The sequence below is a fragment of the Paenibacillus plantarum genome (assembly GCF_013141695.1).
Classification (GTDB): domain Bacteria; phylum Bacillota; class Bacilli; order Paenibacillales; family NBRC-103111; genus Paenibacillus_E; species Paenibacillus_E plantarum.
The window spans coordinates 115,344-173,014 of sequence record NZ_WHNY01000057.1; the positions used below are offsets into that span (position 1 = coordinate 115,344).

General features: G+C 43.9%; 57 protein-coding genes, 2 pseudogenes and 1 riboswitch (2 of these 60 cut by a window edge). Of the genes and pseudogenes, 17 read left to right on the top strand and 42 right to left on the bottom strand.

The window, feature by feature from the left end; translation table 11 throughout:
- The 14 genes from GC096_RS17350 to GC096_RS17415 all read right to left on the bottom strand — a co-directional run.
- Nucleotides 1-107 carry the 5' portion of an ABC transporter ATP-binding protein gene (locus tag GC096_RS17350; protein WP_171631899.1) on the bottom strand. Its footprint begins 718 nt before the window's first position, so only the first 107 of its 825 coding nucleotides appear in the window; the start codon lies at nucleotides 105-107; its stop codon lies off the left edge, out of view.
- 1 nt (nucleotide 108) lies between these two features.
- Nucleotides 109-927, bottom strand: coding sequence for an ABC transporter permease (locus tag GC096_RS17355; protein ID WP_171631901.1), 819 nt, complete (start codon nucleotides 925-927; stop codon nucleotides 109-111).
- A 35-nt stretch (nucleotides 928-962) separates the two neighbouring features.
- The gene (locus GC096_RS17360) at nucleotides 963-1,982 is read right to left on the bottom strand and encodes an ABC transporter substrate-binding protein (protein ID WP_171631902.1); all 1,020 of its coding nucleotides are present in this window, start codon (nucleotides 1,980-1,982) and stop codon (nucleotides 963-965) included.
- Nucleotides 1,983-2,048: 66 nt separating this feature from the next.
- A riboswitch (guanidine-I (ykkC/yxkD leader) is annotated at nucleotides 2,049-2,157 on the bottom strand.
- A 342-nt stretch (nucleotides 2,158-2,499) separates the two neighbouring features.
- Nucleotides 2,500-2,970, bottom strand: coding sequence for a NanQ anomerase/TabA/YiaL family protein (locus GC096_RS17365; RefSeq protein ID WP_171631904.1), 471 nt, complete (start codon nucleotides 2,968-2,970; stop codon nucleotides 2,500-2,502).
- Between the two features lie 32 nt (nucleotides 2,971-3,002).
- Nucleotides 3,003-3,857, bottom strand: coding sequence for a MurR/RpiR family transcriptional regulator (locus GC096_RS17370; protein ID WP_171631906.1), 855 nt, complete (start codon nucleotides 3,855-3,857; stop codon nucleotides 3,003-3,005).
- Nucleotides 3,858-3,921: 64 nt separating this feature from the next.
- Entirely contained in the window at nucleotides 3,922-4,800 is an 879-nt protein-coding gene (locus GC096_RS17375) for an ROK family protein (protein WP_171631908.1), read from the bottom strand.
- Between the two features lie 3 nt (nucleotides 4,801-4,803).
- Nucleotides 4,804-5,493, bottom strand: coding sequence for an N-acetylmannosamine-6-phosphate 2-epimerase (locus GC096_RS17380; RefSeq protein WP_171631909.1), 690 nt, complete (start codon nucleotides 5,491-5,493; stop codon nucleotides 4,804-4,806).
- A gap of 26 nt (nucleotides 5,494-5,519) precedes the next feature.
- A complete protein-coding gene (locus GC096_RS17385) occupies nucleotides 5,520-6,362 on the bottom strand; it encodes a carbohydrate ABC transporter permease (RefSeq protein WP_171631911.1) in 843 nt (280 codons plus the stop codon).
- Nucleotides 6,363-6,376: 14 nt separating this feature from the next.
- Entirely contained in the window at nucleotides 6,377-7,252 is an 876-nt protein-coding gene (locus GC096_RS17390) for a carbohydrate ABC transporter permease (protein WP_171631912.1), read from the bottom strand.
- A 76-nt stretch (nucleotides 7,253-7,328) separates the two neighbouring features.
- Nucleotides 7,329-8,741: an ABC transporter substrate-binding protein gene (locus tag GC096_RS17395; protein ID WP_246302801.1), complete on the bottom strand. Its 1,413-nt coding sequence runs from the start codon at nucleotides 8,739-8,741 to the stop codon at nucleotides 7,329-7,331.
- A 200-nt stretch (nucleotides 8,742-8,941) separates the two neighbouring features.
- Complete coding sequence (locus GC096_RS17400; protein WP_171631914.1) at nucleotides 8,942-9,853, bottom strand: dihydrodipicolinate synthase family protein; 912 nt, start codon at nucleotides 9,851-9,853, stop codon at nucleotides 8,942-8,944.
- Nucleotides 9,854-10,110: 257 nt separating this feature from the next.
- Nucleotides 10,111-10,875, bottom strand: a complete 765-nt coding sequence (sdhB, locus tag GC096_RS17405) for a succinate dehydrogenase iron-sulfur subunit (RefSeq protein WP_056613628.1) — start codon at nucleotides 10,873-10,875, stop codon at nucleotides 10,111-10,113.
- Between the two features lie 2 nt (nucleotides 10,876-10,877).
- Nucleotides 10,878-12,641, bottom strand: a complete 1,764-nt coding sequence (sdhA, locus tag GC096_RS17410; RefSeq protein WP_056613627.1) for a succinate dehydrogenase flavoprotein subunit — start codon at nucleotides 12,639-12,641, stop codon at nucleotides 10,878-10,880.
- Nucleotides 12,642-12,657: 16 nt separating this feature from the next.
- Nucleotides 12,658-13,314, bottom strand: a complete 657-nt coding sequence (locus GC096_RS17415; protein WP_312886292.1) for a succinate dehydrogenase cytochrome b558 subunit — start codon at nucleotides 13,312-13,314, stop codon at nucleotides 12,658-12,660.
- 276 nt (nucleotides 13,315-13,590) lie between these two features.
- Here GC096_RS17415 and GC096_RS17420 point away from each other — a divergent pair, with 276 nt between their 5' ends.
- A complete protein-coding gene (locus GC096_RS17420) occupies nucleotides 13,591-14,487 on the top strand; it encodes a LysR family transcriptional regulator (RefSeq protein WP_171631917.1) in 897 nt (298 codons plus the stop codon).
- A 14-nt stretch (nucleotides 14,488-14,501) separates the two neighbouring features.
- Here GC096_RS17420 and GC096_RS17425 read toward each other — a convergent pair whose 3' ends face one another.
- The 3 genes from GC096_RS17425 to GC096_RS17435 are packed head-to-tail and all read right to left on the bottom strand — an operon-like array spanning nucleotide 14,502 to nucleotide 17,342.
- On the bottom strand, nucleotides 14,502-15,257 hold the full coding sequence (locus GC096_RS17425) for a response regulator transcription factor (RefSeq protein WP_171631918.1): 756 nt from the start codon (nucleotides 15,255-15,257) through the stop codon (nucleotides 14,502-14,504).
- Between the two features lie 57 nt (nucleotides 15,258-15,314).
- The gene (locus tag GC096_RS17430) at nucleotides 15,315-15,977 is read right to left on the bottom strand and encodes a potassium channel family protein (protein ID WP_171631920.1); all 663 of its coding nucleotides are present in this window, start codon (nucleotides 15,975-15,977) and stop codon (nucleotides 15,315-15,317) included.
- 12 nt (nucleotides 15,978-15,989) lie between these two features.
- On the bottom strand, nucleotides 15,990-17,342 hold the full coding sequence (locus GC096_RS17435) for a TrkH family potassium uptake protein (RefSeq protein WP_171631921.1): 1,353 nt from the start codon (nucleotides 17,340-17,342) through the stop codon (nucleotides 15,990-15,992).
- A gap of 211 nt (nucleotides 17,343-17,553) precedes the next feature.
- Between GC096_RS17435 and GC096_RS17440 the strand changes: the two genes are divergently transcribed.
- Entirely contained in the window at nucleotides 17,554-19,194 is a 1,641-nt protein-coding gene (locus GC096_RS17440; protein WP_171631923.1) for a CPBP family intramembrane glutamic endopeptidase, read from the top strand.
- On the opposite strand, the gene uvrC is transcribed toward GC096_RS17440, so the two are convergent.
- The 3 genes from uvrC to GC096_RS17455 form a co-directional block, all read right to left on the bottom strand.
- Nucleotides 19,154-21,052 (bottom strand): excinuclease ABC subunit UvrC, encoded by a 1,899-nt coding sequence (gene uvrC / locus GC096_RS17445; protein WP_171631925.1) that lies wholly within the window; start codon nucleotides 21,050-21,052, stop codon nucleotides 19,154-19,156. The two genes, GC096_RS17440 and uvrC, sit on opposite strands and share 41 nt — an antisense overlap.
- A gap of 116 nt (nucleotides 21,053-21,168) precedes the next feature.
- Nucleotides 21,169-21,483 carry a thioredoxin gene (gene trxA / locus GC096_RS17450; RefSeq protein WP_056613612.1) on the bottom strand — a complete coding sequence of 105 codons (315 nt, stop codon included), beginning with the start codon at nucleotides 21,481-21,483 and terminating at the stop codon, nucleotides 21,169-21,171.
- Between the two features lie 250 nt (nucleotides 21,484-21,733).
- Nucleotides 21,734-22,117 (bottom strand): MerR family transcriptional regulator, encoded by a 384-nt coding sequence (locus tag GC096_RS17455; protein WP_056613610.1) that lies wholly within the window; start codon nucleotides 22,115-22,117, stop codon nucleotides 21,734-21,736.
- Between the two features lie 210 nt (nucleotides 22,118-22,327).
- Between GC096_RS17455 and GC096_RS17460 the strand changes: the two genes are divergently transcribed.
- Nucleotides 22,328-22,468, top strand: a complete 141-nt coding sequence (locus GC096_RS17460; protein ID WP_171631927.1) for a YqzM family protein — start codon at nucleotides 22,328-22,330, stop codon at nucleotides 22,466-22,468.
- Between the two features lie 372 nt (nucleotides 22,469-22,840).
- On the opposite strand, the gene dnaI is transcribed toward GC096_RS17460, so the two are convergent.
- From dnaI to GC096_RS17480, 4 genes are all read right to left on the bottom strand, one after another.
- Complete coding sequence (dnaI, locus tag GC096_RS17465; RefSeq protein WP_171631974.1) at nucleotides 22,841-23,794, bottom strand: primosomal protein DnaI; 954 nt, start codon at nucleotides 23,792-23,794, stop codon at nucleotides 22,841-22,843.
- Nucleotides 23,795-23,848: 54 nt separating this feature from the next.
- Entirely contained in the window at nucleotides 23,849-25,342 is a 1,494-nt protein-coding gene (locus GC096_RS17470) for a replication initiation and membrane attachment family protein (RefSeq protein ID WP_171631928.1), read from the bottom strand.
- Between the two features lie 207 nt (nucleotides 25,343-25,549).
- The gene (locus tag GC096_RS17475; RefSeq protein ID WP_171631930.1) at nucleotides 25,550-26,446 is read right to left on the bottom strand and encodes an alpha/beta fold hydrolase; all 897 of its coding nucleotides are present in this window, start codon (nucleotides 26,444-26,446) and stop codon (nucleotides 25,550-25,552) included.
- Nucleotides 26,447-26,515: 69 nt separating this feature from the next.
- Nucleotides 26,516-26,800: a YuiB family protein gene (locus tag GC096_RS17480; RefSeq protein ID WP_056613601.1), complete on the bottom strand. Its 285-nt coding sequence runs from the start codon at nucleotides 26,798-26,800 to the stop codon at nucleotides 26,516-26,518.
- Nucleotides 26,801-27,010: 210 nt separating this feature from the next.
- Between GC096_RS17480 and hemQ the strand changes: the two genes are divergently transcribed.
- Nucleotides 27,011-27,757 (top strand): hydrogen peroxide-dependent heme synthase, encoded by a 747-nt coding sequence (hemQ, locus tag GC096_RS17485; protein ID WP_171631931.1) that lies wholly within the window; start codon nucleotides 27,011-27,013, stop codon nucleotides 27,755-27,757.
- 98 nt (nucleotides 27,758-27,855) lie between these two features.
- On the opposite strand, the gene GC096_RS17490 is transcribed toward hemQ, so the two are convergent.
- Nucleotides 27,856-28,134 carry a hypothetical protein gene (locus tag GC096_RS17490; RefSeq protein WP_171631933.1) on the bottom strand — a complete coding sequence of 93 codons (279 nt, stop codon included), beginning with the start codon at nucleotides 28,132-28,134 and terminating at the stop codon, nucleotides 27,856-27,858.
- 27 nt (nucleotides 28,135-28,161) lie between these two features.
- Nucleotides 28,162-29,352: an NAD(P)/FAD-dependent oxidoreductase gene (locus tag GC096_RS17495; RefSeq protein WP_171631934.1), complete on the bottom strand. Its 1,191-nt coding sequence runs from the start codon at nucleotides 29,350-29,352 to the stop codon at nucleotides 28,162-28,164.
- A gap of 392 nt (nucleotides 29,353-29,744) precedes the next feature.
- On the opposite strand from GC096_RS17495, the gene GC096_RS17500 reads away from it, so the two are divergent.
- A complete protein-coding gene (locus tag GC096_RS17500) occupies nucleotides 29,745-30,746 on the top strand; it encodes an NAD(P)/FAD-dependent oxidoreductase (protein WP_171631936.1) in 1,002 nt (333 codons plus the stop codon).
- 61 nt (nucleotides 30,747-30,807) lie between these two features.
- On the opposite strand, the gene GC096_RS17505 is transcribed toward GC096_RS17500, so the two are convergent.
- Nucleotides 30,808-31,011, bottom strand: a complete 204-nt coding sequence (locus GC096_RS17505) for a hypothetical protein (protein ID WP_171631938.1) — start codon at nucleotides 31,009-31,011, stop codon at nucleotides 30,808-30,810.
- 38 nt (nucleotides 31,012-31,049) lie between these two features.
- Nucleotides 31,050-31,214 (bottom strand): sporulation histidine kinase inhibitor Sda, encoded by a 165-nt coding sequence (gene sda, locus GC096_RS38735; protein WP_376769507.1) that lies wholly within the window; start codon nucleotides 31,212-31,214, stop codon nucleotides 31,050-31,052.
- Between the two features lie 342 nt (nucleotides 31,215-31,556).
- Between sda and GC096_RS17515 the strand changes: the two genes are divergently transcribed.
- Nucleotides 31,557-31,718 carry a mechanosensitive ion channel protein MscL gene (locus GC096_RS17515; protein ID WP_068664416.1) on the top strand — a complete coding sequence of 54 codons (162 nt, stop codon included), beginning with the start codon at nucleotides 31,557-31,559 and terminating at the stop codon, nucleotides 31,716-31,718.
- A gap of 42 nt (nucleotides 31,719-31,760) precedes the next feature.
- Here GC096_RS17515 and GC096_RS17520 read toward each other — a convergent pair whose 3' ends face one another.
- Entirely contained in the window at nucleotides 31,761-32,441 is a 681-nt protein-coding gene (locus GC096_RS17520; protein WP_171631941.1) for a glycoside hydrolase family 73 protein, read from the bottom strand.
- 158 nt (nucleotides 32,442-32,599) lie between these two features.
- On the opposite strand from GC096_RS17520, the gene GC096_RS17525 reads away from it, so the two are divergent.
- Both GC096_RS17525 and GC096_RS17530 read left to right on the top strand, forming a co-directional pair.
- Nucleotides 32,600-33,649: a MerR family transcriptional regulator gene (locus tag GC096_RS17525; RefSeq protein ID WP_171631943.1), complete on the top strand. Its 1,050-nt coding sequence runs from the start codon at nucleotides 32,600-32,602 to the stop codon at nucleotides 33,647-33,649.
- Nucleotides 33,650-33,730: 81 nt separating this feature from the next.
- Nucleotides 33,731-34,417, top strand: a complete 687-nt coding sequence (locus tag GC096_RS17530) for a class I SAM-dependent methyltransferase (RefSeq protein ID WP_171631944.1) — start codon at nucleotides 33,731-33,733, stop codon at nucleotides 34,415-34,417.
- Between the two features lie 281 nt (nucleotides 34,418-34,698).
- Here the strand turns inward: GC096_RS17530 and GC096_RS17535 are convergent, their stop codons facing one another.
- The gene (locus GC096_RS17535) at nucleotides 34,699-35,070 is read right to left on the bottom strand and encodes a HesB/IscA family protein (protein ID WP_056613525.1); all 372 of its coding nucleotides are present in this window, start codon (nucleotides 35,068-35,070) and stop codon (nucleotides 34,699-34,701) included.
- 113 nt (nucleotides 35,071-35,183) lie between these two features.
- Nucleotides 35,184-35,366 (bottom strand): aspartyl-phosphate phosphatase Spo0E family protein, encoded by a 183-nt coding sequence (locus GC096_RS38740; RefSeq protein ID WP_246302802.1) that lies wholly within the window; start codon nucleotides 35,364-35,366, stop codon nucleotides 35,184-35,186.
- Nucleotides 35,367-35,705: 339 nt separating this feature from the next.
- Between GC096_RS38740 and mqnE the strand changes: the two genes are divergently transcribed.
- Together mqnE and GC096_RS17550 are read left to right on the top strand one after the other, a co-directional pair.
- Entirely contained in the window at nucleotides 35,706-36,806 is a 1,101-nt protein-coding gene (mqnE, locus tag GC096_RS17545) for an aminofutalosine synthase MqnE (RefSeq protein ID WP_171631946.1), read from the top strand.
- A 53-nt stretch (nucleotides 36,807-36,859) separates the two neighbouring features.
- Nucleotides 36,860-37,924, top strand: coding sequence for an NAD(P)/FAD-dependent oxidoreductase (locus GC096_RS17550; RefSeq protein ID WP_171631976.1), 1,065 nt, complete (start codon nucleotides 36,860-36,862; stop codon nucleotides 37,922-37,924).
- 15 nt (nucleotides 37,925-37,939) lie between these two features.
- Here the strand turns inward: GC096_RS17550 and GC096_RS17555 are convergent, their stop codons facing one another.
- The gene (locus GC096_RS17555; RefSeq protein WP_171631947.1) at nucleotides 37,940-38,194 is read right to left on the bottom strand and encodes a YuzB family protein; all 255 of its coding nucleotides are present in this window, start codon (nucleotides 38,192-38,194) and stop codon (nucleotides 37,940-37,942) included.
- A gap of 96 nt (nucleotides 38,195-38,290) precedes the next feature.
- Here GC096_RS17555 and GC096_RS17560 point away from each other — a divergent pair, with 96 nt between their 5' ends.
- Nucleotides 38,291-38,536: a NifU family protein gene (locus tag GC096_RS17560; RefSeq protein ID WP_028558591.1), complete on the top strand. Its 246-nt coding sequence runs from the start codon at nucleotides 38,291-38,293 to the stop codon at nucleotides 38,534-38,536.
- A gap of 183 nt (nucleotides 38,537-38,719) precedes the next feature.
- Here GC096_RS17560 and GC096_RS17565 read toward each other — a convergent pair whose 3' ends face one another.
- The 9 genes and pseudogenes from GC096_RS17565 to GC096_RS17605 all read right to left on the bottom strand — a co-directional run.
- On the bottom strand, nucleotides 38,720-39,514 hold the full coding sequence (locus tag GC096_RS17565; protein ID WP_171631949.1) for an SDR family oxidoreductase: 795 nt from the start codon (nucleotides 39,512-39,514) through the stop codon (nucleotides 38,720-38,722).
- 6 nt (nucleotides 39,515-39,520) lie between these two features.
- The gene (locus GC096_RS17570; protein ID WP_171631951.1) at nucleotides 39,521-40,228 is read right to left on the bottom strand and encodes a Cthe_2314 family HEPN domain-containing protein; all 708 of its coding nucleotides are present in this window, start codon (nucleotides 40,226-40,228) and stop codon (nucleotides 39,521-39,523) included.
- Between the two features lie 50 nt (nucleotides 40,229-40,278).
- Nucleotides 40,279-41,247 carry a DMT family transporter gene (locus GC096_RS17575; RefSeq protein ID WP_312886291.1) on the bottom strand — a complete coding sequence of 323 codons (969 nt, stop codon included), beginning with the start codon at nucleotides 41,245-41,247 and terminating at the stop codon, nucleotides 40,279-40,281.
- Nucleotides 41,244-43,007: a UbiD family decarboxylase gene (locus GC096_RS17580; RefSeq protein WP_171631954.1), complete on the bottom strand. Its 1,764-nt coding sequence runs from the start codon at nucleotides 43,005-43,007 to the stop codon at nucleotides 41,244-41,246. The genes GC096_RS17575 and GC096_RS17580 overlap by 4 nt, the downstream gene beginning before the upstream one ends.
- A 106-nt stretch (nucleotides 43,008-43,113) precedes the next feature.
- Nucleotides 43,114-44,013, bottom strand: coding sequence for a COX15/CtaA family protein (locus GC096_RS17585; protein WP_171631955.1), 900 nt, complete (start codon nucleotides 44,011-44,013; stop codon nucleotides 43,114-43,116).
- A gap of 473 nt (nucleotides 44,014-44,486) precedes the next feature.
- Nucleotides 44,487-44,831 carry a thioredoxin family protein gene (locus tag GC096_RS17590; protein WP_056613511.1) on the bottom strand — a complete coding sequence of 115 codons (345 nt, stop codon included), beginning with the start codon at nucleotides 44,829-44,831 and terminating at the stop codon, nucleotides 44,487-44,489.
- Between the two features lie 233 nt (nucleotides 44,832-45,064).
- Complete coding sequence (locus GC096_RS17595; protein WP_171631957.1) at nucleotides 45,065-48,931, bottom strand: FG-GAP-like repeat-containing protein; 3,867 nt, start codon at nucleotides 48,929-48,931, stop codon at nucleotides 45,065-45,067.
- 332 nt (nucleotides 48,932-49,263) lie between these two features.
- On the bottom strand, nucleotides 49,264-50,670 hold the full coding sequence (locus tag GC096_RS17600; RefSeq protein ID WP_171631959.1) for an ABC transporter substrate-binding protein: 1,407 nt from the start codon (nucleotides 50,668-50,670) through the stop codon (nucleotides 49,264-49,266).
- Nucleotides 50,671-50,791: 121 nt separating this feature from the next.
- Nucleotides 50,792-51,041 (bottom strand): annotated as a pseudogene (locus GC096_RS17605) (P-type ATPase actuator domain-containing protein); the annotation flags it as partial.
- A 121-nt stretch (nucleotides 51,042-51,162) separates the two neighbouring features.
- Here GC096_RS17605 and GC096_RS17610 point away from each other — a divergent pair.
- The 5 genes and pseudogenes from GC096_RS17610 to GC096_RS17630 all read left to right on the top strand — a co-directional run.
- Entirely contained in the window at nucleotides 51,163-52,665 is a 1,503-nt protein-coding gene (locus tag GC096_RS17610) for a spore germination protein (protein WP_171631960.1), read from the top strand.
- A 13-nt stretch (nucleotides 52,666-52,678) separates the two neighbouring features.
- Nucleotides 52,679-53,881 (top strand): Ger(x)C family spore germination protein, encoded by a 1,203-nt coding sequence (locus tag GC096_RS17615; protein WP_171631962.1) that lies wholly within the window; start codon nucleotides 52,679-52,681, stop codon nucleotides 53,879-53,881.
- A 73-nt stretch (nucleotides 53,882-53,954) separates the two neighbouring features.
- Nucleotides 53,955-54,125 carry a hypothetical protein gene (locus tag GC096_RS17620; protein WP_171631963.1) on the top strand — a complete coding sequence of 57 codons (171 nt, stop codon included), beginning with the start codon at nucleotides 53,955-53,957 and terminating at the stop codon, nucleotides 54,123-54,125.
- A gap of 15 nt (nucleotides 54,126-54,140) precedes the next feature.
- Nucleotides 54,141-55,250, top strand: coding sequence for a GerAB/ArcD/ProY family transporter (locus GC096_RS17625; RefSeq protein WP_171631965.1), 1,110 nt, complete (start codon nucleotides 54,141-54,143; stop codon nucleotides 55,248-55,250).
- Nucleotides 55,251-55,429: 179 nt separating this feature from the next.
- Nucleotides 55,430-55,651, top strand: a pseudogene (locus GC096_RS17630) (transposase); the annotation flags it as partial.
- 236 nt (nucleotides 55,652-55,887) lie between these two features.
- Here the strand turns inward: GC096_RS17630 and GC096_RS17635 are convergent.
- Complete coding sequence (locus GC096_RS17635) at nucleotides 55,888-56,592, bottom strand: SDR family NAD(P)-dependent oxidoreductase (RefSeq protein ID WP_171631966.1); 705 nt, start codon at nucleotides 56,590-56,592, stop codon at nucleotides 55,888-55,890.
- A gap of 215 nt (nucleotides 56,593-56,807) precedes the next feature.
- On the opposite strand from GC096_RS17635, the gene GC096_RS17640 reads away from it, so the two are divergent.
- On the top strand, nucleotides 56,808-57,671 hold the 5' portion of the coding sequence (locus GC096_RS17640; RefSeq protein WP_171631967.1) for a LysR family transcriptional regulator. 33 nt of this gene lie beyond the right edge of the window; 864 of the gene's 897 nt are visible here — the first part of the coding sequence; its start codon is at nucleotides 56,808-56,810; the stop codon falls past the right edge of the window.

Sequence of the window (57,671 nt, forward strand, 5' to 3'; positions counted from 1 at the left end):
GTACTGTACACCTTCGTAACATCGACCGCCTCAATTTTTCGTACACTAGCACCCGCAATAGTCCCCTCAGAAGGCACGTTGTTGTAATCTAAGTTCAATGCTTCCATCTTAACGCCCTCCTTCCAACCATGGGAAAAATCGCTTATGACAATAAGCAAATGTGCGATCCGTCAGTAAGCCCAGCAAACCAATCGCAATTATGCCAACAAAGATTTGATCCGTGTTCAAGAACCGCTGCGCCTTCATGATCGAAAATCCAAGACCACTGCTAGCCGCAACCAACTCAGCTACAACCAGATACGTCCATGCCCATCCAATGATTAAGCGCAATGTATTCATCAGATCTGGAAGCAGTGCAGGAATCAGCACCTTTTCGATAACTTGCCAGCGTTTCGCTCCTAGTGTATACGAGGTTTGCAGTAGATCATTGGAGACCGAGCGTGTATTGTCTGCAACCATCAGCATTAATTGGAAGAAACACCCTAGGAAGATGACGAGAACCTTCGCCCACTCGCCAATCCCTGCCCACACCATAATCAAGGGAATGAACGCCGTCGCAGGCATATACCGAATAAATTCAGTAGGAGGTACTAGAATAGCTTCTGCAAACTTATACGTACCCGCCAGGATCCCTAGCGGTATCCCAATGATACAAGCGAGCAAGAATCCACCGCCTACTCGGAAAATACTGATCCAAACATTTTGCCAGAACACGGGGTTCTGTAGTTGAATTCCAAACTGCCGGAGCACCTGATCCGGTGTTGGAAGGAATGTACGATTAACCAAGTCGCCGTAGCTCATCACGCTCCAGAACAATAACAGAACCGCAATGATGAGCACAACACCTGACAAATATGATTTACGGCTAATTTCACCTCGTATGGCAAACAATGTGGACTTGCGTCTTTTTTTCACCAGCGTTTCCATCTGCAGCCCTCCTGCTCAGCCTCTATAGCTTTTATTTATTTCTTGCGTTCCTTCATGACTTCCTCTACAAAGTGGCCATCCAAGAAGGTTTCCGCTTTCGGTATTGCGCTTAACATATCTAAGCTTTTTAAGAATTCGGCCGTTTTGCCAGAAGTAAATGCTAGCGACTCGTAGGAATCTCCTTTGGTGAAAGCCTTGACGTTATCCTCCAGTTGGAAAATCTTCACGCTATCCACACCAGCTTTGTACTCATCGATCGGCGTCTCTGCCGCTTTAGCCATAATTTTCAAAGACTCTTCTGGGTTCGCTTTCCAGTAATCCAATGCGTCGAACCAAGCGTTAATGATTTTTTTCACATCGTCTGGACGATTTTTCGTAATTTCTTCTTTGAATACGAGTAAGTCAGGAATCAATCCTGGAGTGTCCTTGGATGAGAAGAGCAGCTTCCCTTTCCCCTCTTGAATGGCTTTGCTTAGGAATGGCTCCCAGAGTACCGCAGCATCCAGATTACCCGCTATGAACGCTGGCCCTGCATCGTTGACTGTCATATTCGTATAGGAGACATCCTTCTCTGCTAACCCAGCTTTCTCAAGCGCTGTCAGCATCAGTAGATGATCGACAGTTCCAAGCTCCGTCGCGACTTTCTTACCTTTCAAATCTTTCAAAGAATTGATACTTGGCTTCACGACAACACCGTCGCCGCCATTCGAATTATCATTCACCAGCACTGCTTTCAACTTAATGCCTTTGCTTGCTGGAGCTAAAGTATCGCTCAACGTTTGACTATTTGCATCCACTTTACCTGAAGCGAGTGCGGATAAGGAGTCACTGTACACAGGGAACCAGACCAGATCCACGTTCACGCCATTTTTCTCAAAAAAACCCTTCTCCTTCACGAGGTACCACACGAACCAGCCCGGCCATGGACTAAGCGCCAACTTGATTGGCTCCTTGCTGCCTCCTGTTGTCGTACTCGCCTCTTTAATTCCACACCCGCTGATAACTGTAAAAGTTAATAATACCGCCAACATCAGAAATATAGTTTTTTGTCTCATTCCCCGAACTCCCTCTCTGTATAAAATGGTAAAAGGAAAAGCCCGGAATGATATCATATCCTGATATCCTCCCGGGCTTTTATCCCTCCGTGTGCACGATGAAGCTCATCGTGTGTCTTCTCTTGGACCTGACCGATAGCCTTCATTCTATCGCGGAACCCTAGAAAACAAGTTTGCTATGCGGTTGTTACTTCGTTGTCTTACTTTTGTTTATATCATACTTAGATTGGTCGTTCATGTCAACATATATAACATAATTTATTTTAAACTGTTAAAAGTCGCTAATAACGTAATGTTACATGACATAATTATGATCCTGACGGGGATATCGCGATGTAATCAATTCTTTTCCGTATTCAGATGTTAGATAAACAGCCTGTTCAGCCCACCGAGGTGCATGCCCCCAATACCACGCAGACCTGCGTATTGCAAAAAGCCCCTTCGCTTAAACTGCGAATGGGGCCTTTGTCTATAGAGTCATCTATGCTTTATAAGTGAATAACAATCAAGTATCGAACTAAGGCTGTAACAGCCCCACATGAACTTTAATTACCGCTTTTTTGATCTTCGATGATTGCCCCATGCCAGGTCTATGAATATCGTTTGGGAAAAAGACGGCGAACATGCCAGGCTTGAGATGAAGCAAAATCTCGTCTGCCGATGGATCATATAACGCATAATCATGTTCACTTTCATAGGCTTTTACAACACGGAGATCTTCCCGATCCGCAAACCAACCGATCGTCTCTTCCCCATCGATTAAGTAGTGGATATCAATATACGACTCGTGCTTCTCAGCTAGCTGCTCGTCCATCGGCTTAGCATCGAATTCCATAAACGATACGTACATCTGATCACCTTTGATCTCTACTCGACCTTCAGGCGCGTCACCTTTAAGCAGTAGATTAAGTTCCTCTAAGGCTGTTACGATAACTGTATGCTCAAATTTACTTTGTTTTTCCCAGAATGACATTGTACCTAAAATCATGGACTATTCCCCCATTGCACATGTGTAATCCTTTAAAGCAATTTCACGACCACGGACTCCGCTGTATGTTCCTTGTTCCTAATCGATTCCTCGTAGGATCTTTTGAAATATTCCACATATAAGACATCCAACAAATAGAGCTGCGAAATTTTCGCCGACAAGGAACCTCCCTGCAGAGGGCCTTCATTGGCTCCACATAACAGCGTAAGATCAGAATACGAAGTTAATGGCGACTTGACAAAGCGGGTAATCGAAATGACGGTAGCCCCGCATTCTTTCGCCTTTTTGGCCACCTCAATCGTATCCTTGGTTGAGCCCGAATACGAGATGATCACGGCCACATCCCGTTTGGTCATCAACGCCGCCGACATCATCTGAAGATGTGAATCGATTGTGCATTCCGTTTTGTTGGTGATGCGCATGAATTTAATTTTCGCTTCCATGGCTGTCATTAAGGATGAGCCTACACCGAAAAATATGACTTTTTCTGCTTGAAGTAAGTAATTAATGGCTTCATCGATTTTGGAGCTATCAATTAAGTTAAACGTTTCGTTTAAAGCACTTATGTTGGTTGACAGAACCTTGGATGCAACTTGTCCGATGGAATCATTCATCAATACCTTCTCAGTCAGCTGCGGAATTTCATTTTCCACGGTGATGCTATGTGCCAGGGCAATTTTGAAATCTTGGTAGCCCTTGTAGCTCAAGGACTTGCAAAACCTGAATATACTTGATTCGCCAACCCCGCAAACATCTGCAAGATCTGTAATTGACATGTAGACAACGCTGTCTATGTTCTCCAGGACATAGTCCGCCACTTTTTTTTCGGTCGTTGTTAGGTTGTTATATTTAGAATGAATAGTTGTAAAAATATTGATTGTGCGCACACGATCACCCTCTTAGCCTCAAGATTCAGACATGATGCGCAACAATGATGCGAATGCGCCTCTTTCAGCGTAAGAATAATGAGGCCGCACCCAATAAACCAGCCTTATTTCCCAGAGAAGCCTTAAGAATTTTCACGTCTGCAAAACTTTCCATGATCAAATCTTGCGTTTGTGCCTCGACTGCACGAACGAGTTCCTCTTGCTCCATCACACCGCCCCCTACAATAATAGCCGAGGGATTAAAAATATGAATAATTGAAGCTAAGCCAACGGCTACTTCTGCCGCCCAAGCATGCAAGACCTGCTGTAATGGTTCGTTTCCTAATCTTATTTTACCAAAAAAAACCTTCCCGTCCACACATTCTGGATCTACGTGCCTCGCCATCCGAACTAATGCGGTCGTGGAGGCATAGCTTTCATAATAAGGTTTTCTCTCTCCTCCGCGTGTGTCGGGTAATGGGTGCGTAATGATATGACCGAATTCCGCAGCTACACCCTTAGCTCCTCGGTAGATCTGACGATCGATAACGATCGCTCCGCCGATACCTGTTCCGAACGTAAGACATAAGAAATCTTGAAACGATTGCGCTGCGCCGAAATAGGCCTCGCCCAATGCTGCCGCGTTGACATCATTTTCAACTCTAACAGGCTTCTTGAATCGATTTTCAATGATCTCTCTGATTTTCATTCCCGTGTAATCCGGAATATTCTCATTTGCATAAACAATATACCCTTCTTCGGAATTGACTTGTCCAGCTGTGCTTATGGCAATAGCATCGTAATCCGCATACACCGCAAGCTGGAGAAGCAATTTCTCTATGACATGAGGGCCTCCCTTGAGGCTTTCAGTGGGATATTCTTTATATTGATCGACATTCCCTCGTTCATCGCAAATCCCCATCTTGGTATTGGTACCGCCAATATCTGCCGCTAAAATTTTCATAAGCTATTGGATCGCCTTAACGAATCGTTTGGTAATCTCCATCGGTCGCGTGATGATGGATCCTACAACAGCCGAGTAGATACCTAGATCAAATAATCGTTTCAATTCTTCAGGTGTCGAGATGCCACCCTCAGCAATGATGGGGACGGATAATGTCGTCACGAGTTTCTGGGCCAATTCGAAATTTGGCAAAGGCTTGCCTTTCGTTGCTTCTGTGTAACCGCATAATGTTGTACCCACACTGTCAAAACCCAGTTCAACCGCTGTGACCGCTTCCTCATACGTCGAGCAATCCGCCATAAAGAGCTGATTCTTATATTTCTTTTTAATTTGCGGAAATAATTCTGAAATCGTGGAGCCATCCGGTCTTATGCGGTCGGTTGCGTCCATTGCTATCATATCTACACCTTCCTGACAAAGCGCATCGACCTCTTTCATGGTTGGCGTGATGAAGACATCCGATCCATCGTATACTTGCTTGATGATCCCGATAATCGGCAAATCGACATGTTTCTTAATTTCATGAATATCTGCTACGCTGTTTGCTCGAATTCCCGAAGCACCGCCTAAGTAAGCTGCATAGGACATTCTCCCCATAATAAATGGACTGTGCAACGGTTCTTCAGGTAATGCTTGGCAGGAAACAACCAATTTCCCTTTAATCATTTCCAGAATTGTCTTATTTGTATTCATCCGTTCCCCACTCCACACCTATATTTTTATTCCTTCACTGCGCCAGCCGTCATGCCTTGGGTAAAATAACGTTGGAACAAAACGAATATTAACAGCATTGGAATTGCAGCAACCGTGGCTCCTGCCATTTTGTAGGCAAAATTCGGATTGAGATCCTGCATCAAAGTTGCCGTACCTACCATCAGTGTTTTCATATTTTTCTCTTGTCCAACGACGGACTGCCATAAATAATCGTTCCATACTTGTACAAAGTTTAAAATAAATAGTGCACCAATACCAGGTTTAACAATCGGAAGCATAATTTGCATGAAGGTCTTCCATTCACTAGCTCCGTCAATTCTCGCCGCTTCTCTTAATGCATTTGGTGCTGTATCGAAAAACCCTTTTAACAAAAACACACCAAATGCAGTAGCAACGTTCGGCCAGATCATGCCGTTATAACTGTTCACCATCCCGAATTGCTGCGTGATCCGGAATAGCGGAACGATCATGATTTCTTTCGGAATCATCAAGCTCGCTACAAAAATGATGAAGATGATATTACTGCCTTTGAACCTAATTTTCGAAAAAGCATAAGCGGCCATAGCCCCAACACCGATTACAAGCACCGTGGTGACACCAGAAACGAATACACTATTGAATACCCATCTCAGTGCTGGTTGACTTTGAAATACATCCACATAGTTAGAGAAAGTAATCGTGGTCGGCCACCAGTCAGGCGGCATTTTCACAACATCCGAACTATTTTTAAGTGAACTTGTAAAGAGCCAATATAAAGGAAACAAGTTAAATATCGCGAAGATGAAAATGATCACATTAGATATGATATCAATTCGCTCCATTTTCTTCTTGCTGTTTGATTTCGACATGCTGAATACCCCCTTTACTTCTCCTTGACTAAGCTTCTTAACTGAGGCACGGACAACAATAATGTAATCACGAACATGATTACCCCAACAGCTGAAGCCATACCAAGTTGATTATATTTAAATGCGTTATTGTAGAGATAATACATCAGTGTTACGGAAGCATTATTCGGTCCACCACCAGTTAAGAGCTGGATGACTACGAATATTTTCAAAACAGCAATGATGTTAATGATCACAATATAAACCGTCGTGGATTGGACAGAAGGAATCAATATTTTGAAAATGACCTGCCATCTGCTCGCGCCGTCCACTTCCGCCGCTTCAAACAGATCTTTCGATACGCCCAGCATCGCGGCGATATAGAGAATGATCGCTTGTCCCACATTTGTTGCGAATGTTACGAATATAATAACCGGCATAACCGTTGTTGTTTTCCCCAATAAATTAACATTACCCAAACCCATTTCCTGAGAGAAATAAGAAATTAACCCATTCGCAGGATTCAGTAAGAAACTCCACACCATACTCATGACAACCATTGAGACCATTACCGGTACATAGTAGCTACCTCGAATGAATGAAACATACTTGGCATTCTTGTCAAATACAGCGGAAGCTACGAACAACGCGAAACCGACCGTAAGAATAACGATAAACACGACGAACACAACGGTGTTTATGAGCGCTTTGAAAAATACAGGATCGTTAAACAGCGCCACATAATTATCCAGACCAACGAACTTTTCAGATTGGTAATTGATCCGATACAAGCTAAGTCTTATACCTTCAATAATCGGATATACCAAGAAAACTAAGAAAATCAGCATCTGTGGTGAAATAAACAGGTAACCGGTGATACTATCTTTGAGGGATTGACTGCGTATTCTCATATCGGTTTTCCTTTCTAATTAGCAGCCTTAGGATCACTCGGATCCCAAGGCTATTAATCGGTTATTCATGATTCATTTACTTCGTTTGATAGATAACTGAGCTCTCTTTATTCGTTTGAATAACCTTGTTACCTTTGGCCTGATAATCCTTCACAACCTGCTCAGGAGTTTTGGCACCTGTATATAGGGCTTGAAGCTCAGGGTAAAGCACTTCTCGTAATTGGCTATAGCCTGGAACGTTACCGCTGAAGTTAAATAGATACTTGGAATTTGCATCGTAAGCTGCAAAGAGCGGGTTCACATCTTTGAGTTCTTTGGATACCGAAGTTCTTACTGGGATACCATTCTTCGAAGACTTCACCAATTCAGGATCTGTGGAGAAGAATTTAACAAAATCTTTAGCTACTTCGACTTTCGCTTTATCTTTATTTTGGAATACGCTCGCGCCAACTACGTAAGTAAAGGACAATGGATCTCCGCTTTCGGACGGAATATTAGCTAGGCGTACATCGAACTTCGCGCTTTTGCCGCTAGCCATATCCGCTTTGGTGTTGTTGAACAAGATCGGATTCGTAAAGCTGATCGCTAACTGCTGATTACGGAACATGCCGTTCGCATCATTGGACGATACCGATTCAGGACCCGGATTCGTGTAGCCTGCGTCCTTGATTTTCTTCAACCAAGTCGCGGCTTTAGCACCGTTCGCATCATCAAGCACGATATTCCCTTTATCGTCAAAGAATTTATTACCGAACATTCTCATATAGGCAAGGTTCCATGTGTCCCCTTGATTATTTACAGCATAAAGTGACATCGGATAAGCGTTGGAATACTTATCTTTCGGCAGGTTGTCTTTCAGACCTTTTAGAATTTGCTCATACTCGGCTAATGTCCATGTCTTAATATCATTAGGTCCGCCAATGTATTTCTCTAGCCCGGCTGCTTTGAGCATATCCGCGTTATAGACCAAGGTTCCTGGGTTATGTTGGAACGGGTAGAAATAAACATCTTTACCGAAAGTCACCGCATCCCAAAAGTTTTTGGCAATGTCGGTTTTGGATGCATCATCCACAATATCAGTTAACGGCACTAAAGCACCGCGATGAACATAATCACCCATTGCAAAAACGCTTTCAAAAAATACATCTGGCGCCGTTCCGCTGCTTAAGTTGACATTGAGTAGCTGATCACGTTGGTCGCCTGCAATAACTTCAACTTTGATTTTGGCATCATACTTTTTGTATTGCGCAGTAAATTTATCAGCTGCCGCTTTCAAGAAGCTATCGTAATCAGCGCCAGGTTCTGTAGAATCTAGAACACCTTTCCACTGTGGTGTCAGCCAAACTTTAAGCTCTACCTTTTTCCCAGTAGCTTCTCCTGCATTGCTAGTACTAGTAGCTTCATTATTACTGCTAGTACATCCCGCGACAATTGAAGTCAACATCGTCAGAGCCAAAACTGCTATTGGAATACGTTTATTTTTCATCATTATCTACCCCTTATTTCATATATTCGTGACCTGACTCTGCATAAACTTTGTCAACTGAGCCCCTCTGCTATAACTGTCTACAAGCTCCCTAGATTTGAAGAGAGATGGCTCGTCCATCTCGACTCCTCATCTCATCTTGCATCCGTTTCTGCCTTGTAGTCCCATCTGTTGGAGTCCCAAAGCGTACAACGGCATTTTCATCATTTGCAGAATTCTTGAACCGCTTCATCAATCATCGTCACAATGCGATCTATGCGTCCTAAGTCTTCCGTGCTGATACCTTCTAGCGGCCCTCTAACGCTGCCAATGTTCACGCCTCTGCGATTCAGAACTTCTTTAATAACGGCATACATGGATCCATTCTGTGAGCATAGCGCGATAATGATGTCATTAATACAGCTTTGGATGCGTTTCGCTTCTTCAAACTTGCCTTGAAGGAAGAATTCATTAGCTTGTAAGAATAATTCCGGCATCGCCGCGTAAGTGCCGCCGATTCCGCCATCAGCCCCCATAATTCTTCCAGCGACATACTGTTCGTCAGGCCCATTGAATACAATAACGTTGTCTCCGCCGACTCTTTTGAATCGTTCAATATCCATCGTTGGCATTGAGGAATTTTTCACACCGATTACTTTCGGGTTAGCTAGAAGCTTCTCAAACAGCGCGGTAGTTAATGTATAACCTGTCGTTTGAGGAATGTTATATATAATAAATTCCAGTGGAGTTGCTTCGATAATTTCATTCCAATATTTATAAACAGAACTATCTGGCAATTTAAAATAAATAGGCGGGATCGCAGATAAAGCATCATACCCCAACTCTGCTGCATGTTTCGCCAATGCAATGCTGTCTCTTGTAGAAGGTGCCCCTACATGGGCAATCAACGTCATTTTGCCTTTCAAACGGTTAGCCACATAGCTAAGCACCGCTTTGCGTTCGTCAAGGTTTTGGTAAATACATTCACCGGAACTTCCTCCGACATAGACCCCATTGACTTTTTTTTCATACAAATAATCACATAATGCGTTGGTTCGGTCTTCTGAGATATCACCTTGATCGTCATAGCATGCATAAAATGCTGGTATGATGCCACGGAATTTTTCTAATCTCAATGAATTCCCCTCCTAATGTTTATAATGTTTGGCAAGATCAACATTAACATATAAATTTCATTCTGTAAATTAATTTCACCAATTTTTAATTAATAGAAAATATTTTCACCAAAGACTTCCTCCTCTGGATTTGCTAGGTTATGCGTTGAAATTGTCATATTTCTCACCTGCAAGTAGTATTTCCCTATTTACTTTCCCAAAACCAAAAAAAAGGCCCAGCACCAGAGGTGCTAGGCCTTTCTATCAGTCAGCGTCGCTTACACGCCTAACCATTTCTTGAACAAGTGCTTCGTCGTGTCCGCATTCAAAGCTGCGATCGACGTCGTAAGCGGAATACCCTTCGGACAGGAGCGTACGCAGTTCTGCGAGTTACCGCAGCCTTCGATACCGCCGTCTGTCATCAGCGTATCCAAACGCTCGTCTTTGTTCATCTCACCCGTTGGGTGAGCATTGAATAGACGAACTTGGGAAAGTGCGGAAGGCCCAATAAACGAGTTTTTGTCGTTTACGTTCGGACAAGCTTCCAGACACACGCCGCATGTCATACATTTGGACAACTCATAAGCCCATTGACGCTTGGACTCAGCCATACGCGGACCAGGACCAAGATCGTAGGTTCCGTCAATCGGAACCCATGCTTTAACCTTTTTCAACGCGTTGAACATGCGTCCACGGTCGATAACAAGGTCACGCATAACTGGGAATGTGCTCATTGGTGCTACACGAATCGGCTGCTCCAGCTTATCTACAAGCGCGGAACAAGCTTGACGCGGCTTCCCATTGATAACCATGGAACAAGCGCCACATACTTCTTCCAGACAGTTGGATTCCCAACATACTGGTGTTGTTTTGTCGCCATTCGCATTTTTAGGATTACGCTGAACTTCCATCAAACCGCTGATCACGTTCATGTTCGCGCGGTAAGGAACTTCAAACTCCTCTGTGTACGGTTTGGAATCCGGACTCTCTTGACGAGTCACGATAAACTTCACGGTTTTCGTTGCGCTTAGTGTCTCCGCCATGATCAGGATCCCTCCTTTTTCTTCTCCGTGGAGTAGTCACGTTTACGAGGTTTAATCAACGATACATCAATTTCATCATACGAAATCTTAGGACCATCTGGCGTCCAGTCTGCGATTGTCGTTTTCATGAAGTTGTCATCATCACGCTCAGGGAAATCTGGTTTATAATGCGCGCCACGACTCTCATCACGCATCAAGGCACCAACTGTCATCGCTTCTGCAAGCTCGAACATGTTCCAAAGTTGGCGTGTGAACGCAACCCCTTGGTTGTTCCAACGTGCCGTATCCGTGATGTTGATGTTGTTGTAACGCTCTTTCAAATCTTTGATCTTGCCAATTGTTTCAGTCAAACGATCGTTGTAACGAACAACCGTCATGTTCGCATTCATCATGTCCCCAAGCTCTTTATGAAGCACGTACGCATTTTCCGTACCGTTGTTCATTTTGAGCAAGCTCTCATAACGATCTTGATGGCGTTTCTTCTCACGATCATAAATGATGGAGGATGTATCATCCGCATGCTTGGATAAGCCGCGAATATACTCAACCGCTTTAGGACCAGATACCATGCCGTCATAAATCGCGGAAACGAGGGAGTTCGCGCCCAAACGGTTTGCACCGTGATGCTGATACTCACACTCACCTGCTGCGAAGAGGCCTGGAATGTTCGTCATCATGTTATAGTCAACCCACATGCCGCCCATCGAATAATGAACCGCTGGGAAAATTTTCATTGGAATTTTACGCGGGTCATCGCCCATGAACTTCTCGTAAATTTCCATAATACCGCCGAGCTTAATATCAAGCTCTTTCGGGTCTTTATGAGAAAGATCCAAGTAAACCATGTTCTCGCCATTAATACCAAGCTTCTGATCAATACACACGGAGAAAATCTCACGCGTTGCAATATCACGAGGCACAAGGTTACCGTAGGCTGGGTATTTCTCTTCTAGGAAGTACCAAGGCTTACCGTCTTTGTAAGTCCAAATACGTCCGCCCTCACCACGTGCTGATTCGGACATCAAGCGCAGCTTGTCGTCTCCCGGAATCGCCGTCGGGTGAATTTGAATCATTTCACCATTCGCGTATTTCACACCTTGTTGGTAAACCGCACTTGCTGCCGTACCTGTGTTAATAACGGAATTCGTTGTTTTGCCGAAAATGATACCAGGACCGCCTGTTGCCAAGATAACCGCATCAGCTGGGAACGTTTGAATTTCCATGCTGCGCAAATCTTGTGCTGCGATACCACGGCATACGCCTTCGTCATCAATAACTGAACCTAGGAATTCCCAGTGTTCGAATTTCGTTACGAGACCCGCTGTTTCCCAACGACGAACTTGCTCGTCGAGTGCATACAGCAATTGTTGACCCGTTGTTGCACCAGCGAACGCTGTACGGTGATATTTGGTACCACCGAAACGACGGAAATCAAGCAAACCTTCTGGTGTACGGTTAAACATAACGCCCATACGGTCCATCAAGTGAATAATGCCTGGAGCTGCGTCGCATAATGCTTTAACAGGAGGTTGATTCGCTAAGAAATCTCCCCCGTATACTGTATCGTCAAAGTGCTCCCACGTGGAGTCACCTTCACCTTTCGTATTCACCGCACCGTTAATGCCGCCTTGCGCGCATACGGAGTGTGAACGTTTCACAGGAACTAAGGAGAACAACTGTACATGTACTCCGGCCTCTGCTGCTTTAATTGTCGCCATGAGTCCCGCAAGGCCTCCGCCGACGACGATGATTTTTGAATTAGCCACTTCTGTTCACCCTCCCTTATTTCCCCGTATGCGCTTCTACTGGAACTGAAAATTCTGTACCTGTAAACGCAGTTAATGACATGATAAACATCACCGTCATTAGCACGAACAAGCCCATTGTAATGATTGTCGAAAAGCGTTGCGCACGCGGTCCAATTGTAATACCCCAGCTCACTAGGAATGACCATAGGCCGTTCGTGAAATGGAATGTTGCAGAAACAATCCCAACTAGATATAACGTGAAAATAACTGGATTCGTTGCAATCTCATGCATCGTATTGCCGAGCTCTTCATGCGCCACATTGCCTAAGGCAACCTGAACACGAGTCTCGAATAGATGCCATGCGATGAACAAGAAAGTAAGTACCCCTGTCACACGTTGCAACATAAACATCGTATTACGGAAATACCCGTAGCTTGATACGTTATTACGTGATTGATACGCTACATAAAGTCCATAAACGGCATGATAAAGAAGCGGAAGCCAGATCCCCACGATTTCCATGAGCAATACTAACGGCAAACCGTTCAACCAGTTAATTTGAGCCAAGAACTCTTCAGGCCCTTTGGTAGCTTCATAGTTAGTGAGCAAATGCTCAATAAGGAAGAAGCCCACCGGAATGACACCTAGTAACGAGTGGATCTTTCGAAAGTAATACGAATTACTCATAATGTAACCAATTCCCCCCTCAACAAAATTCAATAACAACAAACATACGACAAGTTTTGACAAAACAAGCCACATATCATTGTACTCTCGCCGCAAACGAGCGTCAACCCATAATCATCCACGCCTATTTTGCCAATTCAGTCAATGATTATACACGAAGGTTCACGAAATATAGATAATTTGTGACATGTACATCGTACCTCTTTCGTGCTTATAATGGAAGTGCCGTTTTTTTATATCCACTTATAACTATTTCACATATAGAGATGAGGGAAACGTTTGGAGCTTTTAGAAGTCTTCGCCATCGTAGTCGAACAAGTCAGCCTTAATAAAGCGTCACAATTGTTAAACATTTCACAGCCTGCCCTATCGCGAAAAATTATGAAGCTAGAAGATGAGCTGGGTGTAGAGCTTTTTATCCGGAAGGGGAAAAGACTCGAGTTAACGAAAGCGGGGCAAATTTGTTATGACCACGCCTTAGAGAAACGCCTTCTGGAGCGGAAGTTCAAACAAGCTCTTCATAGTTATAAAGCTGCGGGCAGTCCGTCATCACTTACCATCGGAGCCTCTCTGACAACACTTCAATCTACGCTGCCTGATCTCATCACGGATTATTTGCAAGACTATCCACTCACAGATATCAAGCTTCTTACCGGCAAAACACATGAAATTGTATCTTTGGTAAAAGACAACAAAGTGGATATCGGCATCGTTGCCTCTCAAATTAATGCGACAAGCCTACACTGTGAGCCTTTGTTCGACGACCATCTTAGCCTGGTGCTCCCATCCGGACATCCTTTGATCGATCACACAGAGATTACGATGCAGGATTTGAATGATCTGCCGATGATCCTCTTTTCCAAAGGTACATGGTATCGCATTCTGATGGATGAGCTGTTCAATCGATTCACGATCTTCCCCAATGTTCAGATGGAGATCGATTCCTTCGAAGCGATCATACGGCTCGTCTCTACCTGTAAGACGGCAACCTTATTGCCCAAATCCTATTTACGAGAAGATTTAATTCAGAATAATGAATTAATTTTAAGAGAGCTCCAAGAATTGGAACAAACGAAACGAACAACCTCTCTCATCTACTCCGATCACTCGGCAGATAATGCGGAATCTATGAAATTCGTCGCCCAGGCGATCAACTATTTCGCTAAACCCCGTTAGTCCGAACCATCTACTTACATGTGCACAAATTTATATCCAACACCCCAAACGGTCCGAATCCATTTCGGTTCTTTGGGGTTGTCTTCGATCTTCTTCCGTAGATTTGCAATATGTACATCAATAGCCCTGTCAGTCACGAAAGAATCAAATCCGCGCACGGTTTGCAATAGATCTTCACGACTGTACACGCGACCCGGGTTGTTAATAAAGCATCTCATTATTTCGAATTCCGAATACGTTGTCTCAACAATCTCACCATACACACTCATGGAACGCGCGTTCGTATTCAGTGTGATCTTGTCCTGCTTGTCCATGACAGCCGCAAGTACAGTTGATTTGGCCGGTTTTACTTCTTCCTGTACTTTTGGTATCGACTGTGTCACAGGAACCTGATTCATGGTTGGATATCTCTGAGCGCGGCGAATGAGCGCATGAGCTCTCGCAATCAATTCATGCATACTAAATGGCTTACACATGAAGTCATCTGCACCCGCTCCTAGAGCGTTGACGCGTTCAACGATTTTATTTTTCATCGAAATAATCATGATCGGCACACTTGAGGTCTCACGAACTTGGCGGCAAATCGCTAGCCCGTCCATATCTGGCAGCACCAAATCCAGCAGAATCAGATCAGGTTGAAATTGCGGTATGGCGGTAATCCCACTCGTTCCATTCTCCTCTCGGATGACATGGAAGCCCTCTTCCTTCAAATACATCGTGACCATATCACCGATCATCGCATCATCTTCGATCATGAGTACCTTGTACATGCGTTGTCCACCTTCATATGAAAATTCCCTTGCTGCAGGACATGGTATGTGTGCGGATCAGCCGATAACTTGATTTTCAAATTCATTGATTTGATTGTTGGTTCCAATGATTACCATAATGTCATTTTCATTCACAACATCACCGGCTTGCGGCGCAATGATAACCCCAGTTCGCTTATTAATCGCCACAACACTGCAGCCATATTTAGCTCGCGGATCCAACTGTTGAATCGAATACCCACACAACCGTTTGGGCACTGAAAGCTCTACAATCGTGTAGTCTTTGGAAATTTCAATATAATCCAACAAATTAGGGGTGGCCAATTGATGCGCCACGCGAATGCCCATGTCCCGTTCCGGATAAACGACGCGATCTACACCTAATTTGGTCAAAACCTTTCCATGAAGCTCAGATAATGCTTTCGCAACGACTTGGCTTACACCCAAATCTTTCATCACGATCGCTGTCAAAATACTGGACTGAATATCATCCCCGATGGCGATAACGGCGCAATCAAAATTTCGAATACCTAACGATTTCAGTACATCTTCATCCGTTGCGTCCGCGACAACAGAATGTGTTAGCTCATCACTCATGTCGTTCACGATTTCCTCGTCCAGATCAATCCCCAAAACTTCATGACCAAGTTTCATAAGTTCTCTAGAAAGGCTTGACCCGAATCTACCTAACCCTACCACAACGTATTGCTTCTTCTTCATCTTGTTTTACACCTATCCAATCGTAATTTTCCCCTCAGGGTGTCTAAATAATTCTTTTTCCTGCTTCGGTTGTAAAGCATAAGCAAGTGTAATTGTCCCAAGTCGTCCAGCAAACATCGTTATACAAATAAGCACTTTCCCAAACGTTGTTAATTCTGGCGTCAATCCCATCGAAAGGCCCACAGTTCCGAATGCGGATGTGACTTCGAACAGAATTTTGATAAATGATGAGTCTTGCGTCGTGGATAAAATCATTGTAACGATAATGACTAAGAATAAAGCCATCATGGATAACGTAATTGCTTTGAGAATACGATCCTTGGCTAAACGATAACGAAAAATGACGATATCTTCTTTTCCGCGAATCATCGTGATGATTGCACTAATCAGAATGGTAAATGTAGTTGTCTTGATCCCACCACCGGTTGAACCTGGCGAAGCTCCAATAAACATAAGAATGATGAGCAGAAATTGGGAGGCTTGACGAAGCGCACCAATGTCCACGGTGTTGGCTCCTGCCGTTCGGGCTGTTACAGATTGAAAGAAGGATCCTAATACTTTTGCGCCAAAATCTAACGAACCTAAGGTTCTGATATTTGTAAACTCGAATATAAAAATACCAACTGCACCTACTAACAAGAGTAAACCGCTCATGCTTAGAACGACCTTTGAATGCAAAGAAAGCTTTCCTTTATTACGAAATTCCATTAGATCGGAGATGACAATAAATCCAATCCCTCCAAGAATAATCAGCATCATCGCAACAAAATTAACAACAAAATCACCGACATATCCGGTTAGAGAAACAAAAGGCGCATCCACGGTACCGAACAAATCAAAACCCGCATTGTTAAACATGGAAACAGCATGCCAGATGCCGTAATAGAGACCCCTAGTAAAGCCAAAATCAAAAGAAAACCGAATTGTAAAGATAACAGCAGCAATGGCTTCTATGGACAAGGAATAGATAATAACCTTACGAATCAAACGGACAATGCCTTCCATACTTCCTTGGTTGAAAGCTTCTTGTAAAACTAACCGTTCTTTTAATGTAATTTTTTTACGAAAAGCAAAAGCAACTAATGTCGCCATTGTCATAAATCCAAGCCCGCCAACTTGAATCAAAGATACAATAACTATCTGCCCAAACATCGTATAGGCACTTCCGGTATCCACAACAACAAGCCCTGTTACACAAGTCGCAGAGACTGCCGTAAAAAAGGCATCAATAAAAGGTATGGAATGTCCTGTCGCCGATGAGAGTGGCAACGTCAATAGTCCCGCTCCTATGAAAATGATAACAGCGAAACCTAAAACCAGGATCTGCGGAGGTGTAAGCTGCCAAATATTCAGTTTTTTATTCATCGCGCCTCCTGCATTATGTAGGTAAATAATTTATATTCCATTTGGATATACCGATAGAGTTCCCCGTTCATTTGTAGAAATTCCACCAAGTAGCAATTCAAAAGGTATTATATAATTGTTTCCGATTGTTTACCAGCAAATTGGCTTTCTTTTTAAACTATGATAACGTAAAGAAATGATTGAGAATCGTGAATTCAGAAGGGAATTGACTATGCAAAGGCTGAAATTTAATCGTTTCCTGCTCCTCTTGGCTTGTATTGGTATGTTCCTTTACCTCGGGGTTTCGATGTTGTATGGACTGCGTGATGAGGAACCTGCCGTAGCGGATATGCCCTCGATCACGAAGCAGCAAGCAGCCGATAGTGCGGCAGCCTTCATTCGTCAGCGTTATGAGCTGCATAACCCACAAACCTATGTCGTCTATCAATCTAAAAAAGAACGAAGCGGCTACTTTCAAAAGGAACATTTACTAGAAGCTTATACGAAGCAATATGGCGAAAAGTTCCCCATTGATTATTATCAAGTCAGCGTCAAGGATGCCACTGCCAAACGTCAGTTTGAAGTCGATGTCAATTATACGAATTCAAGCATCATCGGCTGGCACGAAAATCTGGCCATGACGAAAACGAAGTCAACGTCGCTCATGAGTAAGACCAAAGCAGATACATTAGCGAAGCTGGAGATTCGTCAGATGGGCTTTGATCCGGAGGACTTCAGTCAAGTCGACAATGCAAGTAATGATTCTCCTGAAGAGCAACTGACGCTTCAATACGAAAAACGCACGCAACCCATCGGTGAAGCAAAGCTTAACGTTCGAGTCAATTTCGATCAAACGAATCTCACCGGTTTCAATGTAAGCTTTGGACTGCCTAATTCTCACTTAGATTGGCTCAACCAACAAGATGACTCTGCTTCACGCATGACCTGGATTTCAATGGGCTTTACGCTATTGATGACGCTTGCTGCAATTGTTTTTGCCATTATATATAGGAAACTAATCAAATTCAGCAGGGGCTTGTTATTAACTACGATCTTCTTCGTCATTTATATCATGAACAATGTGAATATGTATCCAGCATTCCGAGTTATGAGCGGGGATACGAACAGTAGTGAAGCTGTTTGGTTTACCATTGTATTTATGAGTGTCGTCACTGTCCTACTTGGGATATCGCTCTATCTTTCTTTAGTCGCCGGTATTGGATTGTGGAACTCCATTGGTCTTAATAAATGGACTGCTTGGAAAGAAGACAAGTTTGGCCAAGAGGTGTATGACGGAATGGGGCGAGGTTATTTACTCGCACTCTTCATCCTAGGTATTCAGCAGGTCTTATTTTATACAGGTGAAGTGAAATTCGATGTGTGGTCAGTCAATGACCCTGCCGATTCGGTACTCAATATGCTCAAGCCTCAATTATTCCCGCTTATGGCGTGGGTTGCGGCGATTTCGGAAGAAGCTACTTTCCGATTCTTAGGCATTATCCTTTTCAAAAAACTGTTTCGCAACAATTTCATCGCCATCTTACTCCCGAGTGTGATCTGGGCAGCAAGTCATACGCAATATCCGATCTATCCCGTCTACACGCGACTGATCGAGGTCACCATTATCGGCATCATTCTCGGATATGTGTTCCTGAAATATGGATTTATCACAGCGATATTCGTCCATGCGTGTATGGATAGCATTCTGATGGGGCTGTCCCTCTTCTCCTTAGGCCACATCAGCGATGTACTCGCTGGCATTCTCTATCTTGCACTCCCTGGACTGGTTGGGCTTGGCTTAGCTTGGCTGCATGGAAAAAGGCGAAAGCCCCCTATTCCTGGGGAGCCGCCGCCTCGCCTTGAAGTGCTTTGATAATTTCACTCGCTAATTTTTCACCAATACCTAGAGGCTTGAAGTCCGTGACTTCGGCCTCTTTTATTTTGCGCACGGAGCCAAAATGCTTCAGCAGCGCTTTACGGCGCTTCTCACCGATGCCTGGAATGGCATCGAGCTGTGAGACGACCATCGACTTGGCCCGCGTTTCCCGATGAAACGTGATCGCAAAGCGATGGACTTCGTCTTGAATACGCTGCAGCAAATAAAACTCTTGACTGTCGCGCGGCAATGGAACAATTTCGGCAGGATCACCGATCATCAGCTGGGCTGTTTTATGCTTGGCATCCTTCACAAGCCCGCAAATCGGAATATATAAGCCTAGTTCATTCTCCAGAATGTCGATGGCAGCCGAGATTTGCCCTTTCCCCCCATCGACAACAATCAAATCAGGCATGGTGAGATTGTCCTTCAGAACACGCTCATAGCGCCGTCTGATGACTTCCCGCATCGTTTCATAATCATCCGGTCCAACGACCGTCTTCACTTTATATTTACGGTATTCCTTGCGATCCGGCTTCCCATCCACGAAAACAACCATGGCCGATACGGGATTCGTCCCTTGGATGTTCGAGTTATCGAATGCCTCGATTCGGCGAATCGTGCCAATGCCAAGCCACTCGCCGAGGTTCTCGACAGCCTTCGTTGTACGTCGCTCATCGCGTTCAACAAGTCGGAACTTCTCATCCAAAGCGTTCACTGCATTGTCTCTGGCCATATCGACCATTTGCTTCTTCAGCCCGCGCTGCGGCATATGCACTTTCACCTTGAGCCAACCTTCCAAGGCTTCGCGTATCTCTTTCTCGTCAGCCTCGGTGCGTCTTACCCCATCCCCCAATGCCTCTTGCTGAGCTTCTGGCTCTGGCATCGTGGGCAGAAAGATCTCCTTCGGCAATGCTGGATTATCGCTGTACACCTGTGTGACATACGTCATGAAATCGTTGTACTCATCGCCGTAGTAAGGGAAGAGCGAGACGTGCCGTTCGATGAGCTTGCCTTGGCGCATGTACTGGATGTGCACCGCCATCCAGCCCTTGTCGACGGCATAGCCGAAGACATCGCGGTCCAGCGCGTCGGCCGTCGTGATCTTCTGCTTCTCCATGAGCGCGTCGATGCTCATGATGTGATCACGCAGCTCCTTCGCGCGCTCGAAGTTCAGTTCTTCCGCTGCCGCCAACATCTTGGTCGTCAGCTCTTCTTTAATGACGTCGTGTCCCCCGTTCAGGAAACGACTGATCTCTTGCACCATCCGCTCATTCGTTTCCGCGGATACCTCTAGGGCGCAGGGCGCAAGACATTGCCCCATATGATAGTATAGGCATACTTTATCGGGCATGGTCTTGCACTTGCGCAGCGGATATAACCGATCCAGCAGCTTCTTCGTCTGCTGGGCAGCGAATGCATTCGGATAAGGGCCGAAATACTTCCCCTTATCCTTGTACACCCGCCGCGTGACTTCTAGACGCGGCTGCTCCTCATGTGTAATTTTGATATAAGGAAACGTCTTATCATCCTTAAGAAGTACGTTATACCGCGGATGATGCTGCTTAATCAGATTACACTCGAGAATAAGCGCCTCCATGTTAGAGGAGGTAATAATATATTCAAAGTCGCGAATTTCGCTGACTAATTTTTGCGTCTTGGCACTGTGACTCCCTGTGAAATAGGAGCGCACACGATTTTTCAATACTTTAGCCTTGCCTACATAAATAATTGTGCCTTGATGGTTCTTCATAATATAACAGCCCGGCTTATCCGGGAGTAAAGATAGCTTGTGCCTAATCGTTTCTAGGCTCTGTTCGCGGACGTCTGCGTCCTCTTGATCAAAATCAGTCATACCTAAATCTCCTTCCAGAAAAAATCATCGCGAATGAAAAAAAAGCTCTTTCTCAGCATAGCAGAAAAAGAGCTTTTTCTCACGAACAATTGTTTCTAGTTTGTAACGGTTAACTCTTATTGATGACGGGAAACGACGTTTTTCAACGCGTCTTTGGATTGGAAACCAACCACTTTATCAACCGGTTGACCATCTTTGAAAACGATTAGCGTAGGGATACTCATAACGCCAAAGCGAGCAGCGGATTCCGGGTTATCATCCACGTTTACTTTTGCGATTTTCAAAGATTCAACTTCTTTATCTAGCTCTTCCAATACAGGAGCGATCATTTTACAAGGTCCGCACCAAGGTGCCCAGAAGTCTACAAGTACTGTACCTTCTCCTTCAACTTCTGCTTTAAAACTGTTGTCAGAAACATTCACGATTGCCATGATAGTTCCTCCTTCTAAGAATGAATTTGATTTATAAGGTGAAAAGTAAGATTAAGTTCGTCACTTAACTTGCTTCGCATCACGTCAACATGCAAGGATAAACGGCTACAACGTCCACTGGACGTTTGCGTTTACTAAGCAATATAGCGATTTATCGAGTGGAACACGATAAATCTCATATTGTAAAGTATACCACACTCATATGCCTTTTCAACCAAGCCATAAGTTAGCAAACGGGGTATCCTTTGGTCTATATCGAGGGTAATCCAACAGGCAGCCCTTGGCGTCGCTGTTCCTCAATATAGGAAATACGGTCTTTGAGATTCGCTTGGAGCAGTTGCAGCATCTCCATTTGTTTCTCGATTTCTTGCAGCTTCTCGGTGTACAGAGGCAGCAAATCATCACACTGTGATTCTTGATTCTTCATCACGCAGTTCAGAAAGCTTTCAATCTGCTCCGTCGTAAAGCCGAGGCTCAAGTAAAACTGAATGGTCTTCACGCGTTCAACAACCATTTGATTGTAGACCCTATAGCCATTCTCTTCACGTTGTGTTGCGATCAGCCCTTTGGCTTCGTAGTAGCGCAAGGACCGAATACTTGCTCCGGTAAGCTTGGATAACTCACTAATCCGCATGGACGTCACTTCTTTCTATTCCCACATGCTTGGAGGGATGTCTTTATTGTAAACCATAACACTAATGTCAGAGTCAAGAAGTATTTTACCCATTTCGCTCTATATTGCGATTGTTTGCACAATTGTCACTTTGATTAGCTTTACAACTTTCGACGAATTTGGGTATACTAGGCTTACAAATACGAATGTCGGACGTTAGGGGGTAACCACATGAGCAATCAACACCCTGAGCATCACGTGTACGAAGAACCGCGTAATGATTTCATGGATGTAGGCATAGGTTTTGGCGCATTCTTTGGCGCATTGTTCGTCATTGCAGTCATTGCTACCGTCATCCAAGTGATGAAGTAAGCGAAACATCAAAAGTTAAAGCCGCTATGCAAGCAATTGCGAAGTGGCTTTTTTCTTTTTCTTGCGCTGCCTTAGTCATTAGCTGTATAAACTACAGATAATTTTCGTGACTCAGTAGGTTTTACATAAATAGCTGGAAAATATGTCGTTAATTTGATGGATTTTTGAAGAATTGACTACAATGTTGAAAAATAAATGTAGGAAATACAGCTAATCCATCAAAAGCTGCTACAAGGGCTCATTTAGATGGAGGAAATCCAGTTATTCTCCAAATCTGTGGTGTTTTGCATGCTTACTTGCTTACTTCTAGCGAGGTGCTGCACTTGTAACCACAAAAACCTAGCCATCTGCGGCTAGGTTTTTCTTTATGCTTTATTTTCCACGCTTGTTCGTTCCCGTTACCTCAACCACATCAACGAATGGTCGTATCCGATCCATGATTCGTTGCCCCTTGTACTCCTCGTCGCCGTCTTTGTTCGTGAAGCTGAAATGCTTCTCCAAACCAGATAGCGCATAATTCGAGGTAAAGAACGTTGGTTTCCGATTCATCCGATGATTCACGATAGCGCCGATGACATGATCTCTCAGCCATGGGTTCAAATTCTCTGCCCCAATATCGTCAAATACGAGCAAATCCGTTTCCTTGAGAAGGTCAATCGTCTCCTTCAGCTTATAAGGCTCTTGGAACATCCCCTTCAAGTCTTCGGCAAAGTCTGGCATATAGACGATGGCTCCCGTCATGCCGACCTTCGCCAGCTGATGCAGCATGTAGCCCATCAAGAACGTTTTACCTGTTCCGAACGATCCAGACAAATACAACCCTCGCGTCTGAAGACCTTCTTCAATGGTCAAACTCACATAGTCGTTAATTTGCATAACCGCTTTCGCACGGTCGAGATCCGTTTCCAAGATATCCCCAAAGGAGAAGCTTCGCGAAATCATCCGTGGGTCCACGTGAAAAGTGCGAATTCGGCTGGAGATAGCGTCCTGCTGGCCTTTGGCAATAAACTTCTTGCAAGCTACCTTCTCCTCATGAATAAAAGGCGTTTGCCCCTCCACCGATTCGGCTGTAAGAATTGTATAATGACCAGTCATATCATTCGGACAATTCTCAAGACCTGGGCAATTAGAGCAAGTTTTAAATTCCGAAACATGCTGATACAGCTTATTCATATTTATTTTAATCGCATAATCATCCACAAAAGGATACTTCTGACGAAATTTAGCAATCAAAGGATCCGCAAGAACGCCTTGAATTTTCAATTCAGCTTTTCTTTTCCATTCTGTATCCGGCAATGATTTGAGTAAATGCGATAAGGACTCCATCATATTCGGCACCTCCTAACAGTTCCATCGTTCAGTCCGTAGATAAGCCGCTTACTAACTTTTTCGGTTAAAACGCTCATCCAGCTTCTGCGCCATCCGTCTGGCCGCCTCTAGCTCCTCTGCAGACAGCCTAGTAGACGCTGTAGTCCCCGTATCAGGCAATACAATAGGGATATGAGGCTTCTGTGTCTTGCCCTGACGTCCACGCGTAGCAGAGCCTCCGCCCGCTTTCGCAGATTCCACTTTAGAAGCAGCTTTCTGTTTGTAATTGATTTTCTCACGTACATATTCAACGGCATGCTCATACGAATTAATCTGCTTGCCTAGCATATCGGATGCTACAGCCTCAATCGAAGATTTGGCCCAAGAGCGGCGATCAATATGCAAGAAGTGAATCAACACATTAATAACTTCTTCTTTTAATTTATAGTTCAAATCGATTTTCTCGAAAATATTAAGTACGCCATCAGGTATCGAACCCTGTGTGAAAAACATTTTCAACACAGCCGTGTATGGCTCATTTCGCATGATGTAGTTGTACTGATGATCCGTGCATTCGCCGCGCAGTTGCTGAGGTACTTCTAAATAATAAGCCATCTCCACAGACTGCTCTTCCGAAGTTTCCACTTCATCCTCAGATTTCGTAATCGTACGCTCCCGTTCCTCATCCCGCTTCTTGCTCTGTCTGTAGAACAAATTCGCATTATATTGCATGAGATCCATGACAAGCTCACCTTCTTCGGTGAACACGCCATCCTCATCAAGCAAGCGGCACGTTTCTTGCAGGGAGAGATTATACTTCTTCGCCACAATATTAATAGCTACCATATGCTCCGGCTTGTGCTTCAGCGCTTCAACGAACACGCGGTTACTCGCTCCACGCGGGAATCTCATAATGATATCCGCATACTTGAAGCCTTTGGTCGTCACGTCCATCCGTGCTTCCCCTTGCTTGCTTGCAGAGGCCTCATAGAGGGCTTGTTCCAGCTCATAGTCCACAACTTGTGTATTCAGACGGAATAACTCATAAAAAGGAACCGACAAGTTCTCCTCAACCGCCTCACGACACTCTTCTGGTTCAGGTGAAAGCAGATCTTCACGCAGCGAAAGCAGCATGAACTTCCCAACCTTGTCACGCAGCAGCAGCGTTAAATGCTGATTTCGGAAAAACTCATTCGGCCCTAAAGGCGCGAACAGCGTATAGACGAAAACATAGTCTTCTTCCTCGGGTACAAACTTGCGAGTCGTCTGTAGGAGCCCTATCGCCTCTAGCTTGGAGGATTGTTCGATAATATACTTACGACCACGCTCATTCTGTTCAAGTTCTAGCAGAAGAAACAACTTGCGTTGCTGCTCCATCGGCGAAAAGCCCACTTTCTCTGCACTCATCTGTTGATAGAGTGCTTGATAGAAGCTTATGGCCAAACCGCCTATCATCGGTTGATACATCATCGCTAGCATTTTATAGTCTAAACTGCTCAAAGAAAACTCACGGTTTACGCAAAACCTGTGATTCTCGGTGAAATGCAGCATATTCGTCATTCTCATCCCGTTACAGCACCATCCTGCCTCAGCTCGACTGAAAGATCGCTCATAATCTAGCTATCCCATGTCTCAGTCTCTCTCTATTAGTCTACCACAAAAATCGACAATCTTGGTATCTACAAGAGAAAAGATAATTTTACCTTTCGGGCAAGAAAAAGATTCCATCGCAATTTGACTAGCAATGGAATCTTCATTTTGGCGTGATTGTTCTTACGTATAAACTGGGGGCTCATCATCACTCGCATACTCGGGTACATTCCCATACATGTGAGGGTTAAGCTTCTGCGCGATTGTTAGATCGAGCTTCCAACGTGCCTTCTGCTCCTTCTCCTTGAGGCTGTCCACCCATAGACGAATGATGTCATTCATGCGTGCAGCGCTTTGAATCGGTACAGGATGCTTCGCATCTTTGATGAAAAATAGAGAGCTATGCGGTATCCCCGTATGGAGAATTTGAGCATAGGGATGGAAGTCAACATCTTTTTCACCATAGATCAATAAGACAGGCTGCCCAATCTTTGAGAGACTATTTGTGCAACTGTACCGCAAGGATTGCTCAAAATAGGATCTTACATTCTCTGCTTTATCTTGCAAAGCATGGTCTTTTAACTCCTGATAGGTTGTCTTTTTATCGGCATTGCCATACGTAATCGCTCTAATCAAAACATTCATAATTCGACTAGGATTCGCCATTCGTATCGCAAGCCAAACTCGGATTCGATTGTACATATCTGTCAATTCTGACATTCCGCTGACGACAATCCCCCCCACCCATCGATGGGGATGCGTAAGCAGTGCCTCCAAGGCAACCGTTCCTCCGGTTGAATAACCGCAAAGAAAGGCTTCCTCGATCCCTAAGAAATCAAGAAGCCCTATCATGTCTTGCGAAATAAGTTGATAACTTAGCAACTGCTTCGAACTCGCACTTCCGCCATGACCTCTAATGTCAAAAGTAATGACTCGGAAATGGACGCCTAGTTGTTCTTTCTGATACTTGAACGCTTCTAATGTTAGCAACGGAGGATGAATAAATACAATGGGTGTGCCCCATTCTGGTCCCGTTATCTCATAATGCAGTGATGTTCCATTCACATTCGCCCAAGGCACCGATCGTGTCTCCCCCGTAAGTGAAGTTTAAGTAACTTCTCTTAGCCTGACCCAATTGCCCCAGTAATATTAGAACATTTTGAAACCACGAATACGCAGTGCTTTGATCGCCGAACCGCTCAAAATTGCACCGACTAAGCCGCCGATTGCGGGAATCACGTCAACAATAGTGAAACTCTCGTCACTGGACATAAAGGAAGAATTCCCCATGTATCCATAGATGATAATCCCAATGACTAACGCAATGAACGCGTAAAGTGGAAACCACGTTGTTTTCATTAGCATGTTCAGAATAAAGCCGATCCCAAAGAATAACACCATCATTAAGACAGTGGCGATAACCATTTGCAGCACGATAGTTCCCCCTTATATATGTAGAAGCACTTCCTAGTTTTGGCCTCTATAGCTCTTATTATTGTAATCTACGGAAAGGTAGAGGTAAAGTGTACACAAATTGAACAATTTATTGGACATTTCCTATACTTCACCCCTCCATGCATTTGCCCTTTCTCCATGAATTGGATACAATGTAGGGGATATTAGCCCTTGAATGGAGGAAAAACAATGAGTGAAGCCGTACAAACGCTGGAAGGCTGGTATGCGCTCCATGATTTCCGTCTAATGGATTGGAATGCATGGCATGCTGCAACCCCACAAGAACGTAAGCATGCAGCGGACGAGCTGCAATCCTTCTTGTCCCAGTGGCAACAAGTTGAGAACGATAAACTAGGCAGTACTGCCGTTTATAGCATCGTGGGCCAGAAGGCTGATTTCGTTTTCATGCAACTGCGTGAAACATTGGAAGAGCTGAATGAGCTTGAAACTGCTTTTAACAAGTCTAGCTTTGCTGCTTTTACTATACCCGTTTATTCCTATGTCTCCATCGTAGAATTGAGCAGTTACCTGGCGAAGCCAGGTGTTGATCCTGCACAAGATCCTGATATTCAAGCTCGCTTGAAACCTATTCTGCCGAAATCCAAGCACATTTGCTTCTACCCTATGAACAAGCGTCGTGAAGGCAATGACAACTGGTACATGGTTCCTGCGGAAGATCGCAAGACGATGATGCGCAGCCACGGCATGATCGGTCGTACATACGCTGGTAAAGTCAAACAAATCATCACAGGTTCCGTTGGATTGGATGATTGGGAATGGGGCGTTACACTATTCTCAGATGATCCTCTTCATTTCAAAAAGCTCGTGTACGAAATGCGTTTTGACGAAGTCAGCGCACGTTTTGGCGAGTTCGGAGATTTCTACGTTGGGAACGTTATGCTTCCTGAGAAATTCACGTCATTCATTCAAGTATAAAGACTTAAGAGCAAAGGACCTCGTTCTCTGCTCTTTTTTGTTGATTTTACATAGAAAAAAGAAGCACTGCCCTCAAATAGAGCAATGCTTCTTGGTATCTATTCATCCTCGTCGTCACGTAGAGCAGCTGCTAGTTCAGCTTCCATCTGAGCTTTACGTGCTAGATACTCTTCCGTATCACGGTCACGCTGACGACTCTTTTCCTTCAGACGTTCAATCGCAGGAAGAATGAGGATATCAATTTCCTTTTGGACAACAGCGACATGATCGTAACGTTTCTCAGTCTCTAAGAAGTGACCGACTTCGATCAAGGCATTGTAACGATCCAGTTCATCCCGGGTAAGAAGTCCTCTTACTTGGACACTACAGTGTCGCATGGCAATCCCCCCGTTAGCGTTCCTTGACTAGAAACGGCCTTTACGTATAACTAGTGGAATTCCGCCAATAATGTAAAGGTATCTCATGTCAACCACTTTTTTCATCATAGCAGCGACATTCCCTTTCAATTTACGGGAACCTACGATACCGATCGCTTGACCTTTACCAAGGGAAGCTACTGTACCTTTGTTCGAGTATTTGAAAGTTTTCATCTGCGATCCACGAATCGACGCGATCAAGTTGTGAGCTACAGCTTCACCTTGTTGCATCGCAATTTGTGCTGTTGGTGGATATGGTCTGCCTTCATCGTTCATCACGATGGAACAGTCACCCACAACATAAATATTATCAAAGCCTGGAGCATGAAGGTGCTCGTTAACTTTAATTCTACCGCGCATCGTTTCGAAGCCAGCTTCATCTAACATATGGTTTCCGCGGATACCGCCTGTCCACACAACTGTTGCAGCTTTGATGAACTCGTCGCCAGCAATCAGAACGCCTTCTGGCGTACATTCTTTGATGGCTGTACCAATTTTGAAAGTAATACCTTTGTCCGTAAGAATTTTCATCGCATACTCAACAAGCTCAGGATCGAAACCTGGCAATGCTGTTGGCGCAGCTTCAATATTATAAATCTTCACAAGGGAAGGATCCACATCGAACTCTTTGCATAGAAGTGGGATACGATCAGCAAGTTCACCGATGAATTCAATACCCGTAAATCCAGCGCCACCGATAACGAAAGTGAGGTAATCTTTGCGATCTGGTTCACGCTTGAACTTCGCGAATTGATATTCAATGTGCTCACGAATAAAGCGAACACTGTTAATACTACGAATATTCAGCGCATTTTCTTTCAGACCAGGAATTCCGAAAGTTTCCGCTTCGCCACCAAGTCCGATTACTAGGTAGTCGTAGGAAAGTGTTCCGTCTTCCAAAATAACTTTTTTCTCATGTGGACGAATTTGTGTTACTGTCGATTTCACGAAATCAACTTTAAATTCATCAATCAATTTCAAAATGTTCACGCGTGCATTTTCAGGATTATCTGTCCCGGCAGCAGGCATGTGGAGATGCGTTGTAATGTAGTGATAGTCATGCTTGTTAACAAGCGTAACATCAGCTTCGTTGTAGTTCAATTCCTTCTGCAACCGAATTGCAGCAAGGATTCCGCCGTAACCGGCTCCTAATATAACGATTCTTGGTATTCTACTCATGTCTCTCTCACTTCCATATCCGTATTTTGTCCCATGGTCTCTCTATCTTGTGAAAAATTACACAAACAGCTTCAAAAGTAGTATACTGCTACTAGTTTGCACGCTTTCGAAGTGAATTATGATAAAACAGGTGGAAATTCATCACAACATGGTAAACCGATTCTCATGATATGATATAATTTTCATAAGTAAATATCAAGTGTCATTTTGCATAAAAAATCTTGTATTCTAGGCGTTTTAGCCCTTCCAATCCATGTAAGCATTTACTTATCCTATCTATAAGCAATTTATATGTGAAATTTAAAATTTTCTGTTTCCTTCAATAAAAGGGACGTTTATAATGAGTATGATTATCACTGTGTTACACTATGGGTTTGATCGGAGGTTCTATCATGAACAAGAGAGAAACCAGTCAAGACATCGTTGATATTATCGTAATTGGCGGCGGCCCTGCTGGCATGTTCGCATCATTTTATGCAGGGATGCGTCAAGCATCTGTGAAAATCATTGAAAGCATGCCACAACTTGGTGGTCAACTTGCAGCTCTTTATCCGGAAAAATATATTTATGACGTTGCAGGCTTCCCAAAAATTACAGCTCAAGAGCTTGTAAATAACTTATCTGCACAAATGAAACACTTTCCTATTCACATTTGTTTGGAAGAAAAAGTACATAATGTCGTTAAGAAAGAAGAACGTCTTTTTGAAATTACAACAGACAAAGGCGTACACCTTAGCCGTGCTGTTATCATTTCGGGTGGTGTTGGCGCATTCGAGCCGCGTCGTCTTGAATTACCGGAAGCAGCGCAATTCGAGAAGAAAAATTTACATTACTTCGTAAGTGACCTGAATGCATTTGCCGGTCAAAAAGTACTTATTAGCGGCGGAGGTGATTCCGCAGTTGACTGGGCATTGATGCTTGAGCCGATTGCTGAGCAAGTAACCTTGATCCACCGTCGAGATAAATTCCGTGCACATGAACACAGTGTAGAAAACTTAATGAATTCGAAGGTTAATATTGTTACCCTCACCGAAATCACTAAGCTTCACGGAACAGATCGTATTGAGCAAATTACACTTAAAAATATAAAATCCGGCGAAGAAAGCATCCACGATGTCGACGCCGTTATCATCAACTTCGGCTTCGTATCCTCCCTTGGACCGATTTCTGAATGGGGTCTTGACATCGAAAACGGCTCAATCGTTGTTGATTCCCGTATGGAAACGACGATCCCAGGTATCTTCGCTGCTGGCGATATTACGACATACCCTGGTAAATTGAAATTGATTGCTGTTGGCTTCGGTGAAGCACCGACGGCCATTAACAATGCCAAAGTTTATATTGACCCAAGTGCCAAGCTTTCACCAGGACATAGTTCGAACATGAAATTATAATGTTTAGAAATGAAAAGGGGTATTCTAACCTAATCTACGGATTAGGAGGAATACCCCTTTGTCATCTATATGTCCAGTTTGTAACGGCATGCAAGAATTGCAGACCAACTGTCCTGTGTGCTCGCAGCGTATGTGTGACCATGGTAAGCTGAGTGACTTGCTCGGTCCTTATTCGCCTTACGAGATGAACAACACTTCCTTGATTAACCAGGAAGGCGATGAGCCTGAGCTCTGCCTTCACCTCTTGAATTGCCCCGACTGTCATTCTAGCTACACCCTGCAAATACGTGCTGAGTTGAATTTTTAATTAAGCGGTGCCTCGTCCTTAACCAACACGGATAGTTTTAATTTGCGTCTCTGTATTTCCGCGAGCAATAGTTCAAGAAAATCCGATTCTAATCTTAAATCTAGTGCCTTGTAATAAGAGTCGATCAATGTCTCATCGCTAATTTGTCTCACTGAAATCACCCATATTCTATAATTTAAACTAATAGTATCATGGGGTTTTTGATAGAACAAGCGTTCCGTTATCCACAGTTAAGTGTGCATATCCTGTGGGTAAATTGTTAATATGTACCATGAAGGCTATCAAAGTATAGGGGGATAGTGTGCATAAACTTATACACATCCAAAACTTGTAAATTACTGATAAAAAAAAATGATCACTAATTTAGGTATTTTTAACGTTTATTTAACATAACCTTCATCTATTTCACAAAATTGAAAAGAAATTTTAATCGTCCGTTAATATTCATCGTCTACAATGATAGTAGAAAGACAAATCAAACAAATCTAAGGAGCTGAATTCGTATGATCGTTTACGATATCGTGTTAAATGGAGAAATTAAAGAAACAATCAAACCTCGCAAGAACCGTTTGAAAGAAATTTATGCTTATATGCAGGAACAAACGAAGTTGATGCAAGCCAAATATGGTGAAAACGTAAGAATTAAAGGCCGAATGGTTTACTAACCTCATCAATACCCCCTTCGGCCCCTATGATTTCTTCCACATTTAAATAATGCCCTTGCGATGTAACACAGTTAATAAGCGATAGAAATCATAGCTCCCTTTCTCAGGTGTGTCGATCAAGCCAGCCTTAACTGCCGCATCAACGGCTGACTTCGCCCATGTTGGCACGATCGTCAAAGCGGCCTGTTCTTCGAGTGAGTGTACTCTACTTGTTAATTCTGAAATCTGGGCTTGTAAGTTCTCTAACATCCGTATGACCTCCTCATCGAAGAAAATTAACCCTTCCGTCGCTATAATTGCATTCAATTTACTTGTATAGGCAGGGTCAGTCGCGTATCCACTCTTCTGTAGTACAGCTGTTTGAGTTTGTGGGATGCTTGCTGACCGAACTGCCGAATAACGCGCAGCATGAAATAATAAATCTTGATCCCGAAATCCATCCTCAATGGAGCTGTATGCTCGAAAATCCCCCGGTACATCAAACACGTGATTCTCATTTATGAATTCCCATGTGCTTACAGATACACGATCGCCTTGCCAATAAGGCGTTAGTACGCCATTTCCAACTTTATATCCAACCAAGTTATTCCAAGCGTTTATTCTACCCCCTGTTTCAAGTATTGCTTGTGCAATTCGAACAGAAGGGAAAATTGGCGAGCCTTCTAAACGAAGCTTCAAAGCAATCGGTGCAACGAGATCGATGAAATCCTTTCTAGTTGCCATATGACTCCCTCCTTTCAAACAAAGACTAGTACTATCATCATAGTATATTCCACAATTTGGTAATGAGAGACGACTCCTATCTAGCTAGTCCGCGCTATTTGCAACTTTACTTTTCCCTTACGTTAATGTTTATTTTAAGTGAGAGAAAGGGTGAAAGCATGCAAATTAAAGATGTTGCAAACAAATTGAATATTTCTCCTAGAGCCATCCGCTTTTATGAAGATAAAGGACTTATTTCACCGTCTAAACAGGAAAATAATTCATATCGAACATTTACAGAAAAAGAAATATGGCGGCTACAAACGATTATTTCGCTGCGTGAATCAGGTATGTCCATTGCCGATATTCAAAAAGCCTTACAAGAAGTTGATGCCGATGATAAAGAGCAGCTTCAATACTATTTGGAAATACAACGATCTGTTGTTTTTGCGCAATGGCTGGAGTTCAAGCAAATCATTGAAACGACGGATACCATGATTGATCTTCTGAAACAAAACAACTCACTTCCGATCGATGATATTTTCACACTCGCGGAAGGTTCTAAACGACTTCGAGAAATGCGCAAAAGTTGGAAGGACACATGGAACTTTGATCAACAAGCCTTGACTCATGATGAACGCGTTCTACATAATGACCACGAGTATAAAGGATACGAGGAAGTTCTGGATCTAACACTTCAATGGATAAAACCGAGGGTCGGGGAGAAAGGGCTCGATCTTGGGACAGGCACAGGTAATTTAGCAAGGCGATTTCTGCAAAAGGGCATTCACATGGCTGGCGTGGACCAATCCAAAGAAATGCTGAAACAATGCCAGAGTAAACATCCGCAAATGGACATGAAACTAGGCAATTTCCTGGCTATTCCTTACATGGATAACCAATTCGATTTTGTCGTTACATCGTTTGCTTTTCACCATATTACGAACGAACAACAGCTGCTAGCACTAGATGAAATGCGCCGCGTGCTCAAGTCTCACGGTAGAATTTGCATAGCGGATTTAATGTTCGAAACTGAATCTGCAAAAGAGCTATATCTGGAAGAATGTATGGCGAGCGGGCGCACAGATCTCCTCTCAACCCTGCAAGATCAGCATTATGCCATCTGCTCTTCCCTGCTAACCTGGTTTGACGAACATGGTTATATTACCAAACATACGAAACTCAACGATTTACTATATATCGTCTATGCAGTTCCCATTCAACCCTAATAAAACGATCTCTTGACCTTCTCCTTACGTTACACATTATGATGACAATGTTTAACATACCCCTAAGGAGGAGATTACCACATGCCTAATCATGCAGACATTTATGCCGTTCAAGCAGACATGTATGAACAACTCGTTTCCAAACAAGCAAGCTTATATGAAACCATTCAAACCATCATCCCCGTTGAAGGTCTAGACATCATCGACATGGGAGCTGGTGCTGGAAGATTAACCCGTATTCTCGCTCCACAAGCAAAGACCATAGTAGCTTTAGATGAATCCGAATCTATGCTGCGAATTAACGCAGATCATCTCAGTCAAGCTGATTTGCACAATTGGCAAACACAAGTTGCTGACCATAGGCATTTACCTGCCGCCAATCATAGTGCAGATTTAATCGTTTCCGGATGGAGTATTTGCTACCTTGGAAATTCGGAAGTCGATCAATGGGAAGCCAATATTCACCAAGTTATAAGCGAAATCAGAAGAGTTCTGCGCCCAGGCGGTACGGTTATTATTATCGAGAACTTCGGAACTGGCTCTGAAACACCCCATCCGCCTGATTTCTTGATGAATTATTATAGGCTGCTTGAATCCGAGTATGGTTTTTCTCATTCGTGGATACGGACCGATTATACGTTTGAGAGCGTAGATGAGGCCGAGATGCTTACGAGATTTTTCTTTGGGGACGCGATAGCCGATAAAGTTGTCAGCGAGCAGTTGACTACTTTGCCTGAGTGTGCGGGGATTTGGTGGTTAACGGTGTAGCCCTCGTCGCTAGTTCACTTTGAAAAGGGAACGTAGATGCGCTATTTCGCCGAAATCACTTGAAATTTGTACCAAGAGGAACGTAGATACGTTATTTGCCTGATTTATGAGGAATTTGGTGTTATCGAGAAAAATAAGGCACTGTCGTTCCCTAGGATACTCATTTCGTGAAATTAGTTAAAAATAGCGCATCCTAGTTCCCTTTTCTTCTCTAGCACGACAAAAAAACCTTCTGAACTAGTGTGATCTACACATAAGTTCAGAAGGTTCATTATTAATGATTAAGCCTCAACCTTATCATCACAAGGCTCAGGTGTTCCTTCATAGTCCGCTGGCTTGAAGGACGAACCACAACCACACGATGCTACTGCATTCGGGTTATTGATGGTGAAACCGCCGCCCATGCCTTTGTCTTCGAAGTCGATTTGGACGCCGTATAAATACTTAGCGCTCTCTTCATCCACGACAACCTTCACGCCGTGAATGGTAAATTCTTTATCGTCAGACTTTTGATCATCGTCGAAGCCCATTCCATAAGAAAAGCCGCTGCAACCACCAGCCTTCACGCCAAGGCGTAAGAAAAGATTCGGTGATTCTTCCGATGCCAAAAGCTCTTTAATTTTCTCACTTGCAGATTCACTTATATTAATCATAATGGAAATCCCTCCTTGGTTTTTCCCTGTAAATTAAGGAAAACTGGCATTGGTATTACGAAGTGCTTGCTATAAGTATACTCCTAATCCATCCGATGCTCAAGGGCAGCTGTTCACTGTTTAGAACGTCTTGTGGCATAATACTGCAATAGTAACTGGTCCAGATCTCGACTGCATTTCTGCACGTCAGGATGAAGGAAACCATGCGAGGTCCCCAAACTAACCATTTTGCCTCGAAGTTGTTCAATTTTAATATGAAGTCGTTCCTGCGGTTCGGTCACGAATAATGGTAGCACGATTATTATCACCTTTAGCCCTTACGTAATCACATTGCAATAGTATACAGGAATTTGTTAATATTGGGAATAACATTTCGCCGATTTCATCGAAAAAATATAGGACATGGATAAGATTGTCGATTTATCTTCAACGTTCTGATGTTGCCCCTCCCAAGTAGGAGGTTTATAATAAGAAAGATGGATAGCTTGTATCGATATAAATCTGGTTGTGAATTCCTTAACCGAACTGGTTGACAGGTACGCGAGCAACTCACACCACCTAACGCACCTAGTCCTAACTGCTGGCTGCGTCGTTTCATTATGCGGTTTATTTTATTTTCATAGGAGGCATGGAGCATGAGTATTACGACAGTAGACCCGATTAAACGAATGGCTGAAATTGCTGACAAAGTTGAGAACGGCGAACGTCTAAGTTTGGAAGACGGACTGTTTTTATATGAATCTGACGATCTTTTAACCATTGGTCAATTAGCGAATAAAGTGAATACACGGTTGAATGGGAACAAGGTGTATTTTGTACAAAATATGAGCTTATATTTCACGAATGTCTGTGAGGAGCATTGTTCGTTTTGTCATTTCCGCCGCGACGAAGGTCAAGAAGGTGCTTACACTTTAACACCAGATCAGATGTTAGACTATATCGCCGAGAATTTTAACCCTGAAATTAAAGAGTTCCATATTAGTCAGGGGCATAACCCCCATCTGCCTTTCGAGTATTACGTGGATTGCATTCGTCGGTTGAAGCAAGCTTACCCGGATGTCACGATTAAAGCTCATACGGCTGCAGAGATCGAATTCTTCTCACGTATTAGCGGCCTGAGCTACCGAGATGTACTTAAGGCGTTAATGGATGCTGGACTTTCCACGCTCCCTGGCGGAGGCGCCGAAATTCTTACGGAACGTTACCGTTCGAAAATGAAGGTCGAAAAAGCTTCCACCGAAGAATGGTTGGATGTTCATCGTCAAGCTCATCTCCTAGGGATGAAAACTCATGCGACCATGCTATATGGTTCAATCGAAACGAAAGAAGAACGGATTCGCCATATGATGTTGCTGCGCGAGCTGCAAGACGAAACAGGCGGTTTCCTCGTATTCATTCCTAATTCTGTTCAGCCAGCGAGCAAAAATGCAAGTCTTAAACGTTTCGTTCCCGCTTGGGACGAACTCAAAACAATGGCGATTAGCCGCCTAATGTTGGACAATTTCCCACATATTAAAGCTTACTTCATCAATATCGGAACGAAACTTACGCAACTTTCCTTCACATTCGGTGCTTCAGATGCTCACGGCACGATCGTCAAAGAGAAAATCTCACATGCTGCTGGCGCACTTTCACCAGAAGGTTTAACACGCGATGAGATTGTATGGCTCATTCAAGGCGCGGGCCGCGTCGCGGTAGAGCGAGACACCTTTTATAATGAAATCAAAGTGTATTAGAGATAATAGGTAATAGAGAATAGATCATCGTTCAGAAGGGATATTGGTTGGCTATGAAAAAGTTTGTCATTCTCGGAGGAGGCTATGGCGGTCTGACCATAGCTTTGAATTTGCTGGAAAAGGATATACCAGACGACACTGAACTTATTATGATTGATCGCAGTCCATTCCAAGGCCTCAAAACGGAATATTATGCACTAGCTTCCGGTACCATTGCTGAAACCCATATTCGTGTAGCTTATCCCGATGATTCGCGGCTTCAGCTTGTTTACGGAGAAGTATCTGATGTTAATCTCGAAACGAGACAAATCAACTTCCACGACAAAGAACCCATCTCCTACGACTGGCTAGTCATTGGACTTGGTTGTGTTGACAGTTATCATGGGATTACTGGCGCTCAGGAGTTTTCATCTAGTATCCAGACACTAGCTCAAACGCGGGCAACGTATCAGAAAATAAACAACATCAATCCATACGGACAAGTATCCATCATTGGTGGAGGACTTAGCGGTGTAGAAATGGCTTCAGAACTTCGCGAAAGCCGCCCTGACTTGAACATCCGATTAATTGATCGTGGTCCTAGTCTGCTCTCCGCTTTCCCTACGAATCTGCAGCAATATGTGCGTGAATGGATGATTGAACATCATATTGAGCTGCGTACACAAGTATCGCTTGTTCGATTAGATGGCGGTGATTTGTACAATCAAGATGAAATTATCCGTACTGATGCGACAATTTGGACAGCAGGTATACAACCAACGCCTATTGTCGAAGCTTTGAATGTACCAAAAGATCGTCAAGGACGTATTCTATTAAACGAATACCACCAAATCCCCAACTTTGAGGAAGTTTACGTCGTAGGTGACTGCGCGTCCCTACCGTTCTCACCAAGTGCCCAAGCTGCACAAGCGCAAGGTAAACAAATAGCCGAAGTCATCCAAGCGATTTGGAAAGGCGATGCACCTAAACTTGGTAAAATCAAGCTGCGAGGCACACTCGGTTCACTTGGCAAAAAGAGCGGCTTCGGCATCATGGGAAAACGTACGCTAATGACAGGGAAAATTGCTCGTATGTTGAAAAGCGGCGTGCTTTGGAAATCCAAACGCCACTTCGGTTAGGTTAGCTAGATCGGCTTATTCACTAAGCAAATCATACATGGCCTCAATCTCTTTGATCTTTTCTAAAATAAGAACATGGAGGCTCTCGGCGCTTTCTGCAGAAATGATTTCTCCGTTGACTAGTGCGTAAGGCTCCATGTAGCACTGGCCACAGTTGCCCAGACAGCCGTATTCCATGACATCAAATTCCGGATTTTGTTCAAGGTCTTTCATGACTTTATCTGTTCCTGTGTGCATATTGCTGGCACAAAATTCTATAATTGGTCGCATTTAAAAATTCCACCCCATGCTGATAGTTTCAAGCCTCAAACCATTTTCATTTAAAGCGTATTGTACTATAATAGATAAAGAAAGGAGATGAATCAAATGACAGAAAAAACCAAAGAAGCGATTTACGATGAAGTTCTTGAGGTTTTAGATAAACTTCGTCCTTTCCTACAACGTGATGGCGGTGACGTCGATCTAGTTGATGTGGAAGACGGAATCGTAAAACTTAAACTTATGGGTGCCTGCGGCAGCTGCCCGAGCTCAACAATCACTTTGAAAGCTGGTATTGAGCGCGCATTGGTTGAAGAGGTAGAAGGCATAACAGAAGTCGTACAGGTATTCTAATTACGACTATATCATGAGATAAACTTTTATCGTAGTCTTTCGAAGATGATCGACCGCGTTTAGATGTTGTTTATATCGCCAATAAGAATTTGTACTTCCGTACACCGGAAATTTCTAAATTCTTATGTGGAAAGAAAGAGCTTACCTCTATGGTAAGCTCTTTTTGCTGTAGGTAAAGGCGTGCTATTCTAGCTTGCGTTGTTTAATTACGGGTATCGGCTGAATAGGATCCAACGCGCCAGAGATATCCATAATATTGCCTGTGATAAAATCCGAGTTAGGCGAGCAGAGAAAATCGATGACACGCGCTACATCCTCCCCCGTTCCCGGTCGGCCAACAGGTGTTTCGCCATCGACTTCTAAGCGAGCTTCTTCCATGGTGCGTTCTTTATTCTTCCCGCGAATGTCGCCTGGACAAATCATGTTCACCGTGATCCCATGCGCGGCTTCTTCTTCGGCTAATGTTTTGGTAAAGGAAACTAACCCAACTTTGGCAGCCGCATAAGCAGCTCTGTGCGTCCAACCTCTCGCTTCAGCCGCTTTCCCAAAGCCGAAATGGATAATACGCCCCCATCTGCGCTCTCTCATCATAGGCAGCACAAGATGATCCAACTCCATTACGCCTATCAGATTCCCTCGCATTAAATAGTCTATTTCGTCCATGCTGTAATCAGCGAAAAAACGCCGTTCACGAACAAAAGGCCCTGCGTTATTGACAAGTATATCTATCGGCCCCAACTGTGAGACCGTTTCTTCAACCATGCGAAAGATGTCCTCGCGCTTGGCCACATCTCCCTGCACCGCGATGCTGCGAACGCCCATATCCCTCAATTGATGAACGAGTTCTGCAGCTTCCTTCTCACTTGTTACATAATTCACAGCAACCTGGCAGCCCTTCTTGGCTAAGGTCAATGCCGTCATTTTGCCCAAACCCTTGGCACTGCCTGTCACAAGCACTGTTCGACCTCTTAATGGCATGGTCCCCTACCCCTTTGTCACATATGCCGTGATATAAGTAAATGCTATTGTTAAGGTTCGGCATACCATGTCAAATCCCTGCTGCAAATCGGATAAATTCAGCTTCACATCCTCAATATGAACGCGTTCACCGAGCAGCGGCTCTTTCTGCATAAGATCGTCTAACATCTCAGCATTAATATAATGCATTTCCATATTACGCAGATTACGTAGTCGTTCTAACGGCACTTTATAAGTCATTTTGAGGGTATACAGCTGCAGTTCTAGCGAGCCATGTAGATGCTTCTCATGCATATGGCGGAGTACCGTAAAGTACGAAAATCGCGATTTCACGGTTTCGGTTTTCAAGGCGAAGAGGTCATTCATAAAGGTTCCTAGTTTATCAAAAACAGAAAAAAGACGGATGAACGCATTTTTGTAGAAATACACAAACCGTTGATAATCATCTGTTTCTTGCGGGGTCATTTCTTCCAAATAGCCTTTAACAATCCGCTCACCATATCGCTCACAGCAATATTTGCTCTGTTCGAGCTCATCTAAGGCATCAATAAAACCCTTACTCCATATCGCTTGTCGATGAAAGATCGAATGCACCGTGGAGAGGTGACTCTGTTCCGTTTCGATCTGTTTCATATAGGCTCTCACCGCATCGAAAGCTTCCAATAAGAGTCCGCTGTCGATTCGTTCCGGCTCATTAAATAACACACGAAGCATAAGATCACCTCCCTTTTTATCCAAATAATAAGCGATCTCGCATAGCCCAGTTACTTCGTTAACGTCGTGGCCGTTGGTGCAGGTACAGGTGCCCGTTTGACGCTGGATGTTCGATCACGCTGCACGAAAAACATCGCGGCTAACACACCCACGCCTCCAAGATATTGACTTAACGAGATTGATTCTCCTAGAAAAATGAAACCGCCAAGTGCAGCTGTAACCGGTAGTAAATACCCATAGGCTGATGATTTGAATGGCCCTAGTTTGGCTAAACTCCAATTGTGTAAAGAGAAACCTACCGCTGTAGCCAGCAATGAGGTATAGATTAAGCTAATCCAACCTGTCTGTGAGATCGCGGCGAAGTAAGCACCATCTGCACGCAATAGCACAAACGGTAATAAAGACAGGGCTCCCGCGGTCATTTCAAGTGAAATTAAAATCGGAAGCGGATACTTCACGACTAAACGGTTCATCCCAATGAGATAGATGGCTCCCATAAAACTGCGCATTAGCAATAGAATATCACCGCGAAATGTTTCACTGCCCAAGTGAAAGCCTTCGGCTCCCCCCGAGACAATGAGGATCACACTGCCGAGCGCCAAGGGAATTCCGATTAGAATTCGCCAGGTAATCTTCACTTGCCTAGCCATGACGGCAATAAGCACTGTAATTACTGGCATAAAACCTCGCCCAAGCACGGCGCCATTCGCAGCGTTGGAAAACTGTAAAGCATACTGCAGGAGAGCTTCCATCCCTACGGCATTAAGTATCCCTAACCCACAGATGAGCAGAAGATCCCGACCCGCAATTTGAAAACGAAGTGACCGCGAACGATAATAGAAGTAAGTATAGACCCACAGAATCGGAATCATACTTGCAAAGCGCAGTCCATTAAAGACGAGGCTGTCCCATTCTCTTCCACCGATTTTGAGAGAAGCCATATTGATCCCCCACAGCAAATAGACCAATACAAATCCCAAATGCGGATAGATCGCTCGTAATCGTCCCGAGCTTATCACGCGAAGTATTCCTTCCATCTGCGATCAACGAGTTCTACAATATCTTCCCGCGGGAACAGTTCATCTGGATAGCCAGGTTTCATTCGAGCGTCAATGACAATAGGAACTTCATAAGCAATATGATGTCGGTTCACACTGGATTGCGCGTACATATCACTTGCAGGGTTAAACCGTGTGAACACGGTCCATAAGAATTTCGTTTGGTCATTCGCGATGTCACTAGCATCATCGACAAGGATGACCATAGGCCATTGCTTCAATCGGTCAGCTGCATTCGCAAGCAGACGTTGTGGCAACTCTGGCTCTGCTGCGTACGAGGCGCCAGAGACAAGCAGACAGCCGCCACAGTACACAGCGATATCATGGATCTCAGGCAGTTCTCCCTCTGTGTATGCCCTTGGCAGCTCGCGTACAGGGTCACCTGTGCCGAGTAGTACGGCTTTGGAGCCGTGGTTGAGCTGGCCACCGGTATAATCCAATGTATCATGTGATGTTTTATTAAATATAAACAGATCCCGAGCCGGATCGAAACGTTCCAATACGGTTTCTAACAGCTGTGAGAAGTTCGCTAAGGTCGTCGGACGGTCCGTTACGATCAAGAACTTCGTGAGAGACAGCTGACCCTCACCGAGGATCCGAAACGCCGTGCCGAGCGCCTCACGGCTGTAGCTTTCGCGGACGACAGCGGCTGCGAGCGGGTGGAACCCGGTCTCGGCATACGTCCACAGGTCTTTCACCCCTGGCATCGCCATCGGGAACGCGGGCTCCAGCAATCTTTGCAAGAATTCGCCAAGGAAGTAATCCTCTTGGCGGGGCTTGCCGACGATCGTTGCCGGATAGATCGCGTCTTTGCGGTGCCACACATGATTCACGTTGAACACGGGGAAATCATGGGTGAGTGAGTAATACCCGAAATGGTCGCCGAACGGCCCTTCGGGGCGTCTAAGATGCGGCGGTACGGAGCCGCATATCGCGAACTCCGCCTCGGCTACGAGGCGGTGCCCCCCATGGGGATTCTCCACCATGGGCAGCTTCTGCCCGAGGATGAGCGAAGCGAGCATCAGCTCGGGCAAGTGCTCGGGCACCGGCGCAATCGCCGAGGCGATGAGCGCGGGCGGGCCGCCCAGGAACACGGTGACGGGCAGCGCTTGGTTGCGCTTCTCGGCTTCGTGGTAGTGGAAGCCGCCGCCCTTGTGGATTTGCCAGTGCATCCCGGTCGTGAAGTCATCATACACCTGCATGCGATACATGCCCAGGTTATGATGACCGCCGTCGGGATGCTCGGTGTAGACCAGAGGCAGCGTGACGAACGGGCCGCCGTCTTCTTGCCAGCTCGTCAGGACAGGCAGTCCTGCCATCGGGTTGTCCTTCTTCAAGCCGCCGAGAATCGGCGCTTGATTCGGCTGGATCTTCTTCGTCCCGACTTTCATGAGGTCGAGGATAAGACCCCTTTCACCCCACAGCGCTTTCGGCGTAGGGGGCATCAACGAGTTCGTCGCGTTGATAACCGCTTTCATGAATTGCTCTGGCTTCGGACCGAAAGCCAGATCCACTCTTCTTGTTGTGCCGAAGAGGTTCGTCACGACAGGGAATGCACTGCCTTTTACATTCGTGAACAGTAAAGCTGGCCCTTGTTCGTCGATAACGCGACGATGGATTTCTGCAAGCTCGAGATTCGGATCCACGGGAGCCGAGATTTCGATTAATTCATTTTCGCGTCGTAGAATCTCTAGAAACGCTCGAAGATTGGTTGGTACCATGGGAACTTCCACCTTTGTCTATGTAATGTTTACTCATTCTTTGGAGATGAAAAAGGAAATGGCCTTCCGTTAGAAGGCCTTGTTGTGCCTATGCCGCATGATGCTGCTAGGCTTTGCGATCATATAGCGTGAGTACACACAAATAACATAAGAATCCAAACATACAAGCCACAATAATGGCATGAATCATACCTGTGAATAAATAGGCGACTTCATTCCCTAAGGACCAGGTTACGACTGCACCGCTAATCACTTGAAGCGAAACGAGAATAAGTGCCCATTTGCTCCCGAACCAAAGTTTGTCTGTCTTTTGATAATAGCGTCGCGCTTGCAGGTAAAGAAATAAAATACAAACAAAGAGCAGCAAAGCGGCAATTCGATGTGTAAATACAATTCCTGTGGCACCGCTTAGTTCCGGAATCACTTCGCCATTACATAACGGCCAGCCCGAGCAGCCACCCGAAGAAACGGTATGACGCACGAATGCTCCTAAATAAACAACGACATAGCTATAAATCGTGGTAAACCAAACGATCACTTTAAAGCTAGTATGAATCTGCGTTGTGCGTACAAATTGTCCCCACGGAGTAAACACGAGTGCAAGCAGCAGGGAGAAAGCAAAGGCGAGCAAGGATAATCCGAAATGAAGTGCTAGGACAAGGGAAGATTGCGGCCAAACAACGGCCAACGCGCCCATTGCTGCTTGAATCAGGGTCATGACCACTGTTGCTGTAATAAAGAATTTTGCATCTCTACGCTTCACATATCGGAAAACTAAGTAAAACGTTGCAATAAGTATCATGGTCACAATACCTACAACTAAGCGATGGCTGTACTCGATAAACGAAGAAATGGTATGTGCTGGAATGAATTTCCCATGACACAACGGCCACTCGTCTCCACAGCCCCGACCTGCGTCAGCCTTGGTTACTAAGGCCCCCATAGCAAGAATTAGAAACATGCCGATGGCTGATAAATTAGCTAATCTTTGGATCCATTTTTGCATGATTGCACCTACTTTATGTCATATCTACTGAGGATCATGTCGAATACTGTAGTTCCGCTTTCAATTATAGCTGTAATATGAAGGCATTTCCATTCGCAATTGTTACAAAGCTCCGAAACCACAAGGAATCAGTTTGTTGGCTTCTAACCGAGATGCGCCCAACACTTGGAAAAAACATTATAGTGTGTGTAGTATGGAAGCATTTATTCGGAAGTGGGATTTAGAAATGAAAAAAGGCTGCTGTTAGTCCGATTTCTCCCAACTAAAACGATGATCGCTTTCATTGATAGACCGTTAGTCCGATTCTGCCGAACTATTTACCTATTTTTCTTGCTTGAAGGTAGTTTGTGGCGATTTAGTTCGGGGATTTCGGACTAAATAGGCACCGGTCGGGGATCAACGTAAAAAAACCGCCATCGGATTAATCCGACGACGGTTTTTCTAGTCCTGCTATCCTCTATGCCCTACTCCTTCTATGGAGCTAACGCATTGGAAACTTCGATTGCACGATCAAGGAATTGCTCGATTTCCTCACGGGTTTTACGCAGCTTGCTGACGAAACGAACGACCTCTTGGCCGTTACGGAAAGCAATAAAACTCGGGATGCCTAAGATGTTCAATTGTTCACACAAATCCGGGAATTCATCGCGATCCAGTTCAATGAACGTGAGACGGCCTTCATAAGCTTGCTCGACTGCTGGCATAAAAGGGTCAATATAGTGGCAATCCTTACACCATGTCGTTTTGAAAATGGCGATGGTCACACCGGATTGCGAAATTTGTTCTTGAAATTGTTGTTCAGTCGATACTTTACGCATAGGACACCTCATCACTTCTGGCATTTACTCTCTTATAGCATGTGAGAAAATCAGTGTCAAGCGACGGACACCGACGCTGATTCAGGAAAATAAAGTTCGTTAGTGATTTTCACAATTGTAAACAGGTAAACAGAGAGATGCGCTGCCAATCGCACCAAAAAACTGCCCAGCCCCGGCCACCCCAGGTTTGGGCAGTTTCTCTTTTTATTTGCACCGCGGCTCTCTTTAGGTGATTACTTATTAATCAACTTTGCTTGCTGTAGCAATCTTGTTACAATTGCAGCTGTTTGTGCACGTGTTAGGTGACTTGCTGCTGTAAGATATTGATTATCGCCTTGCATGATATTGTTAATGACCATAAGTGCTACGGCATTCTTCGCCCAACCAGAAACTTGTTGACTGTCCTCAAACGGACTTAATGCCTTATTCGCTTCTGCATCCGTCACAGTCGATGTAAGCGAAGTGATCGCCATCGCTCTAGATAAGATCACAGCGGCTTCTTGCCTTGTAATCGTCTGATTAGGTCTGAACGTATTATCCTCATATCCTTGAACAAGTTGATACGTTAAAGCCGCTTGTACAACAGATGCATACCAATCTGAGGACTTCACATCCTGCGGCAAGTTGATTTGCTCAACTGACTTCAAGCCCAATGCTCTAACAACAATAGCTAGAAACTCTGCACGGTTGACATCTTGATCAGGTTGAAAGGATGTCGTTGTAACACCATCAACAATGAGGCGTGAAGCCATATTATTGACATCATTTTGACTCCAATGTCCTTGCACATCGGCGAATTTCTTCGAGTTCCATATAATCGAATAGGTACTATTCGTTAAGCTATTCAATACGGCATGTGGTTTGCCGTCTTTTGTAAAGACATTTGTTGGTATATGGGATATTGTTCCATCTTCATTTAATACAACGCCAGTTGTTATTTGAGTGGAATCGATTGAATTCGGCAATACAATCTCACGTGACACATATCTATCGAATCGATCGATCTTAATGGTACGATCACCATATGTAGCTATAATTTCAAAATTAATCGCTGGAGCAATCAAAGTCACATTTTGGTTTGCAGCGGCAGAATCAAGCAGCTTCTTACTTTCAGTAGAAGGTTTTCCCATACGAATACTTAACTTAATGTCTTCTACCTTCACGTTATTGCCAAACTGAGACGCGATTTGGTCAATCTTTATCTGATTCGATTGGATGGTATAAATCGCATTATTGGTGCCAATTTCAATGATTGTATTTGTCTTCCCCAATGATTTAATCATTTTACCGTTCAAATCTGTCTGGATGACATCTGAATTAGAAGTTACTGGAATAATGAGTTTTTGATTATTTTTACCTTCCAGTACAGCCATCAATTTCTCATTATCAATGGACACAATCGTCGTCGATTGTCCTCCCACAACAACTTCTTTCAGCGTCGTCAATTTATCCAGCTTTACACCATCCAATATAATAGAGATTTCCGGTTGTGTAGCTGATGATCCACTTTCCGAGGATGGAAGATCTTCTTTTACAATTTGGAGCACTGCCGTTGAAGGCGTACCGATGACCGCATCTGCCGAAGGAGCACTTAGTTGAACATTCAACGATTTAGTGCCCGTGACAATATGATTGTTCACGATCGGGATCATAAAAAATTGGCTAGTCTCACCATCTTGGAACTGTAACGTACCTGTAGTTGCCGTATAATCGACACCAGCTTTAGCAGTTCCATCCGAAGTCGCATATACAACACTCGTTACGCCTGTACTGCTGCCTTCCCTAATAACAGTAACCTTCGCGCTGCCGCTATTTTCTTTAGCACTATAGGTTGTTGCACCCAGCTTCACTTTCCATTTAGGCGGGAAGCTATTGATAATTGTGACATTGTCGGCATATCGGTTTGCCGTTGCTATATCATCTTTGCCATCGTCATTAAAATCGCCAACCGCAACCGACCAAGGCGTAACATCGGTACTATACTTGTTTTCCAAGCCAAAGCTTCCATTGCCATCGCCCATAAATACGTACACATGCTGTAAATAAGTCACAGCAACTGCAATATCCAACTTCTCATCACCGTTAAAATCTCCAACTTTGAGTGAACGAATCTCCTCCGGAAATGGATGAATCATCGCATCTCGAAACGTGCCTGTTGGATCACCAAAGAGAATACGAAGTGAATAACTAGGAGAACTATAAGCAACCGCTATATCCTCCCATCCATCACGATTAAAATCACCCGTAGCAAGCGATTGTGGTGCGTTGCTGCCCCAACCATATTGATCTCCAGAGGTAAATGTACCATCCCCCTGTCCATGCAAAATATACACTTGTTTCGTCCCCGTATTCGCAATAGCCAGATCGATCATGTCATCGTTATTAAAATGACCCGATACGATGGAAACAGGTGAGTCGATTTGACTATCAGCAGGATGATCCTTCGCCTGAAATTCCCCTTTTCCGTCTCCAAGCATCACACTTAAAAGGTTTGATTCTATATGTGCTACGGCGATATCGGGATTGTTGTCACCATTAAAGTCAGCAATAGTAAGTGTTCTAGCTCTAGAATTAGATTCGGCGCTAGATTCAAATTCATTTTTAATGAATAATCCTTGCCCATTGTTTAATAAAGTCGTTATCCTATTACCACCAGAATTAGCAATAACCAGATCTGGTTTACCATCGAGGTTAAGGTCTCCTGACACAATTTGAGCAGGCTTACTCCCGACATTATAATTATCGGCGGCTGCAAACTGACCTCTTCCATTACCTCGCATGACAGACACATTATTAGACTTATAATCTGCCGTTGCTATATCCAAATTCCCGTCTCCGTCAAAGTCGAAACTTGTAACTGACACTGGTTCACTGCCACTAACATCATAATTAACGGATGCAAGTAAAGTTCCGTCTCCTCTACCCAGTAACAAGGCAGCATAATTCACATTATTACCAAATGTATCAAAATTTGTAGCTACTACATCCAATTTATCATCTGAATTGAAATCAGCAATAACTACCGAAGAGTAGTAACCTTGTACAGCATATGAAACTGCTGCTTGCAACGATAACTGAGATTCTGCACTATCATTTAATAAAATGGATACTTGAGCTGCCTCTGAACAACCAACAGCCAAGTCAAGATCACCATCACCGTCTAGATCAGCGAGAGCTAGTGAGACTGGGCTCTCACATCTAGCCTTAAATTTAACGGCATCTTTAAATGAACCCCGTCCATCACCTTGAAGAATAGAGATTCCATTCGAATCTTCAGTAGCAACAACAATATCCGCATAACCATCCCCATTCATATCCCCAATAACAGATGCTTTTGGTCTAGCACCAACTGCATATACGTTAGACGAAACCGTCAAGTTCCCATTATTAGTTAAAATAGAAACAGTCCCATCTCCACTATTGGTAACGACTATATCTAAGTTGCTATCCCCGTTAATTTCACCCGCAGTAATAGAACTAGGATTAGCTCCTACTCGAAGTGGAACTGGCTCACTGAATTTAAGCGTCCCATCCGGTTGTACGCCTTGACCAAGTAACCATACAATGTGGTGTTTACTTGTAAGAGAGTCATAATTAGATACAGCCAAATCCATTATCGAATCATTGTTGAAATCCCCTATCGTTACTGAACTAGGCGTAAATGTGTTGTAGCCAACACTATCGATATAGACATTATAGTTTACTGTGGACTTAAACTCCCCGCCTTCTTGACCTAACAACACCGAAACCGTACTAGACGCATAATCAGGATGTCCATTCCCATTATTAGCTGTGACAACATCAACGATGTTGTCACCATTCAGATCTCCAACAGCTACACCACTGGGTTTAATACCAACCGGATATTGTTTCTCCTGATAATGACCAGAACCATCATTAAGTAATATAGAAATCTGGTTATAATATGAGTTCGCCGTTACAAGATCAGGTAGTCCATCTTGATTAAAATCACCAACAGCGGCCGCATTTGGCTGAGCGCCTAATCCGATGTTCTCCGCTCCTTCAAAGTTTGATTTACCTAATGCAGTAGTAGGTAGAATAAGTACAAATACACATAGACTTAAAACTATTAATTTCAATCTCCTAAAACTAACTTTTTTCGCCATAATTCCCAAAATATTTAACCCCCCTTACATATTTCGACACGTTTACTAGCGCAACCATACCATAAAATATTCCAGTTGAATACCACAAAATATTCCAATTGATCAATATAAATATAGTCACCCATCTGACTCTATGTAGCATTAAGAACACAATATGTTTCATAAAATAGTAAACTAACCAATACTTAAAAGAATAAAGATTTAAGCACGTATAAACACATAGAGGCTGCCACCAAGGTTTGAAAAGAACCTTAGAGTCAGCCTCTTGGCTTTATTTCTGCTTGGACTGAGCCGCTTTCTGGGCATCATCCGGCTTGTTTGGCTTGCAATAATTGTTGTTGTCCCTTATCTTCAATCGTCTTAAGTGCCTCATCAGCTGATTTCTTTCCATCGATGACGGCCTGAATTTCTTGATTTGCAAGCAAACTGAACGGCTGGTAGAAGCCACTTGGGATTTTCTCATAACCTTTAGTAATCTTGTCAGGGTTAGGTTTCAGGAGAAAAAATGGCTCTAAATTATGGCCGTTCCTCTCTTTGGAATACGTGGTGCGGGTCATCAGGCTGCTCGAAGATTTCGATATGACTCTAGCGAATTCATCGCTGTTGATATATTTCATGAATTCCCAGGCTGCGCGTGTATTGGGCGATTGGGCATTGATGCCAAATACATTGGATACGGAAATACTGTTAGAAAAGTCCGGATTATTCGGATCAACGGGAACCGTGACGATATCCCAATTGATAGGCTTCACATCTTTCAGGCGGTCTTTGGCATCTTGCAGATTTTGCATCATATAGTTGCCGTCAATAGTCATCGCAACCTTACCCATGGCGAACATATTCCCTTTGAGATAATCCTCGTACATTCTCGGTGCATTAGAATCGGCGTTTTGATTTTTTGGCGTGTACAACGCACCTGATTTCAGAGAGTCGACGGTAAGCTGCAATACCTTCTTCCAGGCATCTGTCTGGATCGTCAGTTTCATCTGCTCAGGATCGATGTAAGACAGACCCAGCGTCGTGCCGATGCTGCTCATATATTGATAGGCGACTCCTTCACTCATGTAAGAATATGCGGAAAATCCGTAAATTCGCTGATCTCCCTGACCGTCGGTCGGAAATCGTTTGGCGAGATTAAGGACATCTTCCCAGTTCATCTTATTTTTCGGAAACTCTATGCCATACTGCTCGAATAGATCCTTGTTATAGTAAAGAGCCTGACTGTAGAAGTCTGGTGAAAGTCCATATAATTTGCCCTCGCCTTTGAGCTTAATCGTTTCCAGTGCAGCTGGAAGGATATGCTCCACATCGAATTTATCTTGCTTTATGACATCGTCTAGCGCATACAGACTTCCTTTTTCTACGAACTTTTCAAGTTGGTCGGTACCGTTAATAAGGAGAACATCCGGTTTTTCTTCATCGATGAGTTTATCAAGCTCTTCCTGAGGATCTTTGCCGGGTCCATAAATGCCTTGATTCGATATGACCTCTACTTCAATATTCGGATTTTTGGCCATGAAAAGATTACCATACTGTTGATAAAATGAATTCTTGTCATAATACATCACTCTAATCGTTGCTTTCTCGTCTTTCCCCAGCTTCTTAAGAGATCCTGCTTCTCTTGTAGTACTACTTGCCTTCTCCGTAAAATTACACCCTGTCAGCGCGGCAGTTACCGCAATCGCAGTAAGTGTACACATCCAACGTTTCATTTGATTCCCTCCATATTGTTATTATTACCAAATATAGTCATAATTCTTTCACTATCATACTCATATAAGAGTTAAAATACAAATTATACCAAATTTAGTAGAGTTGAAGATGCCTAATCGTGAACCGCTCCACGAACGCTTGTGAAGGAGCCCGTTCTGATTTGTGCCTCGTCCACCAGGTGAATGATTTTTGAAATCGTTGTATCTTCAACTGTTTTGGTTACTTTTACTTCCAAATAGCCTTCTTCATTGAGCGTACCTGCAAAAACTTCATCAGTGATGCTCTTATTTACTAGAATCCATTCGCCGGTGATGGCTGCTTGATTGATGGTAGAGCTGCCTTTAATAACTACTCCATCCATCGCGAGCTTTTAACACGTTCATATCAAACTGAAGCCGTAACAAGTTCATGATTCCTAATGATGCATAAATTTGGAAATTACATCAATACTATGTACAACTAAGCCCTATTCCCCCATGCAGGAGGCTTTCATGACAAACGACGAGCACGAGTTGGATATGGAGTTGACCGTTAGTCTAACAGATAACTTGCTGGAGATCACACAAGGACTTGGAAACAGCAATGATGTTGCTATCCGGGAATTCCAAATTGATCTTGGCGATAATCATTCCATAGACGGAGCCGTTATCTATATGGCTGGCCTCTCTAACCTCCACTCCATGATCGACACTTTGCTAACCTGCTGCAAGAACGGCGAACAGCAACACTTGAATCCCGAAGATTTGTTAGGGTATTTGGAGAATATTGTCGTATCGCAGGGCACAGTAGAAAATTTTGATGATATGGATGATCTCTTTGAGGCGTTATTATCCGGTAACAGTATTTTGCTGCTTGATGGATGTCGACGGGTCTTAGCGATTAGAACCACAGAGCTAACGGCGCGCCAGGTAGAAGAACCGAATGTGCAATCGGTTGTCCGTGGGCCCAGGGAAGGTTTTACTGAGGTACTGCAATGGAATACAGCTATGCTTCGCCGTAAAATTAAAGACCGCAATCTCTGGATGGAAACGATGAAAATTGGCAAAGTGACGAAAACAGATGTCGTAGTCGCCTACGTTAAAAACATCGTGTCTGAAGAGGTGCTCGAAGAAGTAAAGATCAGATTGTCCCTCATTGATATAGATGCGATCCTAGAGAGCAACTACATTGAGGAGCTGATTGAAGATAAGCAAAACACGCCATTTTCAACTGTTTTCAACTCAGAGCGTCCCGATGTGATTGCAGCTGGATTAATGGAAGGAAGAGTTGCCATTCTTGTGGACGGAACGCCATTTGCCCTGCTTGTTCCAGCATTGTTCAGCCACTTCTTTCAATCCAGCGAGGATTATTACCAGCCGGCTAATTTCTCCTCCTTGATTCGTCTGCTTCGCTTTTTGTCTTTTGGATTGGCACTTTTAACACCTTCTTTTTATATTGCCGTTACAACCTTTCATCAGGAAATGCTGCCGACCACATTGCTCTATAATTTAGCAAGTCAACGTGAAGGTGTTCCTTTCCCGGCATTTATTGAAGCGATTATGATGGAGATTACGTTCGAAATTTTAAGAGAAGCCAGTGTGCGGATGCCTAAAACCGTTGGACAGTCTATTTCAATTGTAGGCACGCTTGTAATTGGTCAGGCTGCTGTGGAAGCAGGTCTCGTAAGTGCGGCAATGGTTATTGTTGTATCGATCACAGCAATGTCCAACTTTGTACTTCCCGCATTTAACCTTGGCATCACGATTCGCATCATACGGTTTTTGCTTATGATGCTGGCTGCCACTTTTGGTTTGTTTGGCATATTTGTCGGAATCATCGCATTGGTCATTCATTTGTGCGGGATTTCCTCATTTGGCGTTCCCTATATGTCGCCTTTTGCTCCATTCCATTTATCCGATCAGAAAGACACTTTAGTCCGCTTTACTTTCCCGAATATGATTACTCGCCCCAAAGTCTTCCGACAAAAAAATCTCGTTCGTCAGAAACGCCGATGAGGAGGCTAATCCTTTGAAACGTGCGATAACCACTGGTTTATGTCTATTTTCACTATTTTCCCTGTTAACGGGTTGTTGGAGTCGTCATGAATTGAATGATATCAGTATTGCGGTAGGAATGGGGATTGACCTGGTCGGAGAACGCTACAAAATTACGATTCAAACCGTTAATCCGAGCCAGGTCGCTGTAAAAAAAGGAGCCTCCAGTAATTCTCCCGCTGTTATCACGTATGAAGAAACCGGAATGACGGTTCCTGAAGCCATATCCCGATTGAGCGTTAAAGCACCGCGATACTTGCATTTCTCTCATCTGAGAATGGTCGTAATCGGCGAGGATGTCGCTCGAGAAGGCATTAGCAAACCGCTTGATTTTCTTTCCCGTAATATGGATATGCGTACTGATTTTTATTTCATCGTCGCCAGACAGGCAAAAGCTTCTGAAATATTAAAAGTAATTAGCGCCATTGATCCGATTCCCGCGAACAACATGTATACAAAGCTTGAGACCTCTGATAAATATTGGGCTGCTACAGGAAGTATGAATCTTAATCGTTTACTTCAGGAACTAGGAACTCATGGGAAAAGTCCCGCCCTGACTGGGATTGAAATTATTGGCACCAAAAAAATGGGGGAACAGACCGCAAACACGCAATACGTAGAACCACCTGCCTTATTAAAGTATGCTGGAATGGCTGTTTTCAAACAGGACCGATTTGTTGGCTGGCTGGATGAGAACGATGTAAAAGCTTTAAATTATGTGCAAAATTCTGTACACCAAAGTACAGGCTATATTCCATGTCCGGGATCTACGGGAAATATTACGGTGCAGGCGATTCGTTCCCACACCGTCATCCATCCGCATCTTGTGAATGGAACTCCCGAATTCGATGTCAATGTTGGAATTGATGGTGATATTGCCGATGTCGAATGTAAAATCGACCTATCTCAAGCTTCTGTCGTTGATGAGTTACAACAACTGAACAACAACAAATTGGAAAGCAGCATGCAACAATCCATCGCGAAAATACAGAAAAATTTAGGGGCCGATATTTACGGCTTTGGAAATACGTTTCATCATAAGTTCCCCAAATCTTGGCATCAGATCAAGGATTGGAACGAAGCTTTTCGAACAATCAAAGTGAGAGTTCATGTGGATTCGAAACTTCGCCGGATAGGGACTATTCTGCAACCGATCGATAATATAACGACAGAATAAGGTGCGACTCATGCTGCTCTTAATCGGGGTTATCCTCACATTAACATGGACGGTTTGGAAGGAAATTCCTCATTTGTGGAAACAAAAAAAACGCAAAGAACTATGGCTACTTGCTTTAGCCACACTGTGCATCACCGTGCTTGGGACACTGCAAAGTTTGAATACCCGTTTACCTAATCCGCTTAGTTGGCTTGCAGCGATATTAGGACCCTATCCTAAAGCCATTTATTCGCTATTTCAATAAGAGGGGGCCGATTCCATGGAGAAGCAACAAATCATTAGCAAAAGCTCTTTTGCCATACTCGTTACTTTTTTCATGATCGGCACGTCCATTCTTATTACACCTTCAGGGCTTGCTCTCGTGGCAAAGCAAGATGCATGGCTAGCGTGTATCGTCGGTGTTGGTTTCAATCTTTTGAATTTCCTTTTGTATCATGTATTAGGGGAGCGCTTTGCTGGGAAAACCTTTGTCCAATATTGTGAAACGGTGCTTGGCAAATGGGCAGGCAAAGCAATTTCCCTGGCCTTTGTCTTGTTTTTTTATTTGCTGGCTTCGTTGATGATCGGGGATCTAGGTTATTTCGTAACCTCGCAGATCATGCAGGAAACGCCGATTGAAGCTTTGCAGATGCTATTTACCCTTATCGTTGTGTTTGCCGTCCGATCGGGATTTGTCGTGTATACGAGGGCAGCCGTGGTTTTTTTCCCATGGCTGATTCTCTTATTTTTGCTGCTCATTTTGCCGTTATTTCCCAAATTTAATATGGGAAACTTTCTGCCGGTTATGGAATTTGGCATAAAGCCAATTCTACGAGGCGGATTTACATTTTATGGATTGCAAGAGATGATTGTACTGCTCATGTTTTATCCGTTCGTTTCCAATGCGAAAGGTCGTAAAAGCAGCTTTGTTATGGGGATTGGGGTAGGTGGCGCTATTCTTCTTATGACAACGATCGGAAGCATAGCCGTACTGGGGGAAGAGCTAACATCAAACCAATTGTTTCCAGCCTACACACTAGCCAAAAATATTAGTATCGGCCATTTCCTTGAACGGGTCGAAGGCATTTTGATATCCATTTGGATTCTATCCACTTTCCTTAAAATTGTTCTCACCTTCCATGCATCTCTGTTGGGATTCGCCCAAATTATGAACATCAAGGATGAGAAACCTCTAGTCGTTCCTCTTGCATTGGGGATGATTATTCTCTCGCTGATGTGCTACCCCAACACGATCTTTATCAATGATTTTCTGTCCAAAAATTGGGCGCCATTCGCACTTATCTTCACCCTTTTTTTACCGTTTCTACTTCTCGTTGCGTCTTGGTTTACACAAAAACGCAAGCCTGCCGCACCGGTAAATGAATCGTGAACGAACGAGAACCTACAAGGGCCGGTGGTTCCATTCATACTGCTAGTTCAACCGCATCTTCTGGATATGCGACCCATTAGTGGAATCATCCTTTCCATGGACGGGGTCCAATCGGAAAAGGGAAACGAGATGCTGTACGTCATCCGCGAAGTATTCAGCGGCACCATTCTTGCAGCCCACAAATGGCATTTCAAGAAAGTGAGGATTTCAAAGCAAAGTCGAAGGAACGCTACAAAATTGAAGCCAAAAACAGTGAATTAAAGCACAGACACGGGTATGATGTAGCCACTTCCGCGGGTCTATTAGGTATGGAACTTCAGGGAGCAATGACGATTTTTGCGGTGAATCTAAAAACGAATTTTGAAGCTAAACGATTAAAATTGGAAGTCCTAAAAGGCTAAATACAGCAAAAAAAGAAGACATCTACCATTTTGGAAGATGTCTTCTTTTTGTAAATTAACTACCCTTTAAATTAAAAGGCTAGTCCTTCTGTGTCCTTTATGCCGGCTGCTGTTTTTTGGAGTTTATTGAGCTATCGTTCCTAGATAGCGTAATGATCGTTACTAATATCTTTGACCACTATGGGCTTCAAATAAAATGTTCCACGCATCCCTTATGAAAAAACAGTAAAAGCTCATTAATCCATATATTGCTCGTCTGGCTCATGTAAAGCCGCAGCCAAGATTTTCTCTGCGACCATTTCAGGAGTATCTATTGGAGAAGAAGATCCTTGTCGCTGTTGCTCGCGAGCACCAAGTGCGTTTTTACCAAAATCCGTTGCGGTTGAGCGCGGATAGACGGTAATTACACGGATTTGATCTGAGGCTAATTCATCTCGAGCTGTATCGGAAATCATATTCAAAGCAGCTTTGGTTGCAGCATAGGCGCCCAATCCAGCAATATGCATCTTGGATACCACCGAACTTATATTGATGATCAGCCCTCCCCCTTGCCCTCGCATGACAGGGATGGCAGATTGCATAGCTGCTAACGGTCCTAGCACATTGAGGTCGAGGATCTTGCGAAAGTCATCAGGATTTAGGTCAGCGACCTTGCCAACTACAGCTTGTCCTACGTTATTGATGACAACATCTAGGCGGCCAAAGCGGCGAAACGTTTCCTCAATGACTCTTTCTACTTGCTTAGGATCACTCACGTCAGCCGGCATAGCGACAGCGTCAATACCCTGGCTCTGCAATTCCTTGGCGAGATGATTTAGTGCATCGGCAGATCGAGCTACCAGTGCTAATTTAGCACCGGCAGTGGCAAAACTGCGTACTGTGGCTAAGCCGATACCAGCGGATGCTCCTGTAATAAGAACGACCTTGTCACGAATTTCCATAATAAATGTTCCTTTCTTGGAGGAGATTAGCCAAACCGGTTCTGAGAAGAAGCGGTCCAGCAGTCCCGAAAAATTAAATCAATGAATGAAATAAGCAAGCTTTAAAGTGCTATGCTCTTTTCAACTCTAATGTTACAGTTGGAGAACTTGATACGGAAGTTCAAATAAGTTAGCATGGTATCAACTATTGGTTTATGCAACAGGAGGTTCTTTGAATGAACGAAAAATTGAACACTTTTATTCAGGTCGTACAGTCCGGTAGCTTCTCAAAGGCAGCTGAGAAATTATTTATTTCTCCAACCGCTGTGATGAAGCAAATGAATTTATTGGAAAAACATGTAGGTATGCCTCTTTTGATCCGCACTAACCATGGAATTGAACTCACCAAAGCTGGAAAATCCTTTAGCAAGGATGCGGCATTTATGGTGCAGTATTTCCAAGAAACTCTGCTACGCATGCGTCAATCCGCACAGGCAAATCAGCTTGTAATTCGCGTGGGAACCTCTATGCTTAATCCCTGCAAGGTTCTGTTGGATATGTGGAATGAAGTCAGCGACCAATTCCCGCAGTTCAAAATCAATATCGTGCATTTTGAGGATGATTCACATACACTCCCAACCACTTATCGTACTATTGGCAAACACTATGATTTCATTGTAGGGCCAACCCTTACAGAGAACTGGAAGGAATATTTCCGAGTTCTTGAGTTGGGAAGTTATCGCTTTTGCTTTGCTTTATCTCGCAACCATCGGCTGGCTTCTAAAATAACATTGTCTGTCAAAGATTTGTATGGAGAGCAATTGGCTGTAGTAAACGGTGGAGGAAGTGCTGTAATTGATGAAATTCGTGATTTTTTGATAAGGAACCACCCTAAAATCCGAATTAAAGATATTCCACGCCTTTATGATATTGATGTATTCAATCGATGTGAGGAAAGTGGTGTTGTCTTACTTACATTGGATGTATGGGCAGATATTCATCCGTCCTTAGTGACAATTCCTAGCGACTTGGACTTCACAATACCCTATGGTTTGTTATATCCCTTACATCCTTCCGAGGAAGTCAATCAGTTTCTAGAA

What these genes read in the sequence shown, in the direction of transcription:
- GC096_RS17395 (WP_246302801.1), bottom strand. Translation starts at nt 8,741, where the DNA reads ATGATGAAAAATAAACGTATTCCAATAGCAGTTTTGGCTCTGACGATG.
- GC096_RS17580 (WP_171631954.1), bottom strand. Translation starts at nt 43,007, where the DNA reads ATGGTACCAACCAATCTTCGAGCGTTTCTAGAGATTCTACGACGCGAA.
- GC096_RS17355 (WP_171631901.1), bottom strand. Translation starts at nt 927, where the DNA reads ATGGAAACGCTGGTGAAAAAAAGACGCAAGTCCACATTGTTTGCCATA.
- GC096_RS17435 (WP_171631921.1), bottom strand. Translation starts at nt 17,342, where the DNA reads ATGAATAAAAAACTGAATATTTGGCAGCTTACACCTCCGCAGATCCTG.
- GC096_RS17360 (WP_171631902.1), bottom strand. Translation starts at nt 1,982, where the DNA reads ATGAGACAAAAAACTATATTTCTGATGTTGGCGGTATTATTAACTTTT.
- GC096_RS17470 (WP_171631928.1), bottom strand. Translation starts at nt 25,342, where the DNA reads ATGAGAATGACGAATATGCTGCATTTCACCGAGAATCACAGGTTTTGC.
- GC096_RS17585 (WP_171631955.1), bottom strand. Translation starts at nt 44,013, where the DNA reads ATGCAAAAATGGATCCAAAGATTAGCTAATTTATCAGCCATCGGCATG.
- GC096_RS17610 (WP_171631960.1), top strand. Translation starts at nt 51,163, where the DNA reads ATGACAAACGACGAGCACGAGTTGGATATGGAGTTGACCGTTAGTCTA.
- GC096_RS17495 (WP_171631934.1), bottom strand. Translation starts at nt 29,352, where the DNA reads ATGAGTAGAATACCAAGAATCGTTATATTAGGAGCCGGTTACGGCGGA.
- mqnE (WP_171631946.1), top strand. Translation starts at nt 35,706, where the DNA reads ATGAGTATTACGACAGTAGACCCGATTAAACGAATGGCTGAAATTGCT.
- GC096_RS17385 (WP_171631911.1), bottom strand. Translation starts at nt 6,362, where the DNA reads ATGTCGAAATCAAACAGCAAGAAGAAAATGGAGCGAATTGATATCATA.
- GC096_RS17535 (WP_056613525.1), bottom strand. Translation starts at nt 35,070, where the DNA reads ATGATTAATATAAGTGAATCTGCAAGTGAGAAAATTAAAGAGCTTTTG.
- GC096_RS17490 (WP_171631933.1), bottom strand. Translation starts at nt 28,134, where the DNA reads ATGCGACACTGTAGTGTCCAAGTAAGAGGACTTCTTACCCGGGATGAA.
- trxA (WP_056613612.1), bottom strand. Translation starts at nt 21,483, where the DNA reads ATGGCAATCGTGAATGTTTCTGACAACAGTTTTAAAGCAGAAGTTGAA.
- GC096_RS17505 (WP_171631938.1), bottom strand. Translation starts at nt 31,011, where the DNA reads ATGACAGTCGGGGCAATTCAAGAGGTGAAGGCAGAGCTCAGGCTCATC.
- GC096_RS17365 (WP_171631904.1), bottom strand. Translation starts at nt 2,970, where the DNA reads ATGATTTTAGGTACAATGTCATTCTGGGAAAAACAAAGTAAATTTGAG.
- hemQ (WP_171631931.1), top strand. Translation starts at nt 27,011, where the DNA reads ATGAGTGAAGCCGTACAAACGCTGGAAGGCTGGTATGCGCTCCATGAT.
- GC096_RS17500 (WP_171631936.1), top strand. Translation starts at nt 29,745, where the DNA reads ATGAACAAGAGAGAAACCAGTCAAGACATCGTTGATATTATCGTAATT.
- GC096_RS17375 (WP_171631908.1), bottom strand. Translation starts at nt 4,800, where the DNA reads ATGAAAATTTTAGCGGCAGATATTGGCGGTACCAATACCAAGATGGGG.
- GC096_RS17430 (WP_171631920.1), bottom strand. Translation starts at nt 15,977, where the DNA reads ATGAAGAAGAAGCAATACGTTGTGGTAGGGTTAGGTAGATTCGGGTCA.
- GC096_RS17625 (WP_171631965.1), top strand. Translation starts at nt 54,141, where the DNA reads ATGGAGAAGCAACAAATCATTAGCAAAAGCTCTTTTGCCATACTCGTT.
- sdhB (WP_056613628.1), bottom strand. Translation starts at nt 10,875, where the DNA reads ATGGCGGAGACACTAAGCGCAACGAAAACCGTGAAGTTTATCGTGACT.
- GC096_RS17635 (WP_171631966.1), bottom strand. Translation starts at nt 56,592, where the DNA reads ATGGAAATTCGTGACAAGGTCGTTCTTATTACAGGAGCATCCGCTGGT.
- GC096_RS17560 (WP_028558591.1), top strand. Translation starts at nt 38,291, where the DNA reads ATGACAGAAAAAACCAAAGAAGCGATTTACGATGAAGTTCTTGAGGTT.
- GC096_RS17530 (WP_171631944.1), top strand. Translation starts at nt 33,731, where the DNA reads ATGCCTAATCATGCAGACATTTATGCCGTTCAAGCAGACATGTATGAA.
- GC096_RS17440 (WP_171631923.1), top strand. Translation starts at nt 17,554, where the DNA reads ATGCAAAGGCTGAAATTTAATCGTTTCCTGCTCCTCTTGGCTTGTATT.
- GC096_RS17525 (WP_171631943.1), top strand. Translation starts at nt 32,600, where the DNA reads ATGCAAATTAAAGATGTTGCAAACAAATTGAATATTTCTCCTAGAGCC.
- GC096_RS17555 (WP_171631947.1), bottom strand. Translation starts at nt 38,194, where the DNA reads ATGCGACCAATTATAGAATTTTGTGCCAGCAATATGCACACAGGAACA.
- GC096_RS17520 (WP_171631941.1), bottom strand. Translation starts at nt 32,441, where the DNA reads ATGGCAACTAGAAAGGATTTCATCGATCTCGTTGCACCGATTGCTTTG.
- uvrC (WP_171631925.1), bottom strand. Translation starts at nt 21,052, where the DNA reads ATGACTGATTTTGATCAAGAGGACGCAGACGTCCGCGAACAGAGCCTA.
- GC096_RS17460 (WP_171631927.1), top strand. Translation starts at nt 22,328, where the DNA reads ATGAGCAATCAACACCCTGAGCATCACGTGTACGAAGAACCGCGTAAT.
- dnaI (WP_171631974.1), bottom strand. Translation starts at nt 23,794, where the DNA reads ATGGAGTCCTTATCGCATTTACTCAAATCATTGCCGGATACAGAATGG.
- GC096_RS17380 (WP_171631909.1), bottom strand. Translation starts at nt 5,493, where the DNA reads ATGAATACAAATAAGACAATTCTGGAAATGATTAAAGGGAAATTGGTT.
- GC096_RS17590 (WP_056613511.1), bottom strand. Translation starts at nt 44,831, where the DNA reads ATGCGTAAAGTATCGACTGAACAACAATTTCAAGAACAAATTTCGCAA.
- GC096_RS17425 (WP_171631918.1), bottom strand. Translation starts at nt 15,257, where the DNA reads ATGTACAAGGTACTCATGATCGAAGATGATGCGATGATCGGTGATATG.
- GC096_RS17515 (WP_068664416.1), top strand. Translation starts at nt 31,557, where the DNA reads ATGATCGTTTACGATATCGTGTTAAATGGAGAAATTAAAGAAACAATC.
- GC096_RS17455 (WP_056613610.1), bottom strand. Translation starts at nt 22,117, where the DNA reads ATGCGGATTAGTGAGTTATCCAAGCTTACCGGAGCAAGTATTCGGTCC.
- GC096_RS17570 (WP_171631951.1), bottom strand. Translation starts at nt 40,228, where the DNA reads ATGCTTCGTGTGTTATTTAATGAGCCGGAACGAATCGACAGCGGACTC.
- GC096_RS17390 (WP_171631912.1), bottom strand. Translation starts at nt 7,252, where the DNA reads ATGAGAATACGCAGTCAATCCCTCAAAGATAGTATCACCGGTTACCTG.
- GC096_RS17565 (WP_171631949.1), bottom strand. Translation starts at nt 39,514, where the DNA reads ATGCCATTAAGAGGTCGAACAGTGCTTGTGACAGGCAGTGCCAAGGGT.
- GC096_RS17600 (WP_171631959.1), bottom strand. Translation starts at nt 50,670, where the DNA reads ATGAAACGTTGGATGTGTACACTTACTGCGATTGCGGTAACTGCCGCG.
- GC096_RS17550 (WP_171631976.1), top strand. Translation starts at nt 36,860, where the DNA reads ATGAAAAAGTTTGTCATTCTCGGAGGAGGCTATGGCGGTCTGACCATA.